51 protein-coding genes (2 of these 51 cut by a window edge) are annotated in these 57671 nt (G+C 36.1%); 23 read left to right on the forward strand and 28 right to left on the reverse strand.

Annotation, left to right across the window (positions count from 1 at the left end; all coding sequences use genetic code 11):
* From KYG33_RS17480 to KYG33_RS17500, 5 genes are all read left to right on the forward strand, one after another.
* On the forward strand, window positions 1-677 hold the 3' portion of the coding sequence (locus tag KYG33_RS17480; protein WP_077413801.1) for a T9SS type A sorting domain-containing protein. The gene continues 490 nt to the left of window position 1, outside the view; 677 of the gene's 1167 nt are visible here — the last part of the coding sequence; the start codon falls outside the window, past its left edge; it ends in the stop codon at window positions 675-677.
* A gap of 126 nt (window positions 678-803) precedes the next feature.
* Window positions 804-3455, forward strand: coding sequence for a 4-alpha-glucanotransferase (locus tag KYG33_RS17485; RefSeq protein WP_219072134.1), 2652 nt, complete (start codon window positions 804-806; stop codon window positions 3453-3455).
* A 139-nt stretch (window positions 3456-3594) separates the two neighbouring features.
* Entirely contained in the window at window positions 3595-4638 is a 1044-nt protein-coding gene (locus tag KYG33_RS17490) for a hypothetical protein (RefSeq protein WP_077413794.1), read from the forward strand.
* A 187-nt stretch (window positions 4639-4825) separates the two neighbouring features.
* A complete protein-coding gene (locus KYG33_RS17495) occupies window positions 4826-5275 on the forward strand; it encodes a hypothetical protein (protein ID WP_077413793.1) in 450 nt (149 codons plus the stop codon).
* A 127-nt stretch (window positions 5276-5402) separates the two neighbouring features.
* Entirely contained in the window at window positions 5403-5912 is a 510-nt protein-coding gene (locus KYG33_RS17500) for a ferritin (RefSeq protein WP_047374012.1), read from the forward strand.
* Between the two features lie 79 nt (window positions 5913-5991).
* On the opposite strand, the gene KYG33_RS17505 is transcribed toward KYG33_RS17500, so the two are convergent.
* Window positions 5992-9132, reverse strand: a complete 3141-nt coding sequence (locus KYG33_RS17505; RefSeq protein WP_219072135.1) for a UvrD-helicase domain-containing protein — start codon at window positions 9130-9132, stop codon at window positions 5992-5994.
* Window positions 9133-9314: 182 nt separating this feature from the next.
* Between KYG33_RS17505 and KYG33_RS17510 the strand changes: the two genes are divergently transcribed.
* The 4 genes from KYG33_RS17510 to KYG33_RS17525 all read left to right on the forward strand — a co-directional run bounded on the left by KYG33_RS17510 (window position 9315) and on the right by KYG33_RS17525 (window position 12573).
* Window positions 9315-10061: a carboxypeptidase-like regulatory domain-containing protein gene (locus KYG33_RS17510; protein ID WP_077413791.1), complete on the forward strand. Its 747-nt coding sequence runs from the start codon at window positions 9315-9317 to the stop codon at window positions 10059-10061.
* The gene (locus KYG33_RS17515) at window positions 10062-10880 is read left to right on the forward strand and encodes a hypothetical protein (protein ID WP_219072136.1); all 819 of its coding nucleotides are present in this window, start codon (window positions 10062-10064) and stop codon (window positions 10878-10880) included.
* A 15-nt stretch (window positions 10881-10895) separates the two neighbouring features.
* Entirely contained in the window at window positions 10896-11699 is an 804-nt protein-coding gene (locus KYG33_RS17520) for a carboxypeptidase-like regulatory domain-containing protein (protein WP_228408627.1), read from the forward strand.
* A 139-nt stretch (window positions 11700-11838) separates the two neighbouring features.
* A complete protein-coding gene (locus KYG33_RS17525; RefSeq protein WP_077413789.1) occupies window positions 11839-12573 on the forward strand; it encodes an SIMPL domain-containing protein in 735 nt (244 codons plus the stop codon).
* Between the two features lie 69 nt (window positions 12574-12642).
* Here the strand turns inward: KYG33_RS17525 and KYG33_RS17530 are convergent, their stop codons facing one another.
* The 5 genes from KYG33_RS17530 to KYG33_RS17550 all read right to left on the reverse strand — a co-directional run bounded on the left by KYG33_RS17530 (window position 12643) and on the right by KYG33_RS17550 (window position 17630).
* A complete protein-coding gene (locus KYG33_RS17530) occupies window positions 12643-13155 on the reverse strand; it encodes a GNAT family N-acetyltransferase (protein ID WP_077413788.1) in 513 nt (170 codons plus the stop codon).
* A gap of 3 nt (window positions 13156-13158) precedes the next feature.
* Entirely contained in the window at window positions 13159-13380 is a 222-nt protein-coding gene (locus KYG33_RS17535; RefSeq protein WP_034695702.1) for a PspC family transcriptional regulator, read from the reverse strand.
* 92 nt (window positions 13381-13472) lie between these two features.
* On the reverse strand, window positions 13473-14729 hold the full coding sequence (locus KYG33_RS17540) for a DUF2851 family protein (RefSeq protein ID WP_180565083.1): 1257 nt from the start codon (window positions 14727-14729) through the stop codon (window positions 13473-13475).
* 28 nt (window positions 14730-14757) lie between these two features.
* Window positions 14758-15906: an N-acetyl-alpha-D-glucosaminyl L-malate synthase BshA gene (gene bshA, locus KYG33_RS17545; protein WP_047420302.1), complete on the reverse strand. Its 1149-nt coding sequence runs from the start codon at window positions 15904-15906 to the stop codon at window positions 14758-14760.
* A gap of 26 nt (window positions 15907-15932) precedes the next feature.
* Window positions 15933-17630 (reverse strand): glycoside hydrolase family 3 protein, encoded by a 1698-nt coding sequence (locus KYG33_RS17550; protein WP_219072137.1) that lies wholly within the window; start codon window positions 17628-17630, stop codon window positions 15933-15935.
* A gap of 116 nt (window positions 17631-17746) precedes the next feature.
* Between KYG33_RS17550 and KYG33_RS17555 the strand changes: the two genes are divergently transcribed.
* Complete coding sequence (locus tag KYG33_RS17555; RefSeq protein WP_077413785.1) at window positions 17747-18295, forward strand: hypothetical protein; 549 nt, start codon at window positions 17747-17749, stop codon at window positions 18293-18295.
* Between the two features lie 267 nt (window positions 18296-18562).
* Here KYG33_RS17555 and ribA read toward each other — a convergent pair whose 3' ends face one another.
* The 8 genes from ribA to KYG33_RS17595 all read right to left on the reverse strand — a co-directional run bounded on the left by ribA (window position 18563) and on the right by KYG33_RS17595 (window position 25607).
* A complete protein-coding gene (gene ribA, locus KYG33_RS17560; protein WP_077413784.1) occupies window positions 18563-19159 on the reverse strand; it encodes a GTP cyclohydrolase II in 597 nt (198 codons plus the stop codon).
* Window positions 19160-19180: 21 nt separating this feature from the next.
* The gene (locus KYG33_RS17565; protein WP_047373996.1) at window positions 19181-19639 is read right to left on the reverse strand and encodes a hypothetical protein; all 459 of its coding nucleotides are present in this window, start codon (window positions 19637-19639) and stop codon (window positions 19181-19183) included.
* Window positions 19636-20250, reverse strand: coding sequence for a DUF4254 domain-containing protein (locus KYG33_RS17570; RefSeq protein WP_047382879.1), 615 nt, complete (start codon window positions 20248-20250; stop codon window positions 19636-19638). The genes KYG33_RS17565 and KYG33_RS17570 overlap by 4 nt, the downstream gene beginning before the upstream one ends.
* Window positions 20251-20265: 15 nt before the next feature.
* Window positions 20266-20478 (reverse strand): twin-arginine translocase TatA/TatE family subunit, encoded by a 213-nt coding sequence (locus KYG33_RS17575; protein WP_219072138.1) that lies wholly within the window; start codon window positions 20476-20478, stop codon window positions 20266-20268.
* Window positions 20479-20509: 31 nt separating this feature from the next.
* Window positions 20510-22072, reverse strand: a complete 1563-nt coding sequence (locus KYG33_RS17580; RefSeq protein WP_180565085.1) for a murein hydrolase activator EnvC family protein — start codon at window positions 22070-22072, stop codon at window positions 20510-20512.
* Window positions 22069-22920: a DUF4292 domain-containing protein gene (locus tag KYG33_RS17585; RefSeq protein ID WP_219072139.1), complete on the reverse strand. Its 852-nt coding sequence runs from the start codon at window positions 22918-22920 to the stop codon at window positions 22069-22071. The genes KYG33_RS17580 and KYG33_RS17585 overlap by 4 nt, the downstream gene beginning before the upstream one ends.
* Window positions 22921-23027: 107 nt before the next feature.
* Complete coding sequence (locus KYG33_RS17590) at window positions 23028-24044, reverse strand: sugar phosphate nucleotidyltransferase (RefSeq protein ID WP_077413780.1); 1017 nt, start codon at window positions 24042-24044, stop codon at window positions 23028-23030.
* A gap of 135 nt (window positions 24045-24179) precedes the next feature.
* Entirely contained in the window at window positions 24180-25607 is a 1428-nt protein-coding gene (locus KYG33_RS17595) for an oligosaccharide flippase family protein (protein WP_077413779.1), read from the reverse strand.
* Window positions 25608-25707: 100 nt separating this feature from the next.
* Between KYG33_RS17595 and KYG33_RS17600 the strand changes: the two genes are divergently transcribed.
* A complete protein-coding gene (locus tag KYG33_RS17600; RefSeq protein ID WP_180565086.1) occupies window positions 25708-27045 on the forward strand; it encodes a dihydroorotase in 1338 nt (445 codons plus the stop codon).
* A gap of 155 nt (window positions 27046-27200) precedes the next feature.
* Here KYG33_RS17600 and KYG33_RS17605 read toward each other — a convergent pair whose 3' ends face one another.
* The 3 genes from KYG33_RS17605 to KYG33_RS17615 form a co-directional block, all read right to left on the reverse strand.
* Window positions 27201-29498 carry a GH92 family glycosyl hydrolase gene (locus KYG33_RS17605; protein ID WP_219072140.1) on the reverse strand — a complete coding sequence of 766 codons (2298 nt, stop codon included), beginning with the start codon at window positions 29496-29498 and terminating at the stop codon, window positions 27201-27203.
* 77 nt (window positions 29499-29575) lie between these two features.
* Window positions 29576-30259 carry a response regulator transcription factor gene (locus tag KYG33_RS17610; RefSeq protein ID WP_077413776.1) on the reverse strand — a complete coding sequence of 228 codons (684 nt, stop codon included), beginning with the start codon at window positions 30257-30259 and terminating at the stop codon, window positions 29576-29578.
* 2 nt (window positions 30260-30261) lie between these two features.
* Window positions 30262-31524: a sensor histidine kinase gene (locus KYG33_RS17615; protein WP_219072141.1), complete on the reverse strand. Its 1263-nt coding sequence runs from the start codon at window positions 31522-31524 to the stop codon at window positions 30262-30264.
* A gap of 148 nt (window positions 31525-31672) precedes the next feature.
* On the opposite strand from KYG33_RS17615, the gene KYG33_RS17620 reads away from it, so the two are divergent.
* The 9 genes from KYG33_RS17620 to KYG33_RS17660 all read left to right on the forward strand — a co-directional run bounded on the left by KYG33_RS17620 (window position 31673) and on the right by KYG33_RS17660 (window position 39895).
* Window positions 31673-32083: a DUF1573 domain-containing protein gene (locus KYG33_RS17620; protein ID WP_034695742.1), complete on the forward strand. Its 411-nt coding sequence runs from the start codon at window positions 31673-31675 to the stop codon at window positions 32081-32083.
* Between the two features lie 174 nt (window positions 32084-32257).
* Entirely contained in the window at window positions 32258-33139 is an 882-nt protein-coding gene (locus KYG33_RS17625) for an SDR family oxidoreductase (RefSeq protein WP_047382900.1), read from the forward strand.
* A gap of 84 nt (window positions 33140-33223) precedes the next feature.
* On the forward strand, window positions 33224-35164 hold the full coding sequence (locus KYG33_RS17630) for a M1 family metallopeptidase (RefSeq protein WP_077413773.1): 1941 nt from the start codon (window positions 33224-33226) through the stop codon (window positions 35162-35164).
* Between the two features lie 182 nt (window positions 35165-35346).
* Complete coding sequence (locus tag KYG33_RS17635; RefSeq protein WP_198424137.1) at window positions 35347-36234, forward strand: DUF2589 domain-containing protein; 888 nt, start codon at window positions 35347-35349, stop codon at window positions 36232-36234.
* Window positions 36235-36249: 15 nt separating this feature from the next.
* On the forward strand, window positions 36250-36948 hold the full coding sequence (locus KYG33_RS17640) for a hypothetical protein (protein ID WP_219072142.1): 699 nt from the start codon (window positions 36250-36252) through the stop codon (window positions 36946-36948).
* On the forward strand, window positions 36948-37526 hold the full coding sequence (locus tag KYG33_RS17645) for a hypothetical protein (RefSeq protein ID WP_219072143.1): 579 nt from the start codon (window positions 36948-36950) through the stop codon (window positions 37524-37526). Before KYG33_RS17640 ends, KYG33_RS17645 begins: the two co-directional genes overlap by 1 nt.
* Window positions 37527-37538: 12 nt before the next feature.
* Entirely contained in the window at window positions 37539-38801 is a 1263-nt protein-coding gene (locus tag KYG33_RS17650; protein WP_219072144.1) for a S8 family peptidase, read from the forward strand.
* Window positions 38798-39001, forward strand: coding sequence for a hypothetical protein (locus KYG33_RS17655; protein WP_077413769.1), 204 nt, complete (start codon window positions 38798-38800; stop codon window positions 38999-39001). The genes KYG33_RS17650 and KYG33_RS17655 overlap by 4 nt, the downstream gene beginning before the upstream one ends.
* Window positions 39002-39067: 66 nt before the next feature.
* Window positions 39068-39895: an endonuclease/exonuclease/phosphatase family protein gene (locus KYG33_RS17660; RefSeq protein WP_077413768.1), complete on the forward strand. Its 828-nt coding sequence runs from the start codon at window positions 39068-39070 to the stop codon at window positions 39893-39895.
* A gap of 4 nt (window positions 39896-39899) precedes the next feature.
* Here the strand turns inward: KYG33_RS17660 and KYG33_RS17665 are convergent, their stop codons facing one another.
* Together KYG33_RS17665 and KYG33_RS17670 are read right to left on the reverse strand one after the other, a co-directional pair.
* On the reverse strand, window positions 39900-40586 hold the full coding sequence (locus KYG33_RS17665; RefSeq protein WP_077413767.1) for a response regulator transcription factor: 687 nt from the start codon (window positions 40584-40586) through the stop codon (window positions 39900-39902).
* Window positions 40576-41898, reverse strand: coding sequence for a sensor histidine kinase (locus KYG33_RS17670; protein WP_077413766.1), 1323 nt, complete (start codon window positions 41896-41898; stop codon window positions 40576-40578). The genes KYG33_RS17665 and KYG33_RS17670 overlap by 11 nt, the downstream gene beginning before the upstream one ends.
* Before the next feature lie 114 nt (window positions 41899-42012).
* Between KYG33_RS17670 and KYG33_RS17675 the strand changes: the two genes are divergently transcribed.
* The 3 genes from KYG33_RS17675 (at window position 42013) to KYG33_RS17685 (ending at window position 47360) form a co-directional block, all read left to right on the forward strand.
* Window positions 42013-42846, forward strand: coding sequence for a GLPGLI family protein (locus KYG33_RS17675; protein ID WP_077413765.1), 834 nt, complete (start codon window positions 42013-42015; stop codon window positions 42844-42846).
* Between the two features lie 172 nt (window positions 42847-43018).
* Window positions 43019-45388: an outer membrane beta-barrel family protein gene (locus tag KYG33_RS17680; RefSeq protein WP_219072145.1), complete on the forward strand. Its 2370-nt coding sequence runs from the start codon at window positions 43019-43021 to the stop codon at window positions 45386-45388.
* A 106-nt stretch (window positions 45389-45494) separates the two neighbouring features.
* On the forward strand, window positions 45495-47360 hold the full coding sequence (locus tag KYG33_RS17685; protein ID WP_219072146.1) for a M1 family metallopeptidase: 1866 nt from the start codon (window positions 45495-45497) through the stop codon (window positions 47358-47360).
* A 36-nt stretch (window positions 47361-47396) separates the two neighbouring features.
* On the opposite strand, the gene KYG33_RS17690 is transcribed toward KYG33_RS17685, so the two are convergent.
* The 9 genes from KYG33_RS17690 to clpB form a co-directional block, all read right to left on the reverse strand.
* Entirely contained in the window at window positions 47397-48782 is a 1386-nt protein-coding gene (locus KYG33_RS17690; RefSeq protein ID WP_180565093.1) for a phosphatase PAP2 family protein, read from the reverse strand.
* A 107-nt stretch (window positions 48783-48889) separates the two neighbouring features.
* Window positions 48890-49903, reverse strand: coding sequence for a zinc metalloprotease (locus tag KYG33_RS17695; protein ID WP_077413761.1), 1014 nt, complete (start codon window positions 49901-49903; stop codon window positions 48890-48892).
* A gap of 501 nt (window positions 49904-50404) precedes the next feature.
* Window positions 50405-51409, reverse strand: coding sequence for a zinc metalloprotease (locus KYG33_RS17700; protein ID WP_077413798.1), 1005 nt, complete (start codon window positions 51407-51409; stop codon window positions 50405-50407).
* Between the two features lie 250 nt (window positions 51410-51659).
* Window positions 51660-52301 carry a response regulator transcription factor gene (locus KYG33_RS17705; RefSeq protein WP_077413760.1) on the reverse strand — a complete coding sequence of 214 codons (642 nt, stop codon included), beginning with the start codon at window positions 52299-52301 and terminating at the stop codon, window positions 51660-51662.
* Window positions 52298-53083, reverse strand: coding sequence for a sensor histidine kinase (locus KYG33_RS17710; RefSeq protein ID WP_077413759.1), 786 nt, complete (start codon window positions 53081-53083; stop codon window positions 52298-52300). The genes KYG33_RS17705 and KYG33_RS17710 overlap by 4 nt, the downstream gene beginning before the upstream one ends.
* Complete coding sequence (locus tag KYG33_RS17715; RefSeq protein ID WP_077413758.1) at window positions 53062-53706, reverse strand: hypothetical protein; 645 nt, start codon at window positions 53704-53706, stop codon at window positions 53062-53064. Before KYG33_RS17715 ends, KYG33_RS17710 begins: the two co-directional genes overlap by 22 nt.
* 27 nt (window positions 53707-53733) lie before the next feature.
* Window positions 53734-54264, reverse strand: coding sequence for a hypothetical protein (locus KYG33_RS17720; protein WP_077413757.1), 531 nt, complete (start codon window positions 54262-54264; stop codon window positions 53734-53736).
* 494 nt (window positions 54265-54758) lie between these two features.
* Window positions 54759-55664 (reverse strand): hypothetical protein, encoded by a 906-nt coding sequence (locus KYG33_RS17725; protein ID WP_219072147.1) that lies wholly within the window; start codon window positions 55662-55664, stop codon window positions 54759-54761.
* A 101-nt stretch (window positions 55665-55765) separates the two neighbouring features.
* On the reverse strand, window positions 55766-57671 hold the 3' portion of the coding sequence (clpB, locus tag KYG33_RS17730) for an ATP-dependent chaperone ClpB (RefSeq protein ID WP_219072148.1). Its footprint extends 689 nt past the window's final position; 1906 of the gene's 2595 nt are visible here — the last part of the coding sequence; the start codon falls outside the window, past its right edge; the stop codon is at window positions 55766-55768.

The raw sequence follows: 57671 nt of genomic DNA on the forward strand, positions 1-57671 counted from the left end.
AAAGTGGACAATATGTAGTAAATGATCTTGGGATTATCAAGGATGATTCGTCTAACGGTAGAAATTCATTTACAGCTATGGAAACTGGTTTTGGTGGAGATATGATTGCTGATGCAGATAATAACTTCTATGTTTTTGCAGCTTCAGGAAATGTTTTCAAGGTGCTAACAAAAGATTTAAAAGCTAGATTTGTGGGTAAAATCACCGGAATTCCGGATAATTATTCTGTAAATGGATCCGCTGTAAATGCTCAGGGTAAAGTTGTAATTGCAAGTGCTAAAGGAGCTTCCTTGTATGAAGTAGATCTTGCAACTTTACAGGCAAAGCAGCTTCCTGGAGAACAAGGGCTGCATATTTATGATTTGGCAAGTAAATATTTTGTGAATGATAAAACTTCCAGTATCAATGCTGTGGCAGCTAATCTGGATATTTATCCGACAAAGGTAGATGAGCATTATATCAACGTTCATGCTAATAAGAATATAAAAGGTAATATTAAACTGAATATCTTTGATATGTCAGGTAAAAATGTGATGATTCAGGATCTTTCTGTAAAAGATGCTTCGCTGGATGAGAAAGTATATCTTAAAGGATTGGTGAGTGGAGCTTATATTGTAAATATTACTGATGAATCCGGAAAAGCAATATTCAATAAGAAGATTCTCGTAACAAGATAATTACAAAATATAATTAAGAATATAAGGACCTTCTCAAATCAATTTGAGAAGGTTTTTTAATGATTATTTGATATTCAATAAATTTTATTTTTCGATATTAAAATGTATTTTTATAAAAAAATATAGATGAAACTATACTTTAATGTAGGATATATTGTAAAAGCTGGAGAAAATTTGCAGTTGGTAATTGGTGAAGAAGGAGCTGCAGTACATATCCATACTATGTTTTATGCTGAGAATGGTTTGTGGAAATGTGAAGTTGACAATTTCTCAAAATCTATTTCTTACCAATACCGGGTAGTCAATGAAAAAGGCAATGTATTAAGAGAGGAATTTGTTTCGCATCATCTTAATTTTCCCCATAATTATAAGGAGTTTATAGTTTTTGACGAATGGAATAACAAAAATTTTCCTGAAAACTATTTAAACAACAAAATCCTTTACAACAAGTTGCATGATTTTGTTCCCGAAAAAATAACGGTTTTAAAAAAACATACTCATTTATTCAGAATAGAAGCGCCTATTTATAATCCGGATTGGAGAATTGTACTCTTTGGAAGCACTGCATCCTTAGGAAACTGGAGTTATGAAAAAGTTATTCCCCTGCATCAGACAGATTTCGGAATGTGGGAAGCTTCTGTAGAAATTCCGGAAGATGAATTTATCCAATTCAAATATTGCATTTATGATACCAAAGAGAACAGAGTCATTGATGTAGAAACAGGAGAGAACAGATTTACGGTAGCTAATCTATTAAGTGATGTTCTGCAGATTGTTTCCAATCATTATTTTAGATTCAAAGGATATCAGATGTATCATGATGCCGGAGTTGCTGTTCCCGTATTTTCTTTGAGAAGTGAAGACGGTTTTGGTGTAGGAGAATTTGCGGATATTAAAAAATTAGCAGATTGGGCAAAAGAAACGAATCTTGGTATTATTCAGATTCTTCCGATCAATGATACAACAGCAAATTATTCCTGGACGGATTCTTATCCTTATGCAGCAGTATCTGTCTATGCTCTGCATCCACAATATATCTCTATAGAAAAGCTTGATTATTCTTTACCGAAAGAATTAGTTGATTCGTATTTAACTGAAAAAGAGAAGTTAAATGCTTTGGACCTGATTGATTATGAAAAAATGATCGAAGGTAAATGGAAATATCTTACTGCTGTTTTCTATGCAGAGAAAGATAAAATCTACAAAGATAGAAACTTCAAAAAATTCATCAAGGATAATGAATATTGGTTGGTTCCCTATTCTGCATTCTGCGTATTGAGGGACAAATATAAGACACCCAATTTCAACGAGTGGAAAACCCATAAAAAATATATTGCAGGAAAAATTTTACAGTTTTTCACAACGAAAAATAAAGATTATGATATCTCAATGCTTCATGCCTGGGTACAGTATCAATTGCATGTACAGCTGAAGGATGCTGTTGACTATGCCCATAACCTGGGAATTTCGTTGAAGGGAGATCTTCCGATTGGAATTTACAGATATTCCGTAGAAGCCTGGACAGAGCCGGAATTATTCGGGATGGATTTTCAGGCAGGAGCACCTCCTGACCAATTCACAGAACTTGGACAGAACTGGGAATTCCCGACTTACAATTGGGAAGCTATGAAAGCAGATGATTACCGATGGTGGAAAAACAGGTTCAAAGCGCTGGAACAGTATTTTGATGCGATGAGAATTGACCACATTCTTGGTTTCTTCAGAATATGGAGAATGCCTGTTTCTGCCGTACAAGGAATTTTAGGGTACTTTTATCCGGCTGTTCCTATAGTTGCGGAAGAATTTAAAGCCTGGCAGATTCCGTTTAATTTTGATAGGTATTGTAAGCCTTTTATCAACAATCAGATTTTATGGGACTATTTTGGAAAAGATAGTGGGAAAGCTCTTGAATTTATGGACCGCAATGCAGACGGAACCTATGTATTCAAAGAAGAATTTGATTCCCAGAGAAAACTGGTTGATTTCTTTAAGAAGAAATCATATGGCTCGCTTGAGGAACAATTGATTTCTCTGTGTGCCAATGTTTTGTTTTTAACAGAAGAGAGAATCGGGAAAACAGTTTATCACCCAAGGTTCAATGTGTACAATACAGAATCTTACAAACATCTTCCTGAACTGGAGCAAAAAAGTATTTATGATCTGTATCACGATTATTTCTTCAGAAGACAGGATCATCTTTGGTCTGAAAAAGCAATGGAAAAACTTCCCGTTATCCTGAATGCCACTAAAATGCTGATTTGCGGTGAAGATCTGGGAATGGTTCCTGCATGTGTACCGATTGTAATGGACGAATTAGCTATCATTGCTTTGAAGGTACAGAGAATGCCTTCTGAAAATATTCCTTTCTATAATCCTAAGAATGCAAGCTATATGAATGTAGTGACAGCATCTTCACACGACAGCTCAACCTTGAGACAGTGGTGGAAAGAAGATCCTGCTCTTACACAAAAATATTTCAACCAGCAGCTGATACAGTATGGTAAAGCCCCTGCAGATTTGAACCCTCATCTTGCTGAGATCATTATGAAGCAGCATTTATATAATGATGCTATGCTGGCTATTTTCCCGATTCAGGAATTTCTGGCAACAGATGCAGAACTCGCTAATAAAAATATTGATAATGAAAGAATCAACAATCCTGCGGTTTTCCCACATTATTGGCGTTACAGAATGCATATAAAACTGGAAGATCTTAAAAAGAAAGAATCTTTCAATGATAAGATTGCTTTTTGGATAAAAGACAGTGGTAGAATGTAAATTTAACACTTGATTATCAATTAGTTAAAAATATTTTAAAAGAAGTTTGATCTTATGATTTAACTTCTTTTTTTTATTTGTATCAAAAAGATAGAATTAAGATATTCTGCTATATATTAACCAATTAACGACTATAGAGATGAAAAAAATATTTTTAGGATTAGCTTTTGGGTTGGGCGTTTTGACGTCAGCTCAGCAGTATCCGAACAATGGTTGGGGTGATGATGGTTATTATCAGAATGGAGATGGCTATTACAGCGATGAAGATGACAGAAATTATTTCCCTGACGATTATTATTACAATTATCCTCAGGACTATTATCCAAGTGATTATTATCAAAGCTATTATAACGACTACAGAGGAAGCATTATTAATATCGACTGGAACGGATTTTTCGTACAGAACAGATTAAGCCGCTGGCAGGTAGATCAGATCATGAGACTTAATAATCTGTATGCAAGTTTTACAGCATGGAATAATTTCTACCGATATAACCCGGACAGATGGTATTATGATAGATTTTATGCTATGGAAAGGATATTAGGACCAAGAGTATTTGTTGTTTTCCAAAATAACTATTACAGAGGTTCCAGCCCGGTTGTATATTTCCAGAATTACAGAAGATCATATTATGGACCAAGATATACTGTAATGCCAAGATATAGAAATATCAATATCAATATTTACAGAGTAGACAGATCAAGATTCCGTAGAATGGATAACCCTACTTTTGATATTGTCAGAAGAGACAACAGAGGTGGTAATGGTTTCAGAAATACGAGAAGCGAAAACTCCGGTGGCTTCCGTGATAATAATGGCGGCTTTAGAAATAGCAATGACGGGAATAGAGGAAACGCTGACAATAACGCAGGTTTCAGAACTAATAACAGCGGAGGATTCAGAGGAAATTCTGATAATGGAGGAACCCGAGGAAATACTGACAACAATGGAGGTTTCAGAACTAATAACAGTGGAGGAACCCGAGGAAATGCTGAGAATAATGGAGGATTCAGAAGTAATAACGGAGGCGGTTTCAGAGGAAACAGTGAAGTGAGAAGAGAAGCTCCTAAAAGAGAAGATAACGGCGGATTCAGAGGAAATAATGGAGGAGGCTCCAGACAAAAATCTGAAAGTTCTAACCGTGGTAATGGAGGCTTTAGAGGCAGCTTAGTAAAGAATTAATTTTCATATATTATATTTAAGTGGTGTGAAGGGCAGGTTTTTATAATCTGTCCTTTTTTTTGTTTATTTATTGATTTATTTTTATTAAAATTTAACATTATTTATGAATTTGTTAATTTAACTTCTGTTTTAATTAATAATCAAAAAGGTATAATAACAACATAACAATTAATTAAATTTTAAAAAGATGAAAAAATTAGTTTTAGCAATAGCATTTATCGGAATGGGAAGTTTTGCAATGGCACAACAGACTACAACTCCACAAGACAGACAGGCAAGAGGCGCTGAAATGAAGCAGAAAATGGAGCAGAAACAACAGGAACGTCTTGCAGAAATGCAAAAAGACCTTAATCTGAACCAATCTCAGGTAGCGCAGGTAAAAGCCCTTCAGGACAAAAGAAATGCTGAAAGAAAAGCTGAGTTCGAGAAAAATAAAGGAGACAGACAAGCTAAAATGCAGGAAATGATGGCCAAGAAAGCACAGATGGATGCTGACATGAAAAAAATTCTAAACCCTGAGCAATATGATAAATGGCAGGCTGACAGAAAAGCAAAAGCAGAAAAAATGAAGATGGCAATGAAAGAAAGAAAAATGATGAAAAAGCCGATGAATACTGGAGCAGCTGATGTAAAATAGCAGCCTGTAATTTTAGTTTTTTAATGTGATAAGGATGGATGTTTTTCCATCCTTTTTGTATTAATTTTCTTTAAAACCTTTGATTTCGGGCTTTTATTCCTTATTTTTGACTATAAATTTAATACTTATGGTTAGCGAAAAAATTGCAAAATTAATTAACGAACAAATAGCCCACGAACAATACGCCGCTCAATATTATCTTTCAATGTCTGCATGGTTTTCTGGAAAAGATCTGGATGGAATTGCCAACTATTTCAGAGTACAGAGTAAAGAAGAATTAATGCACGCAGATAAAATGTTTGATTATTTGAATGATGTAGGCGGGGAAATTATCATCGGAGAAATTCCAAAACCTCCACATGAGTTCGAAAATGCTACGGATATTTTTGAGAAAGCATTGGCACATGAGAAAATAGTAACTAAAAGTATTTTCAATATTGTAAAAAATGCAAACGATGAAGGAGATTTTGCAACAACATCATTCCTGCAGTGGTTTATCAACGAACAGGTAGAAGAAGAAGCCAGCGCTTCTCAGTACGTAACGAAAATCAAAATGGTATGTGATAATCCATCAGCACTATACCTTTTTGACCAGGAATTGTCTCAGAGAGTATTTGTTCCTGCTACAACAGCTTAAGACCGAAACTTCTTAAAAATATAAAACCGCTATCCGATAGAATAGCGGTTTTATATTTTTTTTATCTGAATAGGAAAATTTAAAGATAAATAATCTGAGTTTTAAGAACCTTTTTCCCCAGACGTTCAAGAATGTTTTTATAGCCTTCTACCTGTGCCTCATCTTTGGTTTTCTGTTCACCTGTTTTAAAATCAACAATGATATAACCTTCCTCACCTTTTAAAATACGGTCAGGCCTGAAGATATGACTTTCCCCGTTTTCAGAGATCATAATGTCTTTCTCATTGATCACTTCCCATTTTTCATCAAAGAATTCTGCATAAGTCTTCACGATCTCCTCTAATGTAAGCTGTATTTCATTTTTTTCCTCCAGTGTAATCTGGCCTTCCAGCGCATAGCCTTCCAGCACCTTTGATATATCTTTTTCAGTATTGATTTTTGATAAAAGCTCATGAACAAATAGCCCGATCCTTACCTTTTCATTTCGTACCTGATAGTTTTTAGACGGTGTCGCAATCTTGATAGATGTACTTTTTTCATTAACATTCTTAAGATCCTGAATATTCTGCGTTTTAAAAGATGAACTTTTATCTTTCGAGTATTTTTTCAGCAGTTCAGGATTCACTTCATACACATCAAACTCATCAGACTGTTCAGTATTTTTTGTTTGAAGGAATTCAAGAAGCTCAAGATTATTAGAGGTCTTATTGGCTTTCTGAAGATAGAAAAACAGCTGCTCAACGGGTCTGGTAGTGGCAACATACTGCAGACATAGCCTGTCAATCATGTTTTTATAAGCATTTTTACTGTTAAAAAACAGAATTTCCTCATCATAAACTTCCAGATTCTTATTAAACTGATTGATGTTCACGGATTTTAAAGCTTCATTTTCATTTGTATCAAACCAGTTGGTAAATTCATTATCCCGGTTTTTGTTCATCATAGGAATAAAAACAATTGGGAACTCCAGTCCCTTAGACTTGTGGATGGTCATGATCTGAATGGCATCAATGTTTTCCGAAGCCTGAATGGTGTAAGAAGAAGCTTCTTCATCCCAATATTTCAAAAATTCCTTCGTACTGGCACCCGCATTCTGCGTGAAGTTGAAAAGCATTTCCAGGAAATTCAGTAAAAAGTCGGTTTCTTTGTTTTCAACAGAAAATTCGTTGATGTAATATTCTATAAAGTTATATAGATTAAACCTTGGAAAATTATCCTGCTTAAGCTGCAGTGAATATTTCTCCTTAATAAACTGAAGTATTTCTTCATGACCTTCAATGTCCAGAATTTCTTTCATTTCTAAAGTGAAATCCGGCATATGAATTTTTCCCAATGTATTCAGATGATACATCATCATAATCAGGCAATGTTTATTCTTAGGATTAAGTTCCCATCGCAGAAATTCAATCACAGCCTTTAATGTATTGGAAAGTTCCAGTGTAAGACCTTTATCGGAAATCGTTTTAATATTCGTTTCCTCACCGCGATATTTAACTTTTAAACTTCCCAGTTTTTGAGAGTAGCTGAAAATATCAAAATTTCCACGACAAAGAATAGTGATGTCAGAAAACTTAAAGCCATTGTCCAGACATTCCTGAATATCTTTCCGCATTCTTTCTGAAGTATCATTGTAGAACTCTTCATTCGTAAGATTGTCGATCAGGTTCACCTTTACACGCCCGTCAAACTTTGATTTTGGACTTTGCTCGGCATCTTCTCCGAAAATATTCTTATGTTCTTCCAAAAGTCCTTCAGAATGGAAACGGTACAGCTCATTGTTGAACTGTACAATATTTCTGGCACTTCTCCAGTTGTCCTTTAACACAAGAAGATCAGCTTCCTTAGGTGAGAATTCTTTTTTGTTGATAATATCCAGCATCAGTTTACTCTCTCCACCACGGAATCTGTAAATACTCTGCTTGGGATCACCCACTAAAGTAAATGAAGTATATTCCGTAGAAACACTGTGATCTCTCAGCGGAACAAAATTCTGCCACTGCAGTTCTGATGTATCCTGAAACTCATCAAAGAAATAATGCTGAAACTGTGATCCTACCTTTTCATAAATAAAAGCAGAAGGTTCATTTTTAAGATTTTCATTGATCAGAATATTAAATTTAGAAAGAAGAACAAGATCATTTTCCTCTTCAATTTTTTGAAGCTCATCCTGAATGTCCTTATTTACCTTTAAGGGAAGAAGAGCCGACAAAACTTTTTCTTTCTTCTGGGTTTCAATGTACAGAAGGATAAGTTTCATTCTGTTATCAAGAAGTGAGTCAAGAATCTCAAAAATCTCAGACTCTTTATGCTTTGACTTGGAAGATGCTCCCTTTCTGTAATTATTGATGACAGACTCTTCCTGAGTAGTAGGAAAAGGAAATCCGGTTCTTTTCTGTTGGTAAAAATCTATGACTTTAGTAAAGAAACCTCCAATTCCGTTTTTACCCTGAGCAAAATCTTCAATATCAATATTTCTGGATTTGAATAATTCAATAGAACTTGCAGCCAGTTCTGCAGACTGTTTTTTGTTGAGAACAATTTCTTTACGAAGTGTATTCTTTATATTCTCGTAATTGGCATCGTCAAAACTCTTATTGCTTTTCAGATGCTCATAGTGAATATCCTTTACAAATTCTTTTGCCGAATCATAAAGGTTTTTGTTAAGATTAATTCTTTCATTGTTTTCAAGACTATAATCTACATAGTCCATGAAAGAATTGGAGATCGTTTCATTCTCCCCAATCTGGTCTAGCATCTTATCAACGGCTTCTATCAAAAAGGGTTCAGCTTCAATTTCAAGATTAAAATTTTTAGCCAGTCCCAATTCATAAGAAAAGCTTCTTACCAGCCTTGAATTAAAACGGTCAATAGTTCCGATATTCAATGTGGAATAATTGTGGAGAACGTAATCCAGCAGTTTCTTAGAACGGTGATGCAGCTCATCAATCGTAATTTTCAATCCCTGTTCTTCAAATGCTTTCTGGATATTTTTCAGATCTGTATTCTCTGCATAGTCTTTAGCGGAAAAATTTCCTAACCATGATAAAATTCTTTCCTTCATCTCGTTCGCGGCCTTATTCGTAAAAGTCAGAGCGAGAATATTCCTGATCGACTGCTGTTGATTAGGATAGCGGAGACAGATCATCAATAGCCTTTGTACCAGAGCATATGTTTTCCCGGATCCGGCAGAAGCATTGATGACTGTGTAAGAATTTTGCATTGTAAAGAGAGAATTGAGACTGCAAGTTAGCTAAAATTTAAAAGAAACTTTAACAATTTAATCAGGCTATTTAACAGTTTAGAAGGCAAAAATCAAAAAGAAATATTAAAACGCGTTAACTGTGGTTAAACTTATGGTATACATTAAAAATAATTTTAGCTTTGCTCTATAAAAAACAGCCAGTGAAACTCAAACTATTCTTTTTTCTATCCTTTATTTTTTTTATACATACCCATGCCCAAAGTTATATATTCGGAAGAATTACATCTGAAAATGGTGCTGAAATGGAAGATGTGAATGTAATCAATATCCGTACTGATGAAATCGTAGTTTCCAACAGAGACGGTCATTTTATGATTTCCGGAAGACAAGGGGATGAATTACGTTTTATCAAAGCAGGATATGAAAGACTCACGAGGAATGTTTCTCAGGAAAATATACAATCTCCTATGAATATAAGCCTTGTTCGCCAAACCATTCAGATTCCTGAAGTGGAAGTGAAACAGGGGCTTACCGGCAATCTTAAAATAGATTCAAAGCTCTACAATAAGCCTAAAAAGGTTGAAAAGCTACTCAAAGATATGGACCAATATATGGCTAAGAAATCTGACCCGAGAATATTGGCAGCCAAGCCGGGGGAATTTGTACAGCCAAAAGGGCAGGGATTCTCTATAGGAAAAGTGAAAAACAAATGGGATGACGTAGATTTGATGAAATACATCAGAGCGAGTCTCGGAGATGATTATTTTACCAATCTTAAGATCGAAAAACCTCTGATAGACCATTTTATTTATTATGTTTTTGCAGGTGGTTTTGAGAGAAAAAAAATACTGAAATACGGATTTTGCAGTGATGCAGATCTGAACAGGTTCCAACGTTTTGTTCTGACAAGAATTTCATCCTACCGTGCTCCACAAACTCAAAGATAGATGAAAATAAAATGTATCGGAAAGATTCTGTTTCTTGCGCTTTTTTGTATTACTTCGGGATTATGGGCGCAGCAAAAGATATCAGGAAAAGTGATCACGGGGAACGAACTGGATTTAACACCTGTACTCATTGTCAATATTTCACAAGGTAAAAGTATGTTAAGTGATATGTCCGGGACATTTGAGATTGAAGCAAAAGAAAATGATGAGATCAGATTTGTTAAAGAAGGATACTACCGTGTTGATAAAAAGATTACCAGCGAAGAAATGAATTCTCCATTGAATATTATTCTCAAAAGAATGGAAATCCAGATTCCTGAAGTGAAAATTACCTATAAGCCTACAGGAAATTTAGCGAAAGATAATCAGCATTTGAATGAATCAAAAAAGCTTCAGTCGTTAAAATCTGATATGGAGGATTATATGAAAAGTCCGCTTAATCAGCCTTTACCAAATAATACCATTTCAAAAACTTTTACAGGACATGATTTTAATGTAGGGCAGGTAAACCTGTTTGGCGTATTTAATGCTGTATCAGGATTGGTAAAGAAAGCAACAAAACCTAAAATTACCAAAGCGAATTACACTGAAACTCAGGATTTCCTTAAAAGAGTAAAAAATCAGGTCAACCTGAATTTTCTGAAAAAATACGGAATGGATGAGGAACAGATAGATACCTTCCTCCTGTATGCAGAAAAAACACGTTCACTGGCAAAGAGATACAGGAAGGATTTTCAGATAAGTGTTGTAGAGTATGAGCTTAAAACAGCATTCGCGGAATACAGCAAAACGAATAAATTAGAGGGAACTAAAGAATAATAAAAGTTGGGGTATATGACTGAAAATATTGAAACATTTGGGCTGAGAAAATTTCTTCTTTTCCTTATGCTTCTGTGCAGTACTTTTATTTTTTCTCAGCAGACCGTAACAGGACGGGTAGTGGATGATAATGGAGAAAACTTAAGTAAAGTGATTGTTATCAACATGTCTTCCGACAAAAAGGTATATTCTGATTCAGAAGGGGTGTTCTCTATAGAAGCCAATCCGAATGATGAACTGAGATTTGTAAAAGAAGACTTCAACAGAACATCCAGAAGAGTTCTTACCAATGGTGTTAATTCTCCGCTGTTTATTACTCTTTATCAGATTCCGAGAGATGTAGGAGAAGTGAAGATTGTAAAAAAACTAACGGGAGATCTGGAAACAGATTCACGGATTGTGGCAAAAGTAGATAAAGGAGAACAGGTGAGAGATGCAGTAGGGCTTCCACAGCCGGTTGGAAAAATGAGAGAAAAACCAGCCGAAGTGAAGAGTGTTCTTTTGCCGATACTTTTAGGAAATCTGAATGTTCAGGGAGTTTATGATCTGATAAGTGGTAAAGCGAGAAGACAGAAAAGACAATATAGATATGATGATCTTCAGGAACATGTTGCCTGGATTCGGGACAGGATAGATGATGATTATTTTGTAAAAGCCGGAATCCCCGCCGACAGAATTTCAGAATTTATTCAGTTTTCATTTTTAGCAAAACCTCAGGTACGAACCTATGTGAAAGCAAAAAATCTTTCAGGAGTAATGCTGAGGTTAGAAGAAACAGTACCTCTTTTTATCGTAAGACTGAAAGAAAACCAAAAGTAGTTGAAGAGAGAAATATCTAGCTATGCTGAATAAGTTGTATTTTCAATCTTTATCTTTGAAATGTTAAAAAAATCTTAAAATATTGGAATGGTAATTGATACAATCTTCAGTGTAACAACAACCCAAATTCACAAGTTTTATGAATAAAAATATTTTTGCAGTAGCTATAGCCGCGCTGGGTTTCATAATCGGGCTCGGATTTTTAGGAAACGCCATTAAAAACAGAAACAAATCTGAAAATACAATTTCCGTAACAGGCCTCGGTACCAAACAGTTTACATCAGACCTGATCACCTGGTCCGGAAGTTTTTCCAAAAATAATGCTGATCTGAAATCGGCTTATGATGAGTTGGCGACAGACAGAAAAGTAATCAATGACTATCTGCTTTCAAAAGGTATACAGCAGAAGGAGATTGTATTTTCTTCCGTAGATATCCAAAAACAGTTCAGAAGTTATAATGATACCAATGGAAATTACGTACAGGGAGAATTCTCAGGTTATAATCTTACCCAAAAAGTTTCTATTGAAAGTAAAGAAGTAGGAAAAATAGAAAACCTATCCAGAAATATTACGGAAATTATCAATCGCGGAATTGAATTCACCTCTTCTTCACCAGCCTATTTTTATACTAAACTGGCTACCGTGAAACAGGAAATGATTGCCAGTGCGACAAAAGATGCCAAAGAACGTGCTGAAAAAATTGCTGAGAATTCTGGAAGCAGCCTGGGAAATCTGAAGAAAGCAACAATGGGAGTAATCCAGATTACAGCCCCCAATTCTAATGAAGACTATTCCTATGGAGGAACTTTCAATACTTCTTCCAAAGAAAAAGAAGCCAGTATTACCATAAAACTTGAGTACGAAGTAAACTAAAACTTGTTTAAAACTTTTGTGGTTAAAAAAACAATAAACGCCGGAAAACAATTCCGGCGTTTTATATTTTTAGTGATAAATAATATTGTAAATTTCTTTTTTTGCTTCCTCCACATTTTCAGGAGTGTAATTAGCAAGCAGCCATAAATTCAAAGACTTTTTCCCCTCACCATAACTTGGCTGAATATGAGTATCGTCAATCAGACTGAAATTATTTCTCTGATAAAAAGAATAACGTCTTGCAGCATCTTCACTCAAATCTACAGGTTCAATTTCTAAAATAACCCCCGGATAGTTTTCTGAGATATGATTGATGATATGAGAACCCAGTTTCTTACTTCTGAATGCTTCAAATACTTCAAAATGCTCTACAAAAACAAAAGTGCTAAGCTCCCACAAGATAAGGTAGCCAATAGCTTCAGACTCATGGACAACAGACATGAACTTTACATAAGGGTTTGAAAATAAACCCTCAAACTGTTCTTTATCCCTTTGTTCGTCTACAGGAAAAGTAGTGGTGTAAGAAGCATAGATTTCCTGAATTCTATGATCTTCAGCAGAAGTGATCGGTAAAAATTCCATAATTTATAAATCAAAGACACTAGGTCTTCTGGTGATGAAAATATCTTTAATCCAAAGTGTAAATGCCAATCCCAGATAGATCAGAAAGAAAAAACCGGCTGTGGCAAAAGTCGAGTAAATGAAGAAGATTCTCAATTTAGATACAGGAATTCCCAGTTTGGCCCCCGTTCTTGTTAGTACACCAAACCATTCTCTTTCCATTTTATGACGGATATTACTCAGCATTTCCAGATTGTTATTTAAAAGTTTAAATCCAATACTGCAAGTTAAGGAATTTTTTTGATAAGGTTTTTGTATGATGTTATCTATAAAGAGAATTATTCTTTTAAAAGTTTAAATCCAATGCCACAGGCTAAACAATTTTTTGCTTCACAATAGTTTTTATGATGATAGATCAGGCTTTGGCTTTCGAGTGCATTGGTAATGTTTAGTCCAAGCTTTTGCCACCCATTAATGATCGTGTTTTTTTCAGCTGAAACAGTTTTGTACAGTTCAATAATTTCATCTGCAATCTCTTCCCGATGGTATTTGTGATAAGTGTACTTTAAAGGAAGAACAGTATTTAAAATAAGAAGATCAATGAAATCCTTGCTCAGTGTTTTAGGCTGTACTTTTGAAATATTTCCGAAATTAAAATGAAAATCCCAGTATTCAGAGGCTTTTATAGCTTTAAAGATAGTATACAGCTGATCCGCATTTCTGGCTTCCATAATCTTTGAAAATAGATTCTGATGTTTGTAAAGGTCTGCCATCTGAGACCATCGGATTGTAGGGAAATTGGGTGGTCTTAACCGTAAAAACTTAGGATGAAACTTCAGATCCGAAATCGAAAATTTGGCTTTAATGAAATCAAATTCCCTTTTCCATATTTTCATCTGTCCATCCTGAGGATTCTCTAGCCATCCCGATATTCCGAAAAATAAAGCTTCAAGCTGAAGAGGATTCTGGCGGATTTTATTAATAACACTGTAATCCACACTTTCGGCAATCTGCCGGAAAATATGAGCATTTACTTTTAATCCAAATGAATAGGCGAAACTGTGAAACAATACGGCTTCAAAATTATTTTTATACTGAATTAAATTCCGCTCAAGTTCCAGGGATTTCTCATCCAGCTTTTTCAGAATATTCTCTTCGTGGAAGTTCAGCGGTATTTTTTTTGGATTAAAGATATTTTCACAAGGAATAAATTCATTTCCATTAATGAGTTTTTCATATTTCTGGATGATATTTTCATCGATATGATTTTTCAGCTCCAGAGCTGGAACATGTTTTCCGGTAAGTTCTTTAATTTCTATGTCATGCTGAAGTACAACATGCAGAATGATGTTCTGATAATTGGGATCTTGAGAATGATTGTGGAAAATCCAGTCTGAAGAACGAACATGCAGTTCTATATTTCCTGCGAGAAGTAAGCCGTTGATTTTTATTTTAGCATTCAGAAAATCAGGGCCAGCATTTTTATTCCATTTTCCGAAATGGATGATTTCAACGGAATTTCCTTCAATATCCTTGAAGTCAAAATTTTTGAAAACCTTATAGTTCCAAAGATATTGAAGTAGTTTTTCCGTCATAAGTGTGACGATAAATATAATAGAAATATTATACTTTCGTCAGCTCCTTATTAAAGTTTTCTATAGTCGTTCTATACATTTTCTCATAGATAGGAAGAATGTTTTTCAAATCGAATTTTATAGCCTGATCTTTCGCGTTTTGCTTCATTTTGGTTAAAAGTTCATCATTGCTCAACAGCTTGATGGTGTAGTTGCTCATGGCCTCCACATTTCCGATTTCAGCAAGATATCCTGTTTCTCCCTGAATATTCACCTCAGGAATTCCTCCTGCATTGGAACTGATTACCGGAGTATAGGCGGCCATTGCTTCCAAAGCAGCCAGACCGAAACTTTCCTGTTCGGAAGGAAGAAGAAATACGTCTGAAAGCTGTAAGATTTTATACAAATCATTTACCTTTCCTAAAAGACGGATTTTGGAAATAAGATCTGGGTTTTCTTCTAAAAACTGATTGACTTTTTCCATATCGGGACCTTCACCAATGATGATCAGTTTGGATTTTACCTTTTTCTCCACATTCTTAAAGATCTGAAGTACCTCATCCACACGCTTTACAGGACGAAGGTTGGATACATGGATCAGAATCTTTTCATCAGGATTGGCAAATTGTGTTCTCTGACACTCAGAGCAGTCATCAAATTCAGAATTGTCAATAAAATTGGTAATCACCTGAATTTCCTTTTTGATGTTGAAAAACTGAAGGGTATCTTTTTTCAGACTTTCAGAAACCGAGGTAATAGCATCTGATTGGTTGATTGAAAATTCTACAGCATGCTTATAACTCGGGTGCTGGCCTACAAGCGTAATATCTGTACCGTGCAGGGTAGTTACCAGTGGAATATCATTATTGTCTTCCTGAAGCATTTGCTTTGCTGTAAAAGCCGCATACGCATACGGAATGGCATAATGTGCATGAAGAAGATCCAGTTTATATAGATTAACAACCCTGTAGATCATCGAGCTTAGCGCAATATCATAAGGCTGATACTGGAACAGCGGATAGGTTTGAACATTTACCCTGTGGAAGAAAATATTCGGGTTGGTAATGTCTAATCTTGCAGGAAGTGCAGAACTGATGAAATGCACTTCATATCCTTTATTGGCAAGAGACATTCCTAATTCTGTTGCTACAATTCCGCTTCCTCCATATGTTGGATAGCAAAGTATGCCTATTTTCATTAGATTATTGTTGTTTTGATGTTGTATTATTTTACTGAGGTAACCGCATTAAGATCAATACCCATTCCTGGTTTCAGTTGATCATTAACCAGTACAGGAAGTTTCCCCCATATTTTTGTTTTTCCGTTTAAAGCATCAGCTGCGGCATTCATTGAATCATCATTGTTTTCATAAGAAACCAGAACTGTTGAAACTTTTGAAAGGTCAATATCCTTTAATGCGTATGCACTTCCGAATACATTCAGAATTACATTTTGATTTTTGGCAAGCTCAGAAAGAACCTGCTTAGATTCTGCTGAAACTTTATAAGGTTTGTAAGCTGTTGAATTATCTTTATGGAATCCGACAATGACCGTTGATCCTGCTGGAATCGTATTTATTTCTCCTGCTTTTTTGATGATTACGTTATTACCTAATCTGTTGGCAAAAGTCTGGTAAGGGGCTTCTTCCAAAGGGACATAGTAAATCTGCTTTCCTGTAAGAGGAAGTAATTTCTTTTCATCCTTTAATAAAGTCAGTGCATTGGAATAAAGATTCTGTACCAACTGGATATGAGAATTGTTATTTAAATCAGCATTGATGTTTTCCGGATTTTTTGGAGTGTATTGAGTAAGACCAAGGAAATACTTAGTCAATAAGATTTTTTTTACACTTTCTTCTACTCTGGACTGAGGAATTTCTCCTTTATCAATAGCTTTTTGAATCAGTTTTTTACCTTCAGAAACACCTTGTGAGAAAAGCATAATATCATTTCCAGCTTTAAAAGCCATAGCATCCAGTTCTCCCGGCTTGTATTTATTCGCTACAGCACCCATATTTAATGCATCGGTAATGATTAAACCTTTATAACCCAGCTTATCTTTAAGCAATCCGGTAATGATGTTTTTAGAAACGGAAGCAGGGATTCCTTTTCCTGATTCTAAGCTTGGAACATATAAATGGGCAACCATTACTCCTCCGATTCCTTTATTCATCAACGCTTTGAACGGCGCCAGTTCTATGGTGTTAAGCCTTTCCATTGAGTGGGAAACCACTGGAAGGTCAAGGTGTGAGTCTGTGCTGGTATCTCCGTGGCCAGGGAAATGTTTAATAGCTGCTAAGATATTGTTGTCCTGAAGGCCATTAGAATAGGATAGGGCAGAGCTGATTACATTATCTACTTCAGAACCAAAACTTCTGTTGCCGATGATTGGATTATTAGGATTGGTGTTAACATCCACTACAGGAGCAAAATCCCAGTTGATTCCCATTCTGTGGCAATCCTCAGCAATTTTTACAGCCATCTGATACACAAGGTTTTTATCCTGGATAGCACCCAATGTCATGGCCCATGGAAATTTGTGAGCAGTTGCTATTCTCTGATACAGTCCCCATTCTGCGTCCATACCAATCATCAAAGGAACTTTAGATTTTTGCTGAAATTCATTGACCAGATTGATTTCTCTTGCAGCATCGTCCTGCATTAAGATCAGACCGCCTATTTTATCATTGGCAACAATGTTTCTTACCTGGCTGATATAGTCTTCTCCTTTATTGGTGTAAAGTGCCACAATAAAAAGCTGTCCTAGTTTTTCATCCTGAGAAAGATTTTTATAAGTTTTGTCAACCCATTGCTGAGCCTTTTTCAAATCTTCCTTAGAAGCATTTTTAGGCTGATATTGGGCGTTCACCTTAGGACTTATCAATGCGACAATAAAGAGTGAAGTATATAATAATTTCTTCATGACTTTTTGAATAAGAACAAAAATACAATTAAAAAAATGAGGAAAACAAAGTTTTTGAGATTTTTGGTATATGATTTGAATACGCAATATAAATAATAACTAAACTTTAATAAGAAATGAAAAAAATACTTCTCTTTTTATTCCTGGGTGCTGTTGGATTTACAGCTTACAGTTGTGATAATAGTGATGATACTGTAGTACAGGGAACAGATTATGATACGATAAACCAGTCATTTGATATAAGTCCTAGTTTTACTAAGGTGGATGATAATCTGTACAGATGGACTGATGATTTCAACAGCCCATTAGTACAATCCGATATGGTCCTTATTTATATGCAGGTTGGAACTGACGGAGGTTCTCCTATCTGGAAACTTCTTCCATATACCCGTTATGTAGGTAATGCGAATAATGATGCTGTAGATTATATTTATGAATTCAGTAAATTTGCTGCTACCATTAATATTAATTCTACTGCTGCGTTTAGTTTAACGGCTAATCCGTCATATTATCAGAATAAAAATTTCAGAGTACTTATTCTTCCTGCTAATGGAACGGGTACTGGTGGAGCAAAAGCAGCTAAAGGTAATGTAGTAGATTACAACGATTACAAGAGTGTAATTAAATATTACAATATTGACGAGTCTAAAATCAAGACTAAATAATTTAGAATATCTTTTCAGTTTTTTATAATTAAAAAAGCTCCGGGAGAAATCTCGGGGCTTTTGATTTGTTAATGACTGATTATAAATGATTTTATAAGATGCTGTAATTTGAGCATTATTGATAGTATAGAAGAAAGCCAGGTGTTGCTAAATTAAAGCCCTATTTGAGTGTTTTCCGTGTGAAATTTGTGGTCTGAATAATGACAGTTTTCCAAGGTAGTAAGGTAAAATAAAAAAGCTTCAGAAATTCTGAAGCTTTTGTTTTATTTAGTTATCATTGTCATCCAGAAGATGTCCAAAGAAATCTTTTTTTGTTTGCAGATATCCTTTGCTCATTTCGTTCGCAGGAATCTGTAGCGGTACTCTTGAATTAAGGTGAATGTTGCTGTCTACAACATATCTTACCTTTTCAGGATTGTTGGTCAGAAGGTTGATGTCTTTTACTTCCAACAGATTCAGGATTTCAATGGCTACTCCAAAATTTCTGTCATCTGCAGGAAGTCCCAGTTCAAGATTGGCCTGTACGGTGTCCAAACCTTTTTCCTGTAAGGAATATGCCTTCAGCTTGTTGATGATCCCGATGTTCCTTCCTTCCTGGCGAAGGTAGATGATAATTCCACCGTTTTCATGGATATATTTCATTGCAGCATCCAATTGTTGGCCGCATTCACATTTTTTTGAATGGAAAACTTCTCCGGTAATACATTCTGAATGGAAACGAACATTGACAGGCTTTGAAAAATCTGTATTTTCAGCCACGATGGCCATATGAGGCATCCAGTCGTTTTCGTTTTCGGAGAAAGCTATCATTCGGAAAGTACCGTGTTCTGTGGGAACATTGGCTTCCGCCTGAATTTTAATCATTGATAGTTGTTCAATTAGTTTTTAACTTCCTGGCAAAGCATCTTCAATAACAGAGATATTGGTTTTTAAACGAACCAGATATCTGTTGAGAACTTCATCGTCATCTCTGTCAAGATTTTGTCTTAGCTTTTGAATTTTTTTGTATGATTTTTCAAAGCTTTTAAGGGCTCTGCTTTTACCGGCAGAATTACTGGCATCAATAGCATATAAATAATTCTGAAGGCTGTATTTCAAACTGGTAACCTCATCGTTCAACCCATTGTTTTTAAACTTGGGAAAAGTGGAGATCATATTTGAAATTTCAGAAGCATTTACATTTTCTTTAATATTGATATTAAAATTCTTCTTTGAGCCTCTGTCGGAATCAGAACCTTTGGTATCACTATAAAAATTATTTGACAACGGGGAAAGGTTTAGCTTTTCCGTTGCACAGGAAGATGTTAATATGATAAGTACTCCAAGAAAAATTAGTCGTTTCATTTCTGTTGCCCTTTTTGATAAAGGATTGGGTTAAGACTTTCATCGTTATACATTTTCATTTGTTTGTATACTTTCATCTTAACGTTACCGTTCTCAATATCAGCAAGCAACTGATTAATAGAAGTTGACAGGTCCTCTTTCTGAGTAAGCAGAACATCCAGTTTAGCCTGGCAGTTGTTTCTGTGTTCTTCAGAAGCCGATTCTCTATTCGCTTCTAACGACATATGATAAACCTTTAATGCAAGAATTGATAATCTGTCTACTGCCCAAGCGGGAGTTTCTGTATTTATTTTTGCTTCAGATTTAGGAGTTATATTTTCAAACTTAGTAAGGAACCAGCCGTCAATATATTCTACCAGATCAGTTCTTTTCTGATTGGAAGCGTCTATTGTTCTCTTGAGTTGAAGAGCTTCAGCCGGATCAATATTTTCATCTCTAATTATATCTTCCAGATGCCATTGAACGGTATCAATCCAGTTCTTTGCATACAAAATCCGTTCCAAAGTATCTTTTTCGAACGGGTTATTAATTAGAGTGTTAACGTCATCAGACACGTGATAGTCTTCAATAGCTTGATTGAAGACTTTCCATGCAGTCTCAGTAAATTTCATTAATTCTAAGGAATTTTAGTTGCTTGGAGAATTATTATCGTTCGAAGTTGGTTTTTTTTCAGAACCTGTCTTGTCTTCTTCTTTTACCGCATCTTTAAATTCTTTGATTCCTGAACCTACTCCTCTCATTAATTCCGGAATTTTCTTTCCTCCAAAAAGTAATACTAAAAGTATTGCTACGATAAGGATGTGTTGCCAAGATAAGGCAAGTATTGTTAGTGTATTCATCTCTTAAAATTTTTGCAAAGTTACACTTTTTTTAATATGAAATCCAACCTAATGGGTCAACTGGTGTACTTCCATTCCATACTTGGAAATCAAGAGTATAAGCGCCATCAAAATCCTGGGCTATAGTACCTATTGCAGTTCCTGATGAAACCTGCTGTCCTTTGGAAACATTTGCATTGGATAAGTTGGAATAAATAGTAAAATACCCTCCGTGTTTGATAATAACGGTCTTGGTACCATCACTGCTTGCTACAACCGAAGATACAGTTCCTGGGAATACAGATTTAGCACGTGTACCTGAAGGCACAGAAATTTTAATACCGGTATTGTCTTCAGAGATATTTTTGAAAACCGGGTGCTGCTGTCTTCCGAAACGGTGGGTGATTTGTCCGGCTCTGTCTGCAGGATATCCAAGTCTTCCTCTATTGTCTGCAAAGCTGTTTCCGGTAGCGGAGGAAACTCCGTAGCTTGTCATTGCTTTTGTTTCAGCAGCCTTTTTATCTTCTTCTTTTCTCTTCGTAAGGGCAGCTTCTGCGGCTCTTGCAGCTGTTAATTTATCAGCAGCTTCTTTAGCTCTTGCATTGGCTTCATCTGAAGCTTTTTTAGCGGCTATTCTTCTGGACTCATCTCTTGCATTGGCTTCTGCCTTGGCAGCATCTTCACTACGCTTTCTTTCTTCTTCAGCTCGTTTTGCCGCCAGATCTGCAGCTCTCTTAGCTTCAGCTTCAGCGAGTCTTCTTTCTCTTTCAAGGGCTTCTGCTCTTGCCTTAGCTTCTGCTTCAATTCTTGCTTTTTCTCTTTCGGCGGCTATTTTAGCTAGACGTATTTTTTCTGCTTCTGCTTTTCTTCTCGCTTCTTCCTCTGCTTTAGCAATTCTGATTTCCTCGGCAATAATAGCTCTGATCTGTCCTTCCAGTGCTTTAGACTGAACTTGTTTTTGCTTAAGCTCAGCGGTAAGTTTGGATTCGTTTTTCTTAAAATCAGTTACCAATTGCTCTTTTTGAGCTCTTTCAGCATTGATCGTAGCCAAATCCTTCTGTTGGTTTACCAGAAGGTTTGCTTTCTCTTTTACAGAGTTTTGTCTTTGTGCAATTGTTTTCTTGATCAGGTTGGCAGCATTGGTAATTTCAGCTGCTTTTTTATCCTGATAATCTGAGTATTGTTTCAGGTACTGTACTCTACGTATACCTTCTCCTAGATTTTTGGCAGAAAGAATAAAAGTTACTTTGTTCTGTACACCTTTATTTTTATAAGCATTCACCAAAACCTCAGCATAGTTTTTTCTCAATACAGCCAGTTCTTTGTTCTGACGATTGATTTCCAGCTGACGTAAATAGATATCATCCTCAATGAATCTTTTTTCTTTCTGAGTATTATTATATACCTTCTCTCTTAAAACCAATTTTTGGTTCACATTGGAAAGATAAGCTACAGAAAGCTTAGATTCACTTCTGGTTTTGGCTAAATCGGAATTTATTTGTGCAATTTGTTTTTTAAGTTCGGCATTCTGCTTCTGCAGCTGTTCTTTGTTCTGCTGTCCCTGGTGCAGTCCAAACATCAAAACACCTATTAAAAAGCTAAATTTTTTAATCATTTAATCTCAATTTTCTTATAACTGGATGGTACAGAATAAGGTGTTTCCATCCTCGAAAAGTCAAATTTCGTATTTTCCATTAAGATCTGACTAGATTTTGAGCCTTTTATAATTATTTTAACATTTTTTGGAAGACGGATTCCTTCATATTCATTCCAGTCACTATAGGAAACATCAAGTTCGTCTGAAGACAGAATATCTTTTAAATTGACGGATAATAAATCGTAATTAGTGTCGTATTGAAGTGCAATTTTATATTCCCTGTTTTTTTCATCTGTCGTAATTTTCTGATTGATGTTAGAAACCATTTTGAAGCCTTGTGCATTTTGTGTCAGATCAAATTGTCTGTCATTTATTTTGACAAAAGTTCTTCCTAACAGGATTTTCTCCAAAGATTTATAATCAATGAAATTAACGTTCAGTAAATTATTAAGATAATCAAAGTCTGAATCTATATAGGTTTTGTTGATCTTATCCTGGCCTTTTATTCCTTCAGGAGTCGCAATACCTCTGGCCGCATTGATGAATAAAGCTCTGAGATTCATCCATACCTTTTTGTCATTTTCAATATAGACAGTAGCATCCAGGGTAGGGACATAGCTTCCCGTTTCTACCCGAACTTTGCTGTCAATTTTGATCTGCTCAAATTTGGGTGGAATCAATACATGTTCGAAAAAAGTGAGTTTGTCTCTCACCGGTTGGTTTACATCTTTTGGATTTCCATTGTCTTTATCCACTGTTGTAGTAATACTGTCCCGTGTCTGAGCTGTATCATTTTGAACTTTGGTACGGGTCTTACAGGATGATAAGACAAGAAGCAATAAAAGAAGGGGAATCCAGTTTTTCATGTATTTATCTTTAATTAAAAAATACGGTGCAATATTAACGCCAAACCACACAAAACATGTTGTGTGGCTTGATGATATCTTGTTTAAGTTAAATAATTTCTATTCTTTTATTTAGATAGAAAATCTAACACGGAATAGTCTCCCAAAGAAATTTCTCTGGCCACTCCGAAATATTGTGCAGAGTTACCGATCATAGAATTAGAAAGATTTCCGTGATTGATTCTGGTGTTTTCCTGAATCAGGGAGTTTTCAATATTAGAATTAACAACCGTTGTATTGTTTCCTAATGAAACTCCAGGTCCTACTTTTGAATTGGAGATTTTTACATTTTCACCAATAAAGCACGGCTGAATAATCAAAGAATTTTCAATCACAGCAGAAGCAGGGTGATTCATCATTTCCTCTCTTTCATACTCAAGGATTTTGCTGTTAGTTTCTACAGTGGCATTTTTGTTACCACAGTCCATCCAGTCGTTTACTTTTCCAAGGGTAAATTTGGCTCCTTTAGATCTAAGGTTTTCAAGTGCTGTTGTCAATTGATATTCACCTCCGTTTTTAATATCATTGTCCATGATATAGTTGATCTCTTCCATCAGCTTTTCAGCACTGTTGAAATAATAAATACCAATGATGGCAAGATCTGAAACATAAACAGTCGGTTTTTCAACAAAATCTGTGATGAAACCGTAATTGTCTAATTTTACAACTCCGAAAGCAGATGGATCTTCTACACTTTTTACCCAGATCACTCCATCAGAATTTTTGTCTAATTGGAAGTCTGCACGGAAAAGGGTATCTGCAAAAGCAATAACGATATCTCCCTGCATAGATTGCTCAGCACATTTGATTGCATGAGCGGTACCAAGAGGATCGTTCTGATAATATATGCTTCCTTTTGCTCCTAGCTTTTCAGCAATCTGAATAAGGGATCTTTCGATCTCAGGGCCAAAATCTCCGATGATAAAAGCTACCTCTTCAATATTTTCTCCTGCAACTTTAGCAATATCTTCCACCAATCTCTGTACGATAGGTTTTCCTGCAATAGGAATAAGCGGTTTTGGAACTGTCAGTGTATGGGGACGTAATCTGGAACCACGTCCAGCCATAGGAACAATAATTTTCATAAATTATATAAAAAATTTTTTATAGTTATTTTAATAATTTGGTTAAAGATAATAATTAAAACCTTTGTTGGTATATGATTTATATCTTTTTAATATTTGAATAGGTTTGTTTACTATCAAAATAAAGACCAAAGTTTAATTTTTTCTGATTCTCGATAAAATCAAGTCTTTTTCGGAATAAATCAAAATTCCGGTGAAGATCAGAAACAGGGCATTACTTGTTAGAATATTATAATTAAGATATTTTACAATGATAAAACTAAAGATCGCAAGTAATATAAGGAAGAAGGACATTTTCTTCATTCTGTAAGGAATAGGATAATATTTCTGCCCCAGAAGATAAGATACAATCATCATAATAACATAGGCTCCAAACGTAGCCCACGCAGAACCGATCATGCTGTGATAATAGGTTAAGGCTAAAAGATTAAGGGCAATGTTTATTCCTGCTCCAAGCCATGAAATAACAGTTCCTACACTGGTTCTGTCCGTTACTTTATACCAGGTGGAAAAGTTATAATATATTCCGAAGCAGAGATTGGCAATAACAATAATCGGGATGATGTCTATAGCGATCCAATAAGATTTGTTGGGAATGAAAACTTCTTTCAGCCAGGATATATTGGCGATAATTCCTAACGCTACGGCACAGGCAAAAAAGGAAAAGTATTCTGCTACTTTGGCATAAGTCTTTTTGGCATCACCTTTATCCATTTGTTTAAAAAAGAAAGGTTCAATACCCATTCGGTATGCTGTGACAAACAAGGTCATCAGTACAGCCAGTTTATAGCAGCCACCATAAGCACCGGCTTCTTCGTCTGAAATATGATTTCTCTGGATAGATTTATCAAAATTTTCATTGACCATAAAAGCCAGACCTGCCAGCATGAGCGGAAAGGAATATTTGATCATACGCCCGAACAAAGAGGTCACAAACTGAAATCTTACTTTTAATATAATAGGAAGGAGTAATAAAACTCCTAAAGCGCTTCCTGCCAAATTACTGAAGAACGGATAATCTACATTTTGGTCCAACCCAAAACTTTTGGATATGTTTTCCGGAATCCAGAAGAATAATGCTGCTGTAAAAACAGCCTGAAATATAGCCTGAACAACTCTTACAGCAGAGTATTTGATGGGTTTATTATGAAAACGCAGCCATGCAAACGGAATCACCAATAAATTATCAAAAAATGCAATCAAAGCAAACCATCTGATGTATTCAGGATTATCATGATACCCTAAATAATCTGCAATAGGCTGATTGAGTAAATAGCACAATGCAAGAAAAACCGTGGACGTTGAAAACAAAAACCAGAATGAAGTATTGAACGTTCTTTTTTCATTACCCTCTTCAGCTGAAAAACGGAAATATGCCGTTTCAAAACCGAAAGAAAGAATGATATTAACAAAAGAAATCCACGCATAAAGCTGGGTGAAAATCGCAAAACCTTCATTGGGAATTTTATAAATCAAAAGTGGATTCAGGATGAATAAAATAATTCTGGGTGCTATAGCCCCCGCTCCATAGATGATTGTCTGCCCTAATAGTTTCTTATACAAAGTCGAAATTTTTTACAAATGTAAAACTTTAAGTATTCGTTTGGTGATTTTGGGGTGAATTAAAACATAAAATCTTAATTTTACGGGGAAATAAATTGAAATGAAAGTTCTTATAAAAAACGTAAATATCGTCAACGAAGGAAAAGTCTTTGAAAGCGATATCCTAATAGAAAATGACTTAATTTCCAGGATAGCTGCTGATATTTCTGAAGAAGCAGATCAGATCATTGATGGTTCAGGAAAGTATCTTCTTCCGGGAGTAATCGATGATCAAGTACATTTCCGTGATCCGGGACTTACTCATAAAGGAGATATTGAAAGTGAATCAAGGGCGGCGATTGCCGGTGGAGTTACCAGCTTTATCGATCAGCCCAATACAGTACCGAATGCTGTTACCCAGGAACTGTTAGCAGATAAATATGAGATTGCTTCCCAAAAAGCTTATGCCAACTATGGTTTTATGATGGGAGGAACCAATGATAATCTGGAGGAGGTTTTGAAAACAAATCCAAGAAATGTTCCCGGAATCAAATTATTCTTAGGCTCATCTACAGGAAATATGCTGGTGGATAATCCGGAAACACTGGAAAATATTTTCAGCAATACCCAAATGCTGATTGCTGTTCACTGTGAAGATGAAGCTACGATCAGAGCCAATACTCAAAAATACATGGATGAGTATGGTGAAGATATTCCTGTAAAATTCCATCATTTGATCAGAAGCGAAGAAGCATGTTATATATCTTCTTCCAAAGCTATTGAACTTGCCGAAAAAACAGGAGCGAGACTTCATGTTTTTCATCTTTCGACAGCAAAGGAAATGGAACTTTTCAGAAATGATATTTCTTTAAAAGATAAAAAGATCACTGCTGAGGTGTGTGTTCACCATCTGACTTTTACCAATGAGGATTATGAAACAAAAGGCGGACTTATCAAATGGAATCCGGCTGTAAAAACTCAAAAGGATAAAGATGCCCTTTGGGAAGCATTGTTAGATGACAGAATTGATGTTATCGCTACAGATCACGCTCCACATACTGCAGAAGAAAAAAATAATGTATATACAAAATGTCCTTCAGGAGCACCTTTGGTACAACATTCATTAGTTGTGATGCTGGAAAACTATAAAAACGGTAAAATATCCCTTGAGAAAATCGTTGAAAAGATGTCTCACAATCCTGCCATCCTTTTTAAAGTTGAAAAAAGAGGTTTTGTGAAGGAAGGATATAAAGCAGATTTGGTTTTAGTTGATTTAAATGAAAACTGGACGGTTTCTAAAGATAATTTACTGTACAAATGCGGTTGGAGTCCTTTGGAAGGAATGAACTTCCACTCGAAGGTTACCCATACTTTTGTCAATGGACATCTTGTGTATGATAATGGTAAAATTGCAGAAGAAAAATTCGGAGAGAGATTGCTTTTTGAAGCTAGGGATTAATAAGATATAACCGAGGAATATAGTCTCAGATTAACCTGAGATTGTCAAGATAATTCAATAGGAGCGGGCTTTAGCCCGCTCTTTTATTTTAAATCTTCCATTGGCTTTAGCCAAAACTTGTTCTTAGCTCTCGCAGATCTGCGAGAATATATTTTTTACTTTTTCGCCTTACTGCCCATATAAAATGTCAGCTTCCCACCATTCATAATCTCAGAATGCTTCAGCGTAAAGGTTTTAATCTCTTTTCCATTCAAAAGAACCTTTTGAACATATACATTTTTCGGACTTTGATTAATAGCTTCAATTTCAAAAGTTTTTCCGTTTTCCAGATTCAGTACAGCAGCAGCAATCGCAGGACTTCCTATTGAATAATCTTCTGAACCGGGTGCTACAGGATAGAAGCCTAATGAACTTAAAATATACCAGGCACTCATTTGTCCCGCATCATCATTTCCGCCCAATCCATCTGGTGTAGCTTTATACTGCATTTCCAAAATACGGCGGATCTGTGCCTGTGCTTTCCATGGCTGTCCTGCCCAGTTATAAAAATAAGCGACATGGTGAGCGGGTTCGTTTCCGTGAACATATCCCCCAATGATTCCTTCCCGGGTAATATCTTCAGTGTCTGCAAAGAATTCGTCAGGTAAATACATCGTGAACAGTTCATCCAGCTTTGAGGCAAATTTCTTCTTTCCACCCATCATCGTGATCAGCTCATCCGGATTTTGGGGAACAAAGAAACTGTAGTTCCATGAATTTCCTTCAATAAAGCCCTGTCCATGAGTGCTTAACACATCGAAATCTTTTTTAAAGCTTCCATCTGCCAGACGCGGACGCATAAATCCTATTGTTTTGTCAAAATTATTTTTCCAGTTTTCAGATCGCTTGATAAACTGATTGTAAATTTCTGTTTTGTTTAAATGTTTTGCCAATTGAGCAATAGCCCAGTCATCATAAGCATATTCCAGTGTATTGGAAACTGAAGTTCCGCTTTTCTCAGCCGGAATATATCCAAGATCGATATATTGGCCGATTCCTTCATAATTTCTTTTGTTAGCCGTTTCTATACATGCTTTTAATGCTTCTTCAGGATCTCCTTCATAATTTCCTTTAATAATAGCATCTGCCACTACACTTACACTGTGATAACCACTCATACACCAGTTGTCATTGGCATAATGTGACCAGATGGGCAGCATTTTCATAGAAAACTGGTTATAATGAGCCATCATAGATTTTACCATATCACTATTCCGTTTGGGCTGAATAATATTAAAGAATGGATGAAGAGTACGGTAAGTATCCCATAAAGAGAAGGTCGTATAATTGGTAAAGCCGTCTGCTTTATGAAGGTTCTGATCCAGACCTTTATATTCTCCATTAACATCCATGTAAGTCGTTGGATTGATAAAGGTGTGATACATCGCGGTATAAAAATTCGTTTTTTCCGTATCAGAACCTTTAATGACAATTTTATTTAATTCCTTATTCCAGCTGCTTTGAGTCTGAGCCTTAACCTGATCGAAATTCATACCTCCGGCTTCTTTTTCCAGGTTTTCCAAAGCGTTGGTTTGACTTACAGGAGAAATGGCAAGCTTTACTTCAATAGCTTCATTATCATTAGTGTCAAAATCGAAAAACATCTTCAGGTTCTTTCCCGCAATCTCAGGGAAATTCTGATTTTGGTCAAATTTTCTCCAAAACCCTTTATAAACCTGCTTCTCATCGTAGTTTTTCTGACCATAAGATTTAAAAGGTTTTGAAAACTTCATCGCAAAATAAACCGTTCTTGTTCTTGCCCAGCCATTGGTCTGGCGATATCCGGTGATGGTATTTCCGCTTTCTACACGCACGTATGTCCATACATTTTTTCCATCATAATTGTAAATACCTGCCATGAGATCCAGAATAATATGGGACTGATCAGACTTTGGGAAAGTATAGCGGTGGATTCCCACTCTTGGTGTTGCTGTCAGCTCTGCCAGAATATTGTGATCATCCAGTTTTACTTTGTAATATCCAGCTTCAGCTGTTTCGTTTTGGTGAGAAAATCTGCTTCTATAGCCGCTTTCAGGATTGGAAGCTGTTCCGGGATTCAGTTGAAGCTTTCCTACCATTGGCATGATCAGAAAATCTCCAAGATCGGAATGTCCCGTTCCACTGAAGTGGGTGGAACTGAAACCTACAATGGTTTTATCTTCATAGCGGTAGCCGGCGCAGTATTTATAAACCTCGCCATTGTATTTTCCGTTAAGTTCATAAGAAATAGTATCTGTTTCAGGGCTTAGCTGTACCGCACCAAAGGGAACTGTAGCTCCGGGATAAGTATGGCCCATTTTTTCAGTGCCGATCAGCGGATTGACGTATTGTATTAATTTTTCAAATTTTTGGGCATGAAAGTTTGCACTTAAAAATAATAGAGAAAGAAAAACAATGGGTCTGTGATTTTTCATTAATGACAATTTTTCAAAGTTTAAAATTAATTAAAATCATCATTTGCTATTGTGTTTTAGATAAATTCAGGTACTATTTATTCTTTTTCAGAAAAACGAAAACCTATTCCATGCAGGTTTTCTATTAAAACATTCCGTTCTTCGGCAAGCACCTTTCGCAACCGGGAAATAAATACATCGAGGCTGCGCCCCATAAAATAGTCATCATCACCCCAGATTGCCTTCAGAATATCCTGCCTTTTGACAACCAGATTCTTGTGACAGATAAAATACAAAAGAAGGTCAGATTCTCTTTGGGTAAGAGTAATGCTGTTTTCTATGCCTTGCAGCGTATAGTTTTTGGGATCAAAATCATACCTTCCTACTTTATACTTTAGAGGGGAAGTATCTGTTTTCTTGGTGCGTTTCAGGAAAACTTCAATTTTCAGCATCAGTTCTTCAATACTGAATGGCTTTACCAGATAATCATCGGCACCTATTTTAAGACCTTTTATTCTGTCTTCTTTTAACGCTTTTGCAGAAATGAAAATAATAGGGATCTCAGAATTTTTACTGCGGATATGTTCGGCTACTTCAAATCCGTTCATGCCGGGCATCATAATATCCAGCAGGCAAATATCAAAATTCTGACTGTTAAATGCTTCCAATGCTGATTCACCATCCGAGTAACAGCTGATGTCATAATAACTCTCAAGACTGTCTTCCACCAGGAAAGCTATTGTTTTGTCATCTTCGGCATATAAAATTTTAGATTTCTCCATACTTACACATGATTATTTGAAAACGGAAAAAACAGGGTAGTAGTAATTCCTTTATCTTCATTATTCTCAACAGAAATTTTCCAGTGATGCTGTTGAACGACTTTCTTTACATAAAATAATCCCAATCCAAAACCATTCACTTCCTCACTTCTTTTGGTGTGTACCCTATAAAATTTTTCAAAAATATGAGGAATATTTTTAGCGGGAATTCCCATTCCGTTGTCTTTAAACTTTAAATATAAACCTTTTGAATCTTTATAAGCTGAAATTTTAATCACTGGCTTTGTTTCACAATACTTGATGGAATTATCCAATAGGTTATAAATAATGTTGGTAAAGTGGAATTCATCGGCCATTACTGAAGTACTGTTTTCAATATCAATCTCGATGCTGAGGTCTTTATTTTTGTACTCTATACTATCTGCAATCTCCTGAATAAAGGGAAGCAACAGAATTTTTTGGGACTTTAATGACAGTCCTGCGGCATCATTTTTAGCAATATTCAGTATTTTCTCAATATGATTGTTAAGCTTATGACTTTGGTTGATAATGATGGATGTATAGGTCTGCAATTTGGAATTGTCCTGCACCAGATCCTGCTTATTGAGTGCCTCTGAAGCTAAAAGTATCGAAGATAGAGGCGTTTTAAACTCGTGAGTCATATTATTGATAAAGTCACGCTGCAACTCCGAAAATTTCTTCTGCTGAATAATGGTATAAATAGAATATACATACACCAGAAGAATGATAATAAGGGCAAATGTAAGAAGATACCAGAACCTTAATGAACTGATCAGATAAGTTGTTTTATCAGGAAAACGTATCGAAAAATAATAAATCAGATTTTTGTGCTTTGGAAAGTTGATCACTTTATTACTGGGACTTTCCTGGTGTGACGTCATGTACTTTCCGTACACCATTTTGTCACTGTGACAGTTGTATAAGGCATAAACATAATCTGTATTGATCTGGAAACGGGTAAATTCTGTCTTCAGATAATACTCCAGCACTACAGGATGAAATTCATTGTTAATATTTACCACATAATAGTCATTCGCAATATTCTGTACAGGGTTTTCAGTATAGGACGTCTTTCCTCCGGAGAGTTTTTCCGCAACTTCCATTAAGGCAATATTGACCTTCTGATTAAATTTTTTATCTTCAAGATTATAAGCCTGACGGGTCCACATCAGCTGTGCTATTAAAATTCCGATAATAGCAATAAATCCCAGCGTTATTATAATATTGAGTCTTTTTATTTTCATTTCCTGAAACAATATTATCCAAAATTATCTATTTATCTTTTATTATTAACAACTCGTTAACAAATGTTTGACAGCGGTTAACAAGTTGTAATCACGGTCTGCTTTACATTTGCTATATCGAAATAAAATAATATTAAAATTTATACTCATGAAAAAACTAAAAATTACAGCTCTTTTGGCAGTATTGGCATTCTCTCCTTTTTATGCTAATGTACTTACTGCAGACGCTCCATCCATTGTAAAAATGGTAGCTGATGCTATTAAATGGAAATCAGAATCTATAGACGTAGGAAATATTCCTCAGGGGAAACCAAAATTGATCAGATTTGAATTTACCAATACAAGTTCAAAACCAATCATTATTCAGAATGTAGCGCCTTCATGCGGATGTACAACAGCTGATTATACAAAAACTCCTATCCAGCCAGGAAAAAAAGGATTTGTAGAAGCTAGCTATAACGCAGCGGCAGCAGGTCCGTTTATGAAGACTGTAAATGTTACCACAAGTGACAGCAAAACTCCTAAGACACTTTCTTTCAAAGGAGTGGTAGCTTCTTAATATATCGTTTTAACAAATAAAAAATAGCCTGATAACAATTATCAGGCTATTTTCTTTTTAAATATTTGATTAGTTTTTAAAATAATCTAAAGAATAATTATTTGTAGCATTATTTCTCAATCTATTTTAAAGGATTGCATTTCAATATTTATTATTTTTAAGAAAAAATAATTTATGAGTCTATATACACAACCTATGCTGCGCGAAGGTGCACTAAAAGATAAAGTAGCAATTGTAACAGGAGGCGGAAGCGGTCTTGGAAAAGCGATGACTAAATACTTTCTTGAACTGGGCGCCAAAGTAGTGATTACTTCCAGAAATCTGGAGAAGCTACAGACAACAGCTAAGGAACTGGAAGATGAAACAGGAGGTAAAGTACTTTGTGTAGCGTGTGATGTAAGAAACTGGGATGAAGTGGAAGCGATGAAAGAAGCTACCCTGAAAGAATTCGGAAAGATTGATATTTTGTTGAATAACGCTGCCGGAAATTTTATCTCTCCAACAGAAAAACTGACTCACTCGGCTTTTGATTCTATTCTGGATATTGTTTTAAAAGGAACAAAAAACTGTACTCTTTCTGTAGGAAAGCATTGGATAGATTCTAAAACTCCGGGAACTGTATTAAATATCGTAACAACTTACGCATGGACAGGTTCTGCCTATGTAGTACCATCTGCCTGTGCAAAAGCAGGAGTCTTGGCGATGACCCGATCACTGGCTGTAGAATGGGCAAAATACGGAATCCGTTTCAACGCTATTGCTCCAGGACCTTTCCCTACAAAAGGAGCTTGGGACAGACTTCTTCCGGGAGATCTTCAGGAGAAATTCGATATGAAGAAAAAAGTTCCGTTGAGAAGAGTAGGAGAACACCAGGAGCTTGCCAATCTTGCTGCTTATCTGGTTTCTGATTATTCAGCATATATGAATGGTGAGGTAGTAACCATTGATGGAGGAGAATGGCTTCAGGGAGCCGGAGAATTTAATATGCTTGAAGAAATTCCTCGTGAAATGTGGGATGCTTTAGAAGCCATGATTAAAGCAAAAAAATCAAATTAAATTAAACTTATATTAAAAAAACTCCCGGATGTGTAACAATTCCGGGAGTTTTTTTTACCTATACAGTAAAATAATATTTTTCATATGAATTTTAAACTTCCAACCCTCGTTTCCACCGTTGCAGTTATCCTGTTTTCAGGCTCTGTACATGCGCAGGAAACCCCAAAATATGATTATGTAGAGGCATTTAAGCCGTTTTTCTATCCGCAGACAGGTACAGCAACACGTTCTGCAAGCGGACAGCCGGGACATGCTTATTGGCAGAATTCAGCAGATTATCATTTGAATGTCAGCCTGAATGAAGATAAAAAAGAGATTACCGGTACAGCGCAGATTACCTATACCAACAACAGCCCGGATAAATTAGGTTTTCTTTGGCTGCAGCTGGATCAGAACCTGTTTGCAAAAGATTCCAGAGGAAACGGTGTAGTTCCGCTTTCGGGAAGCAGAAACGGAGCTCATGGTGAAGAATTTAATGGCGGATATAAAATTAAATCAGTAAAGCTTGACGGAAAAAGAGAGGTGAAATATACCATTACCGATACCAGAATGCAGATTGATCTTCCAAAGGAACTGAAAGCCAATGGAGGAGTTGCCAAAATAGAAATTGAATATTCTTTTGTCTCTCCCGAATATGGTTCAGACAGAATGGGAATACAGGATACCAAAAACGGTAAAATATTTACTATGGCACAATGGTACCCGAGAATGTGTGTGTATGATGATGTCATGGGCTGGAATACGCTTCCATATCTTGGAGCTTCGGAGTTTTATTTGGAATATGGGAACATTACAGCCAATATTACGGTTCCTGCCAATCATTACGTAGTAGCATCCGGAGAACTTCTGAATGAGAAAGAAGTCTACAGCAAAGAAGAGATCAACAGATGGAACGAGGCAAGAAACAGTGATAAAACGGTGATGATTCATCCTGAATCTGAAATCGGTAAAAATAAAGCTTCCGGTACAAAAACATGGAAATTTAAAATAACACAGACCAGAGATTTTGCCTGGGCTTCTTCTGCCGGATTTATTTTAGATGCTGCAAAAATTAATCTGCCTAGCGGAAAAAAATCATTGGCTATTTCTGCTTATCCGGCAGAAAGTGCTGGTGAAAAAGCTTGGGGAAGATCTACAGAATATACAAAGGCTGCCATAGAACATTATTCAAAAAAATGGTATGAATACACATATCCGGCAGCTACCAATGTAGCAGGAAATGAAGGCGGAATGGAATACCCGGGAATTGTATTCTGTCATATGGATTCCAAAGGAGAAGATCTTTGGGGTGTTACAGATCACGAGTTCGGGCACAACTGGTTTCCTATGATCGTAGGCTCTAATGAAAGGCTGTTTGCATGGATGGATGAAGGATTCAATACATTCATTAATGGACTTTCAACTGAAGCTTTCAATAAAGGAGAGTATTATAATAAACCGAATCTGGCAAGATCAGGAATGTATCTGCTGACGGACAGCCTGGAGCCTGTAATGGTAGGACCGGACAATATGAAAGAAAGAAGTATCGGTGCTTTGGCTTACTATAAGCCGGGAACAGGATTGGATGTTTTAAGAGAAACTATTCTCGGACCTGAAAAATTTGATAAAGCATTCAGAACATATATAGACCGTTGGGCTTTTAAACATCCTACACCATGGGACTTCTTCCACACCATGGAAAATGTTTCCGGAGAAGAACTGAACTGGTTCTGGAGAGGGTGGTTCTTTAATAAATGGAAAATTGATCAGGCCGTTAAAAATGTAAAATATATCAATGGTGACTTTAAGAACGGAGTTCAGATCACTGTTGAAAATCTTGGGCAAATGCCAATGCCTACCACGGTACAGTTAAAATTCAAAGATGGAACTGCACAAACAGTGAAAATTCCTGTTGAGGTTTGGAAAAGAAATAAAGAATGGACATTCAAAGTAGATTCTACAAAAGAAATAGATGAGGTGAAGCTGGATCCGAATTCAGTAGTTCCTGATGTCAACCTGGAAAACAACAGCAAAAAACCTGCATAGAATGTTTTGCTGATAAATATCGATGAATCTATATGTCACAAAAGCCTGAGCTTACCATCGTAAGTTCAGGCTTTTATTTTTTTAGGGTGTTTTTCCGGGGTAAGTAGAGGTGTTCTCCTGCAATGTTTGAGTGGTCTGCAATATAATTTTGTCCTACAATATTAATCAAAAACAAAAACAACATGGAAACATTAAAATCGGTGCTTGAAGCAAGCCACGCCAAAAAAACAAAAAGTGAGTTAATTGACCTTTTGTCAGGAGTTGAAAAAGTTCTTACTCCGGCAGTCTATGAAAAAGTATCAGGAATCGAGACTTCAGAATTAAGCGCATTGACCAATAAAGAACTGTTAGGTATCGTAGAAGATTTCAAAAAGAATTATGATGAAAAGTGGGAAAAATCCTTTTCCGGAGTTTCTTCAGAAATCATGAAGCTTATTGCGGGTAAAATGGCTGCTGATGAAGAGATTTTCAGAACTTCAGACGCTGCCAGTGCAGATTTTGCAGCAGAATTGGGAAGTATCGACTTTGCTACGATCATTGGCGGACCTTTGGATGCGTGCGTAAAAGCACAGTCTAATGCCTCTATTGCTACCGTTAATTTCATCAATGAAGTTGGGTTTGAACTTACAGATCCTGCTAATGCTGCCAGTGCTAAAAAACTGAGAATGGCAGAATTCAAATACAAAAAAAATATTCCGAATCCGGATTTTAAAGAAGATGAGCCAGTAAGTGCCACCAACCCTAAAACGATTCCGAATGATGTAGAGATTTCAGTTCCGTTTATTGCATTGCTGAATGTTCCAAGTTTTAGAATTGAAACCTGTGAAGTAGACTTTAATGTTAAACTTAATTCTACTTACACGAAGGACGTAAGCGACGAATTCGGTATTAACGCAGGAGTATCCGGAGGATGGGGACCTGTAAAATTCAAAGTGGATGTATCTTACAAAAGAACTTCCAGTACAGGTATCAAGGTTGAAAAAGAATATTCTCTTGGGGTAAAAGTACGTGCAACCAATGACGAAATGCCTGCCGGACTTGAAAAAGTGCTTGGGCTTCTTTCACAATAATTTATTTTACGAAAGATGATAAAACTATCAGATTACCTGGATTATCTCAACAACGAGATAATTCAGGCTCGTAAAAAGGCAGACGAAAATGCTGTTCTTATTGCAAAAGAATATGCCCGTCATGAATATCTTAAATATTTTAAGGTTCCACGATATGCCCTGCCCAGTGTAAAGATGGATATTCCGATCAAAATTACAGATATAGATTCAGCTCCCAAATATAATTTTAAACTGAATCAGGATCAGTTCGTTACAGAACTGAATGAGAGAATTCGCCTGGTGAACAAGGAGAAAAAGATGAATATTCCTCAAATTACCCTAAAACAGATTCAGACCGAAGAGTTCAAAACACTGTTCAGTAAACTGGAAAAAAATGATCAGAAATTCGGAAAGCTTCCTGCCAATGAAGTTCTTAAGCTGGATCTCAGACACCAAGTACAGCTTCTTAATTCCGGAATCTTTCGGCCTCAAGATGGCACAACAGAAGACGAAACTGATGAATTGAAAGAGATTTTTTCAAAGATTCTGCTGAATAAATATACGCTGGTGAATGCAAAACTGAACAACATCTACATAGATCCCAATACCAGCGCCGCGGAAGATAAAGATAAACTATTCATCAACCTTCATGTGGAAATGGAGGAAGAAGGAATCAGGATTGTGTCCTACAAAGATAAAGACGGTAATGAAATAGAACAGATAACTTTTGAGTAATGCAGGAACTTATTCACTTTACGGTACAGAAAATTAAGGAGCTTCTGGAACATTTCAATGATGTTCAGGCTTTGTATCTGTCAAAATCATTTGACTTTGATGCCCGGTTTGACGTATTTCTTAATGAGGTTCTTGAATATTTCCGTACCAAAGGAAACACCAGCCACGAATCTGAAGTGTTGAAGATTATGAATATGATTTCTACCGTTAAAAGAGGTTTTAATCCTATTAAAATGGAGAAAATAGCGACTGGAAGACGAGAGCTTCTCGGAGGATTTTCATTCAACGGAATGGAAAGTATGTATGATATTCTGATGGAAATATATACTAAGGAAAATAAAAAGCTTGACGATGCAGAAGAACTTATCTCAGGAATCATTGTTTCATTATATCATAATGGTATTCTGGATGATGAAAAACTAAAGGATATGAATTCCGTTCCCAAAATTGAAAGTTTCTGGAATTCACTTGTTGAGCAAAATACAGCCATATCAGGAATTAATAAAAAACTCAGATTGTCCGTCATTCCGGAGGATATTTTTCTTATTCTGGAAAAGGTATTTCTGAAATTAATTTAAAAAAACATCATTATGAAAACCGGAAGATATATCGTTTTGCTGCAGGATCAGCAGAAAACTGCACTCAAAAAAATAGAGAAAGAGCTTGAAGTGAATATTACTTCTTCAGAGTTTCTCTCCAAAGAAAAGCGTTCCTATGAAATCATTGATCGGGATAACGGAGTGCTTTACAAAAACCTGGGAGTTCTTGTGGTGGAAAATATGGATGAAGATCAGTTGAAAAGTGCTGTAAAAAATGAATCAAATCCTATTATTTATTACGAAAAGGAAAGAGAATTTTTTCCTGCAGATGAATTACAGTTGATTAATGAACTTAAAAAACAATCTGCCGGACTCGCAGAAAAAATTTCAGAACTTGAAAAATATATTACTGGCAAACCTTTACCTCAACAATCATTTGTTGAAATGGAGTGGGGATTAAAAGCTATTGGGCTGGGAAATGCCAATTATACGGGAAAAGGTATTGATGTCTGCATTCTGGATACCGGACTTGAAACTTCCCATCCTGATTTTTCCTCTGAAGAAATTGAAGGCAAATCTTTCATAGGCGGTGAAGACTGGAACCGGGATCCCAACGGACATGGTACTCATTGCGCAGGAGTAGCAACAGGAAATATCAGAAGTGATAATGGAAACCGTTATGGAATTGCCAGAGGCTGCAATCTGAAAATTGCAAAAGTACTCGCGGATAATGGAAGAGGTACTACCAGCAGTGTAATAGACGCTATAGACTGGGCGATTACGAAAAAAATCAGAATATTATCTCTTTCGCTGGCATCCCCGGTGAAATTGGATGACCAACCTTCTGTTTTATTTGAAACCATCGGAGAACGGGCGCTGGAGAATGGCTGTCTTATTATAGCGGCCGCAGGAAATGACAGCAGCAGGCCACAGATTCCGCAACCCGTTTCAATGCCGGCTAATTCAAAATCAATTATGGCTGTTGGAGCTATTGACAGTCAAATGAAGATCGCCAGATTTTCAAACGCAGGAATCAATCCTTCCACAGGAGGAAATATCAATGTCTGTGCTCCCGGAGTAGATATTGTAAGTGCCTATCCTAAAAACGCAAAGAACAAAAATAATTTGTATTACAGCATGAGTGGTACAAGCATGGCAGCGCCGCATGTTTCCGGACTTGCTGCTTTGTACATGGAACAGTTTCCGGATAAATCAGCAAAAGAGATCTGGGAACTGATTGAAAAAAAAGCAAGGCCTATTGAAGGCATAAAATACAGAGATATTGGAAACGGTTTAATACAGGTATACTTATGATCACTTATCTCGCAGTTTTAAAGAAAGATATAAATTTTAAAAAGCTTGAAGTTCTTCTCAAAAGTAAAAGCATAAAACTGGCCTCTCATTATAAAACCATAGGCGTTGTAAAGCTTGAAAGCCCGTTACCGGTTTCGGAGTCCGGATTTCAGGAATATTTTATATCTATAGAAGAAGAAAAAGATAATTTAACAATATAATCACATCAATAAAGCTTTTCTGTCGCGGAGAAGTTTTATTTTTGTCTCTTACTGATAAAATAATATATGAATTTCAGATTTTCAATGGTGTTTCTGATGTTTTTTGCATTAGGATTTTCACAGGACCTTACCGTAATGAGTTTTAATATCAGACTGAATGTAGAGTCTGATAAAGACAATGCCTGGCCAAAAAGAAAGCAGGATGTTGCAGATTTGCTGACCTATTATCATCCTGATTATTTCGGAGTACAGGAAGCGCTTCCGGAACAGATGAAAGATATTAAAACAGGATTAAAAAACTATAATTATATAGGAGTAGGAAGAGATGATGGTAAAGAAAAAGGAGAATTTTCCGCTATTTTTTATGATACGAACAAACTTGAAGTTGTAAAATCAGGAACGTTCTGGTTATCTGAAACTCCGGAAAAACCCTCAAAAGGCTGGGATGCTGCATTGAACAGAATCTGTACCTATGCTGTATTTAAAGATAAACAATCAAAGAAAGAATTCCTGGCGATGAATCTTCATTTCGATCATGTAGGAAATGTAGCAAGGGTAAAATCTTCCGAACTTATCCTGAAAAAAATAAAAGAACTGAATCCAAAAAATCTTCCGGTAGCACTGAGCGGAGACTTTAACCTGACAGATGATTCAGAACCCATTAAAATTCTTTCACAGAATATGAAAGACACTTTCTACCATTCTGAAACCAAACATTACGGTCCGGTAGGAACTTTTACTGGCTTCAACGTCAATGAAGTTCCAAAAGACAGAATCGATTATATTTTTACACAAGGTTTCAAAATAAGATCTCACCGACATATCAATGACAGAAGAGAAAATCTTTTGTATCCATCAGACCATTTTCCGGTGATCGTGAACCTTTCCCTATAAAAAATCAGTTGGTTGGAAAATCGACTTCAAATCCAATTCCTCTCAGGGATTGGATTTTTATTTGAGGATCACTGTTGAAATATTTACGGAGTCTGCTGATGAATACATCAAGACTTCTCCCGGTAAAGTAATCATTCGTTTCCCAGAGATTATCCAGAATATTATCTCTTGTAATAATAGTACGATTATGCTTCAGAAGATACAGCAGCAATTCTTGTTCCCGTATGGTCAGCCGGTTGTTTCCGTTAGGATGTGACAATAGAAGTTTGGTAGTATCCAGTGAAAATGCTCCGATTTTTATCTGACTTTCTGTAACGGCCGGAAGTGTTCTCTTTAAAATATTTTTAATTCGCAGAACAAGTTCTTCAGGATCGCAGGGTTTGGGGATATAATCGTCAGCACCTATTTTTAATCCGGTAAGGCGGTCTATTTTTTGATTTTTAGCCGTTAAAAATAACAATGGAAAATTACTTTTTTCCTTGATGATCATTTTAGCCAGCGAGAAACCGTCTATATTGGGCATCATCACATCCAGAATTCCTATCTGAAAAGGAAAATCAGTCTGAAGTAAGGGGACTACATCTTCAGGATTCTGAAACCAGCTGACTTCAAAATCTTCCAATTCAAGATATTGCTTAAGAATCATTCCGAAATCCGGATCGTCTTCTGCCAGAAGAATTTTAGTTTTCATAAGGAATTGATATTTTAAAAGTACTGCCCAAATTAAGCTGGCTGGATACCTCTGTTTTGCCGCCATAATTGGCAATAATTTTCTTCACGAAATAAAGTCCTAGTCCAAGCCCTTTACTATTATGAATATTGTTATTCTGTATTCTGTAGAATTTTTCAAAAATGTTCTTCAGCTCTTTTGTTTCCATGCCGTGACCGTTGTCAGAAACTTCGATTTCTAATTGTTGAGAACTGTTACGGATATTTATTTTCACAACAGATGCTCCATATTTGACACTGTTTTCACAAAGATTTTTAATGACTGTTTCCATCAGGTTTTTATCATAGGGAAGCTTTTGTGAAACTGAATTTTCAAGTTTAAAATCAATATCAGAATAAGTAACCGCAAGATCCTGAATGAAAAAATCCCAGTCTTCAGGCTGTATGGCTGTCATCTCATCCGGTATTTCATTCTTATGAAGCTGGAACATCAGGCTTTCAAGCCGGGAAATCTGCCTGTCGATAAGAGGAAGTGTTTCAGGATTCCATTCTTTTTTTAATGCTTTTGAAGCTATTTTTAAAGTAGCGATCGGAGTTTTAAACTCATGTGAAATGTTATCCACAATGGTGTGGAGAACTTCTACCTGCTTTTGCTGCTGGATCAGATTTCTGATCGTGAAGATATAGAGCAGAAGGACTCCGGAAAGAAGTATAGCACAGCAAATAATCAGTAAAGTAAGCTCTTTGAAAACAATACTCTTTATATTCTTAATCTCAAAATCTGTCTGGGTTTTGACAAGAAAAGTATTTCTTTTTTCAACCTGACCTTTATCCGAATCATCTCTTTTGGTGGTTGAAGTTTCCCAACTTCCGTTACTTGCAATACGCGGCTTTTTAAGCTTATCCTGTGTCTCAAAAATAACAATAGGTTCTGTAATTATTTTTGTGCTGTCTGGCAGATGAACAATTGAAAGATACCGGATTCTTGCAGAAATCTCATATCCGTCTTTCTGGTAGCGGCTGTCAATATAATGGATCAGTCTTTCTCTGGCAGACTTTCTGTTTTCTATAAAATAATTCAGAAAATCCTTTTTATTGATCTCCTTATTATGATATTGTATAATGATTTCCTGAAGGGAGTCGTCATTTTTCTCTTTAGCTTCCTGAATGTCTTCCAGACCGTCTGTATAATTGGTAAGCCCGTCATTCACGGATCTGTAGATGTCCCTCTCTTTTACCTGATAGGTTTTATACATAAAGTAAACCTGTATTCCCAGTAAAAGGAGGAACAGGGCGGCAAAAACCGAAATCAGAATTTTACTCTTGGCTATCATTGAAACAAAGATAAAACTTTAACATTTTACTGAAATAGTATTTTTATCATTAACCTTTTATTAACCTGATGGTTAATGAGTTTTTGGTAATTTTAGAAAATTAATGACCATTTAATGAAAAAGACACTCATTCTTCTTATTCTGATGCTTGGGATGCAGATTAATGCGCAAACCCACCGCTTTATATATGAACTTCAATACAGATTTGAACCCAATGGTACAAGTTATGATAAAGAAGAAATGGTGCTGGATATCAATACGGAGGAAGTGAAATTTTATGAATTAGAATTTTTAGTAAGCGATTCCCTGAATATTCTTCACGGGGGAATTTCTTCTCAACATACCAGCCAGTCCGGACAAACCATTATCCGAAAAAGAAATTCCAATAAAAATAAAAACTTTGTTCAGATCATGATGATGCCTTATTATTATGTTTTTGAAACAGAGGATAATATCCAGTGGAAAATAGAGGCTGATACTAAAAAGATCAATAACTATAATTTACAAAGAGCAACTGCTGTGTTTGGAGGAAGAAACTGGACCGCGTGGTTTACGCCGGATATCAACATTCCTGAAGGACCCTATAAATTCAGAGGATTGCCGGGACTGGTTCTCTATGTGGAAGATGATAAGAAAGATTTTATATATTCTTTCTCCCGAAATAAAAATCTGCCAAAAACATACGATACAAAAAGCTTTCTTGAAAAACATTATTCACTGGATCCTATTGCCATTGACTTAAAAAAATGGGTAAAACTGAATCTGGAGTTTTACAATGATCCATATGCCAGAATGAGAACCGAATTTCAGCCGGACTGGAATGTCCGCATTAATGGGCAGCAAATCAAAAGCAAAGAAGAGTTTGCAGGTTTGACTAAACAAACGCAGATAGACATCAAAAAATATTATAATCCGATTGAACTGGATAAAGCCATTCCTTATCCATAAAAAAATATACTCTATTGATTTTAAAACCTGAATTTACGAATTCAGGTTTTGTTATTTTAAAGAAAAGACATTAACCTATCATTAACCCATCGTTAACCGAAATTCTCCCTTTCAATACAGATTTTTGTAGCCATAAAACAGAACAATGTTTTTGTTAGGATAAAAAATTGCCATGTATAAAATTCTTTTTTTTCTGTGTTTTCCGGTTTTGATTCTCGCCCAGAAACAAAAAGTTGGAGGAATAGTTACGAATACTGAAAATGAAAAGCTTTCGTCGGTAAAAGTTGAGCTGTATAATTCTCAAAACACATTAATTAAAGAATTAAAAACTGATGAAAACGGAAAATTTATACTGGAGGGAATAGCAGAACAGGAGGTAAAACTGGTAGTTAAAAATCAGGGATACTCTTTATTTGAGAAAAAACTTGATCTGACAAAACTTGAACCTCTGAATATTATCCTTAAAAAAGAATCTCAGGAAATAGAAGGCGTTGTAATGACGAAGCGTAAGCCTTTGGTGAAAAGAAAAGTAGACCGTCTGGAATTTAATGTTGAAAACAGTAATATTTCATCACTCAATGCCTGGGAAATTCTAAAAAATACACCGAGTGTCACCGTAAATAATGAGGTGCTCGGAGTAAAGGGAAGCACCGGAATTTTGGTGACCATTAATGATAAAAAGGTAATGCTGACGGGAGATGAACTGAAAAACCTTCTGGAAAATACACAGGGAGATGAAGTGAAATCTGTAGAAGTGATTACTAATCCGCCTGCGAAATATGAAGCTTCAGGAAGTGCAGTTCTCAATATCGTTCTGAAAAAGAATAAAATTGAGGGCTACCGGGGAATTCTCTCATCCAAATATGTGCAGACACAATATGCGAAAGGCGTTTTTGGTCTTTCCCAATATTATAAAAAAGATAAACTTTCCATTATGGGAAGCTATTATAGAGGGCTGGGAACATACTACCGGGAAGGAACAGACTATGTGAACTATCCGGAAAGCCAAACCCGATGGGTCAGTACGATGAACAGGAAGGATAAAAACTATAACCAGAATACCCTGAATTTTAATGTGGAGTATGAATTGGACAGCTTGACCAATGCAAGCCTCAACTATTCAGGGTATTTTTCTCCAAAATCCTTCGGAACCTACAATGTTCCTACACTGATCTATAATAATCAGGATATCGTAGAATCTAATTATACCACGATCAACGATCACCGCTCACGTTCCATTAATAACTCTGTAAGTTTTCAGATAGACCGGAAGCTGAATAAGAAAAGCAGTCTTTCGTGGATCAATTATTTTACCGGAAACAACGCCGATAAATACCAGAATGTAATCACCAGTCTGAACTTTGCAGGCCAGCTTCCAAAAGAAGATAATTTCCTTACAAAGAATAAAGCGGATGTTCAGCTGTATTCCACACAATTCGATTATCAGTGGAAAAATGATAAACTGGAGCTGGAATCCGGAGCAAAATATAGTTTTGTAAAGACCAACAGTCAACTTGATTTCTCTGATAATGAAAATGGAGTACTGCAATACCGCCCGGAAAAGAGCAGTATCTTTGATTATAAAGAACATAATTTTGCCCTGTATTCTTCACTAGCCTATAACATTGGAAAATGGACTTTCAAAGGAGGGCTTCGTGCAGAAATGACAGATCTTGAAGGCGTGGTCTCTGAACCTTATGAATTGAATAAAAGCAATTACTGGAAATTTTTCCCCACTTTTTACGCACAATATACCACAGAAAATAAACAGGAATTCGGTTTCTCTTATGGGAAAAGGATCAGCAGACCTTCCTATTCATGGTTGAATCCTGCGAAATCTTATTACAATCTGTTTTCATACTATCAGGGAGATCCGAAGTTAAAAGCAACAATCACCCATAATCTCAATCTTACCTATTCCTGGAAAGACTGGAATCTGGATCTGTATTACCGAAAAGAAATGTATCCGTCTATGGAAATTTCATATCAGGAACCCAGTACCAACAGCCTCATTTATTACTTCACGAATATTGAAAAAGGAGAAGCTTTCGGATTGAGTCTGTACAAAAACTTTCAGGTCAAACCATGGTGGAATATCATTATGTCTGAAAATCTTGAACACAATGAAAATTATTTCAAAGGTACAGACGGATTGCTGTATAAAAATAAAGTCTGGAACTGGGTCTCCAATATTTCAACAAGTTTTACCCTTGATAAAAACAACGATTGGAAGATGGAAATGGGACACCGCTACTATTCTCCAGGAATACAAGGGACTTTTAGAATTTCTGCGGCGTGGTCGGCATATTTTGTAATGAACAGAAAGTTCCTGAATAAAAAACTGGAAGCAAGTCTTATATTCACTGATGTTTTCAGAACAACAGGTCAGAAAGTCAGTACAAAATACGCGAATCAGGATAATTATTTCCTCGATTATACGGATGCTCAAGGCATCTCCTTTTCACTGAAATTCAACTTTGGAAATCAGTCTGTGAAAAATGCAAAAACAATAAAGAAAACTGCCGAACAAGATAGGCTGTAGAATAATATGATATAAACATCATTACAATAAGATATTATTATAAAAGAAATAACCTACTGATGTTACATTTTTGCTATTTTTGACACCTATCTTTAAAAAGGTCATTATGAAGAAAATTTTTTCCGGAATGCTGATGGTCGTTTCCTTACTGCAATTGTCTGCACAGGAACTCTATATGCCGAGGAATATCAAAAAAGCATATGAAAAAGGGACCCGTGATATCTCCGGAGCACCAGGTAAAAACTATTGGCAGAATAAAGGAGCCTACAATGTGGATGTGAGGGTGGACGCCAATACAAAAATAGTTTCCGGAAAAGAAACAATTCTCTATACAAACAATAGCCCGGATAGCCTGACTGAACTGGCCATACGTTTTGTGAATAACCTTCATAAACCGCAGTCGCCAAGATCAGGATTTGTGTCTAAAGATTTTCTATCTTCAGGGCTTAAGATCAAATCTTTCATTGTAAACGGTGAAAAATATGATGTCAACAGTGACGACTGGAGTACCGTTGAAAAAGTAAAATTAAAAACAGCTTTAAAATCTAAATCAAAAGCTGAAGTAAAAATTGAATGGGAATATCCGCTTTCAGTACAGAGTGGAAGAGAAGGACAGATAGATCCTGAAACATTCTATGTAGCCTATTCTTTTCCAAGAATTTCCGTGTATGATGATTATAACGGATGGGATATGCTTCCACACTCAGACAGACAGGAGTTTTATAACGACTTCAACGACTATAGTTTTGCCATCACCGCACCCAAGAATTTTGTAGTCTGGGCAACAGGAGATTTCCTGAATCCGGAAGCCGTACTTCAGCCGGAATATTTAAAAAGATACAAAGCTTCATTAAAAAGCGATAAAGTAATGCACATTGCGACAGAGCAGGAAATGAAGTCTGGTAAAGTAACCAAACCGAATAAATGGAATGTCTGGAAGTTTAAAGCCAGTCACATCACAGATTTCTGTTTTGCAATGAGCAACCATTATGTGTGGGATGCAGCAAGTGTTCAGTTGAAATCAAAAAGAGCAAGTGTTCAGGCAGGATATAAAAATGGGGCAAAGGATTTTGAGCACTATGTAGACTGGATGCGTTATAATCTTGATTGGTTCTCTAAAAACTGGCCGGGAGTAGAATATCCTTATAACGTAATGACTGCTATTCAAGGTTATGCAGATATGGAATATCCTATGATGATCAACGATACCAGTATTCCTGATGATCTTAAGGATGCAAGGCTGACAGCAGATCACGAAATTGCTCATACCTATTTCCCTTTTTATATGGGAATCAACGAAACAAGATATGCCTTTATGGACGAAGGATGGGCGACCACATTGGAATACCTTATAGGAATTGATGAAAACGGAGAAGCTGCAGCTAAGGAATTTTATAAAAATTTCCGTGTTAAAAAATGGATCAATGATCCATCTTCAGAACAGGATCAGCCGGTGATTACGATGAGTACGCAGGTAAGTGGAGCGGGATATGGAAACAATTCCTATGTGAAAGCATCATTATCTTATCTGGCTCTGAAAGATTATTTAGGAGATGAACTGTTCAAGAAGGCATTACATCATTATATGGACAACTGGAATGGAAAGCATCCGGTTCCATGGGATTATTTCAACTCTATGAATACAGGTTCAGGGAAAAATCTGAACTGGTTCTTCCAGAATTGGTTTTATACCAATAATTATATTGATTTAAAAGTAGCAGAAGCCTCTCAAATGAATGATATGCTCACCATAAACGTTACCAACGTAGGTGGATTTGCTATTCCATTTGATGCAATATTGTCTTATGAGGACGGAACCACAGAGAAGCTTCATTTCTCACCCTCTATTTGGGAGAAAAATCAAAAGATGACCGATCTTGTAATCCCCATTAAGAAAAAAGTGAGATCTGTACAGCTTGATGGAGATCTGTTTATGGACTATACACCGGACGACAACCGTAAAAACTTATAAAAATGAAAGCCTTCAGATTCTGGAGGCTTTTGTATTCTAAAAGTAAGCAGTTAATCTTAATCCTAATGTAATATAACTGATTTTTTCTTTAGCAATCAGGTTGTTAAGTTCCTGATCCAACTCATCACCTTCCTTAATTTCATCGCTGAAATGATAACGGATGGTGGAATTGATCATATTATAATCCGTATAAAAAGTAAGACCGAGTCCAGGATTGAATTTATAGGTCATAGAGGCTCCCGTATTCCAGCGGAAAGCAGGTTTAGGTTTGTATCTGGCTATCTGAAGTTCATGATTAGGAGCATCTATATTATCTCCTTTTACAAATACTTGTCCACTGGCAGTTGCAGCATATCCTCCGGTTGCTTTCAGCATAAGCTGCCATTTATCCGAAAACTCATGGGAATAATAAGGTCCGATACCCGCAGACAGAAAGCCCATGGATTGGGTTTTGATTTCATGGTCTCCAAAATCCTGCCCATCATCAAAGGTTATTCTTTGAGATTTAATAGGAAAGCTGCTGAAGGTTACATCTGCACCTACACCCCATTTTTTTGAAAAGAAATAAGCGCCTTCCAATCCGCCTTCAAACCCGATTTGTTTTTTGTCATCCAGTTCAGATTCCTTCAGGAAGTTGGTTGTCCCGAGTGCTGTACCCATTTTCAAAGCAAGAAAAGAAGGATAATCATTTCCCTGTATTCTTGATAAGATGCTTATATTATCCCCTTTATTCTTGTAAATTTTATCAATAAAAAAATACCCGAGTTCTGTTGATATAATTCCGATACCAGCTCCCGCAAGAATATCCGGAACCCAGTGTCTGTTATTTAAATTTCGACCAAGTCCTGTAATAGCGGCAGAACCATACCCTGCAATACTGTAGGCTGGGTTTACCATACCATATTCTTTGTGCAGAAAACTTGCATTGGTAAAAGCCATTGCAGCATGCCCTGATGGAAAAGAATTATTTTTGGACCCGTCCGGGCGTTCAACTTTTGCAGTATATTTAATAGAATTGACTAAAATAGCCATGATGACTAAACTTGTACCATAAGATAAAGTTGCTCTTCCAATATTATTCCGGCCCTTTACGCCTGCCAGTTTTAATCCGTAAACAGTTGCAGCCGGAGCGTACTGAAGATAATCATCAAATTTCACTTTGAAGTTAGGAAGATATCGGTTTCTTACCTCGCGGATATTCTCCTTTTCTCCCCATGTAGCAGCCGCAGCTGTAAAAAGAAGGGCAGGAGCCACTGATTTTTTCACCCATTCCTTTTTGAAAAAAGGTGTCTTCTCCTGAATGGCATAGCCGGAATTAATTAATGTAAGATCTTCCCTGAGATTTCGGGATTGGAGAGTATCCTGTGCCTTAATACAGGATAAGTGCAATAGTATTCCTAATGCTAATGCTAGTTTTTTCATCGTAGTGGTGCTGAAATTTAAGTCACGTAAAAATATTAAAAAAATCTATCTCAAAAATTGAGATAGACTATTTTAATGTTTTTATAATATTTAAACTATGGAGTTGATTATCTTAAACCAGATCTTGGTCCGGATGCTGCTACTACAGCCTGCATTCTTGTTTTTTGATTAGCAGAGAACATTACCATAGATTTGTCGTCTACATAATCCATATAGTTCATAAACATCTGAGAGCGGCTTACTCCTCCACAAATTCTGTTTAAAGGATAAGTAGGGTTTCCGTAGTTAGGGCCAGGAGATGTAGGAGTGTCATTAGAGTAATCTGTTTGGCAGCCTGTATCGGATGATCCCCAAAGGTGTGGTAGATTTAGGTAGTGTCCTACTTCATGAGTTACTGTTCTTCCTAAGTTGAACGGAGCGGAAGCACCGGTTTTTCCTATATACTGATAACCTATTACAAGACCGTCATACCATTGTCCTGCATTTTCCGGGTAATAAGCATATCCTAAAGTTCCTGGTTGGTTATTTTCGTCAAGTATTGAATTCACAACCCATATATTCATGTTTTTAGTCACATCAGTAGCATCAATACCACCTGTGCTTGCCTTTTTCATTTGTTCAAGATCAGATCTCCAGCCTGTTTTTGTACTTTGTTTACGATTGGTAGCAACTAATTTGAATCGGATTTTTACATCTCCTGCCGCTGAAGGCTGAAATGCCGAAGGAATTTTATTGATGTCAGAATTGGTAGCACCATAATCAGCATTCAGTACAGCAATTTGTTCAGCGATTCTTGCATCGGAAACATTTTGAGCGGAAGTGTTGTAAATTACATTAAAAACCACCGGAATCTCAACAGTTCCATCTGCAAGAACTTTTCCCAATTTAAGGTTTTCAGTAAATTTTTCAGTACTGAACTCAATGTCTGCCATTTTTTGTTTTAGCGCAGGATTTTTCAGAAGCATTGCCTGTCTTATTCCTTCTGAAGGACAGCTTCTTTTAAGAGCACTTGGAGCGGAGGTTTCCTGATCCAGGGGCGTTTCATTTTGATTACTTAAGTTGTCAGTGTTACATGCCGACATAAAGCCCAGAACCAGGGCTCCGAATAAGAATTTTTTCATATCGTTATAATATAATTTGGTTGAGGTTGTGAAATTATATTATTTGAAATTGATATGCAAATTATTTTGTAAAATATTTGATAAATGTTTATTTAATGGTTGTTTTAGTTGCGTTTATTGTAACTTAATTTAACTTTTATTGAATTTTAATTAATTTAATTAATTTGTTTTATATTTCACGCTTAAGTGTGTTTTTTAAGTGTAAATAATTTTATATTCTACATAATTTGTAGGATATTATTCTTTAAAAATTTGTCCATGGAAATATCTTAAAAAACATAATTAAAGCCATATGTTTCTTCCATTATTTTGTTTTTTTTTACTGAATTATTTGTTTTTAAAGAAATAACTTAAGCTTATTTCAGGCTTTTTATGTGAATAAATTGCCTGAGCTACTACATAGAATCGTATTTCTGAATTTTAATCTAGAAGATGGGTACAAAAAAATCTATCCCGTTTTGTGGGATAGATTTTAAAATATAAGTAAAAAAGATGTTTTAATTAATATACTCTCAACCCGGATCTTGCTCCTGAAGAGGCCACTACAGACTGCATTCTTGTTTTTTGCCCTGATGAGAACATGAACATAGCTGCGTCATCTACATAATCCATATAGTTCATAAACATTACAGATCTTTGTACACCGCTGCAAGTATTGTATAGAGGATAAGAAGGCTTTCCGTAATTTGCTGTAGTTTGTGTAGGAGTATCACTTACCAGGTCATTTCCGCAATTAGCATCTCCCCAGATGTGTCTTAAGTTTAAATAATGTCCTACTTCATGGGTTGCTGTTCTTCCCAGGTTGAAAGGCGAAGATGCACCGGTTTTTCCAAAATATGGAGCAGCAATTACAACACCGTCATTCCAGAGACCTGCAGATTCAGGGAAAGTTGCATATCCGAGAATTGTACGTCCCTGACTGGTCATTTTGCCTACCACCCATAAATTTAAATAATTAGTAGGATTAGTTGCGTCAATTCCTCCTTTAGAGGCTTTTTTCATATCATCATTGGTAGCCCAGCTGGTTTTTGAAGTAGATTTTCTAACAGTATTCACCAGTCTGAATTTTACTTTCGTGTCACCAGAACTTACAGTTTGGAATTCGGTTGGAATTTTGCTGGCATCACTGTTGGTGCCGGAATAATCAGCATTTAATACCGCAATTTGCTCAGCAATTCTTGCGTCAGAAACGTTTTCAGCTGTAGTTTTGTAGATGACATTCATTACAACTGGAATTTCTACAGTACCATCAGCTAGAACTTTTCCAAACTTTATATCATTGGCGAATTTTTCTGTATTGGTTTCTAATGCTGCAAATCTTTGCTGAAGTTCAGGACTTTTTTTCAAGGCTTCCTGTCTGATTTCCTCAGAAGCACAGCCTCTTTGAGCAAAGCCTGCTGTAGTTACTGCTTCGTCAGTTGTGTTTTCATTTTGATTGGTGATGTTGTCATTGTTACATGCAGACATTACACTGAGCATAAGAGCTCCAAATAATAGTTTTTTCATATCAAAAATCATTTAGGTTGAGGATGTGAAAATATATTATTTAAAATTGATATGCAAATGTTTTTTAAATTTATTTATTAAATCAATATGTATTACTGTGTTTTATTGATTTTAATTTATAATTATATTGAATGTTTTAAATTTTAATCAATTTCATGTGGTTTGTTAGCGCATTTTATGGTTTTGTGTTTTTTTTAAGAATAAATTTCGCTTAAATTTATTTTTTTAAGAATTTTTTCGTGATTAAAGTTTAGTTTGCAAAGCCATTTTTAATAGCGAAAACAGCGAGCCCAACACGGGTTTTCAAATCCAGCTTTTCACAAAGCTGATCGCGGTAGCTTTCTACTGTTCTTGGGCTGCAGCACATTCTGTCTGCAATTTCCTTATAGCTGAGTTCTGTTACGGTGTACTTTAGAAATTCTTTTTCTCTGTCAGAAATTCTTACGGCAATTTCAGTTTCTGATTCTTTATTAAGATTAGAGAAAATAATTTTTGATGCCCAGTCCGGATAAAAGAAGCCATCACTGTTCAATCGGGTAAGAGCTGTTTCCAGATCTCTTGGGTGTGTGTTTTTTAGTAGATAGCCTTTTGCACCGCTTTTGATCATTTTAATCACGCTGTTGTCATCTCCCTGCATACTAAGCGCCATGATTTTAATACCGGGGTGATTTTTTGTAAGCCAGGCAGCGGTTTCAAAACCATCCATAATCGGCATACTGATGTCTAAAAGAATAATATCAGGAATTGAATTGCCTTCTTCAAGTTTTTGGATGAGGTCTTTTCCGTTTTCGCATACATAGATTACTTCAAATTCATTGAAATTTCCAATAATCCCTTCCAGAGCCTTGGCTATAAGTATATGATCGTCAACAATTACAATAGATTTCTTCATGACTGTTTTTTTAAGATAATATTGAGTTGGGTTCCCGTATTTTCATGGCTTTCCATGTGAAAACTGGCTCCTATGATTTCTGCTCTGTTTTTCATATTGGTAAGACCTATTCCGTTGGACTTAATCTGCGAAGTATCAAATCCGGTTCCGTCATCACGAATATTAAGTTCCCAAAGGATATCTTCAGAGGTATTGAGGGTGATAAAAATATTTTTACAACCGGAATGTTTTATACTATTCTGAATAAACTCCTGGGTGATTCTGAGCAATACATTTTTATGAACAAAACCTAAGTCGAGTTGCTTAAAATTATGTTCAAAGCTTACATGACACTTTTTGAAAGAATTGGTATTGTCTACCTCCTCCTGTATCAAAGTTACAATTTCCTTCTGGTTGATGTTGTCATCAGTCAGTGTTTTTGACAAACTTCTAAGATCTTGCAATGACTGGTTGATGATCTGAGATACCTGATCAATTCTTTCGTTTGCTTCAGGAACCTTATTTTCATAAAGCATCTGCTGTACATAGAGACTTACCAGTGTCAGTTTTTGACCGATGTTGTCATGCAGTTCCCGACCGATCTGCTGCATGGTGGCTTGTTGGATCTCCAGTTGGGTAGACAAAAGCTCTCTCTGATGAAGTTCATTTTTCATCTCGATTTCATTCAGATATTCTCTTTTTCGCTGTCTGTAACTTCGGATATAGATTAATACAGCTGTTACAAACATCACAAAGAGTATGTTGAATAGAATGATAACTATTAAGAGTTCTGTTTTCCCCATATAAATGAACTTGCAAATAAGATATACATCACTGAAACTGAGATCAGGAAATAACTGAAATAGATATCCCAAATTTCCTTGTATTTTACCAGAAGTGATAAAAATGCCATGAAGGGTAATGTTCCTATATATGATAGCGTAATTCCAAGATTAATATAAAACATTTTGTTTTTATTGAAATTGAGAATCTCTTGTGAAGTAATTTGTTTGTAATACTCCATGATTACCAAAAGCATCAAAATAAGACAGCCAAAAGTATAGTTGAAAGCAAATACAATTTTACTTTTGGAAAAATATAATTCATTGGGAATAAATGAAAGCAGATATAAAATGGATATTATCCAAAATAGCTTGGGCTTTCCTAAAGATTTCGCAGCATATAGCCAGTAAAAAAATATAAACTGGATTGGCATTAAAAGATAGTTATAGTACTGAGCTTTGGTAAAATGAACAAAACTTCCCCACTTGCCATAAGCTTCCCCAAGAAAAATAAATACCAGATAAAACACAAAAAGTTTCCAATGTTGTTCTTTTAAACGGTTATAATGGAAAATTGCTATGACTGCAGCAAGTCCTTCAGCCCAAAGCAGACTTTTTTGTGCAAATTCCTGGAATTCTGTCATACAGTTCTAAATATGATATATTTACAATTAATAAGACTGACCGATAGGAGCTTTTGGCGGGACAAGTATTCCGTTATTTTCTCCAAGACTGGTATCATCATCTTCTCCCGTGACTTTGTTGGATTTGTTGGCTAATGCAAAAGATTTTCCTTCTGCACTTTGAAAAGGATTGAAATCATAATCAATAAGTTCTCCTGTTTCATCGGCTTTTTTTAATGTTGGGACCATTACTAGAGTGTGCCTTCCTGCGTATTCTATCGGAACAGGGTGTGATTCCATAATAGACCAGTTTTCCTGTTTCGGATAAGTAGCATAATAAAATCTGATCCCTAAATCTTCCGTAGATGTAGCTGGGTTTGCTTTGGCGGCTTCAGCTTCAATATTGGCAATAAAACTTTTTAATTTCGGAAGGTCAAACCAAATGGAATGAGCGTCATCTATTCCTAATGCGGTATTAATCGCATTGAGATGATTTTGACGGTAATTGTCAATCAGAGCCTGGATAAGACTATTTGACATTGTTCCAGGTTGTAGCGGATTATTTGATTCTGTATTCATAGCTTAGCAGTATTTTACGGATGAAATTCAATTAATATGCAAATCTCGGAAAAAATATGCTAGAAAATGTATTCGCGAATAGGGAATTATACTGTTATTTTTACCGTGTTTTTACGGATTGTATGTGAAGTATAATAGTTTTGGGAGAAAGAAAGGCCAGATTGATCCCATAAAAAAACGGAGAAGATCTCCGTTTATATTAAATACATCCGTAATGTTTTGGATCCCTGCAGATTAACCCTGCTGTGCAACATAGGCCGATAGGGCAGTTCCAGTACTCATCACATGATATCATTGATGGAAGTACTCCGCCTTCAATTTTCTTTAATTCGTTTCTTTTTAGCTTTTTCATACTGATTTTGGTATTAGTTATTGATTTGTAAGCTAAATATAGTATTATTTCACTTACCAAGGATAAAAAAAGATGTTGAATTATTAGGCAGAAAAAAATTATTAAGAAGAATCCCAAAGACTTTTTATTTCAAAGGTGTGGACTATTCCTGCATTTTAAAGTCGCGGATGTTAATTAATTGTAGTGTTTTGTCATTGATTTTCAGTTCTATTCGTGAGGTTACCGTCCAATAGGTTACAAACCATATAGAAACCTTGTCATCATTTTTAAATTTTTGAATGGTTTTCTGGGCATATTTTAAATAATTTGCTGTCATTTCTTTGGCCTGAATATCGCTTATCCCGTCATTATTCCTTTTGATATTATTAAGTATATATTGTTGTATTAATTGGTCACTGGCTGCAATCACCTTGGCTTTGCTGTGTTTGAAGTCTTTTTCCCAGTCAGCTTCAAACAAAAGTTTTCCAATAACATTATATTCTTTTGAAAGTCCCGTTATCTCTTTTTCAGCTCCTTCCTGTGACGGAAGAATGAAGGAATCGGTTCTTTTCAGTTGTCCATTGCTGTTGAAGTATTGATTAGCTGTAGCAATTTTTTTATTATGAAGATATTCACTGTCTGTATCTTTTGCAAATGAATATTCTATTGTTAAATCTTTATTATTGAAAAGAATCAGTTTTGAATCATCAGAATAGTAAAAATCATATCCTTTCCTGTTCATGGTGAAGTAGGCATATTGCAGATAATATTGTCTGTTACTTTCTGCATTCTGAAGCACTTCTTTGGTAATTGCAGATGGATCAACTCCTTTTCTGATCCATTCCTGTCTTATGATCTCGTGCTTTATGATATTTACACTATCCAGTTTTCTTTTTGAATAATAGAATCTGCCTTCATGAACAATATCAGGGTTATGTTTTATTGCATCAAGATATTCTGTACGCATATTCTGGTAATCGGTGAGTGAAAATGGAGATGTCAGTTTATTCTGAGCGTTGACCAGAAGTGAGATCAAGAAAAATGATAAGGTGATTAATTTTATATACATCAGCAAAAAAAATAGTTTTTAAAAGTAGAGAAAAAAAATAAGTGCTGCAGATTTCTCTACAGCACTTATCCACAAAAATAATGTATATGAAAAAAACTATTTTATTGTTCAGTAGGTCTGAAAACCAAACCGGTTTCTACAAAATAATCCAGTGTGATTCTGTCTCCGTCATTTACTTTACCGGCAAGAATCTCTTTAGACAATTTGTTCAGAACCTCCTGCTGAATCACTCTTTTCAATGGTCTTGCCCCGAAAGCAGGATCATAACCTTTATTCATCAGATAATCTACAGCATCCTGAGTGAAAGTCATAATGATGTTTCGTTTCGATAACATTTCATTAAATCCTCTCAACTGATACTGAACGATTTTTCCGATTTCTTTTTTTCTTAAAGGCTGGAACAGTACAATTTCATCAATTCTGTTCAGGAATTCCGGACGCAGGGTTTGTTTTAAAAGATTAAAAACTTCATCTTTTGTTTTGTCCACAATTTCATCCTGATTTTCCTCTGTAAGATTCTCAAAATTCTCCTGAATAAGGTGTGAGCCTAAATTCGAGGTCATAATGATGATTGAATTTTTGAAATTTACCACACGTCCCTTATTGTCTGTCAGACGTCCGTCGTCCAAAACCTGAAGCAGGGTATTGAAAACATCCGGATGGGCTTTTTCGATCTCGTCCAAAAGCACTACAGAATAGGGTCTTCTTCTTACCGCTTCAGTCAATTGTCCGCCTTCGTCATATCCTACATATCCCGGAGGTGCTCCTACCAATCTTGAAACACTGTGACGTTCCTGATATTCACTCATATCAATTCTCGTCATATTGTTTTCATCATCGAATAAGAATTCTGCCAATGCTTTTGCAAGCTCGGTCTTACCAACTCCGGTTGTCCCCAGGAATAAGAAAGATCCGATAGGCTTTTTATCATCGCTCAATCCGGCTCTGTTCCTTCTGATAGCATCAGCAACTGCCTGAATCGCTTCATCCTGCCCAACCACTCTGTGGTGGAGTTCAGATTCCAGGTTTAATAATTTATCTCTTTCGGATTGTAATAATTTAGTTACAGGAATACCTGTCCATTTGCCAATCACTTCAGAGATATTTTCTGCAGTAACTTCTTCTTTGATCAGTTCATTCTGATGGTTTTGCATTTCAAGCTCCATCTTGGTAAATTCTTCCTCCTTTTCACGAAGTTTTCCGTATTGGATTTCCGCTACTTTTGCATAATCTCCAGATCTGGAAGCTCTTTCTGCTTCATGTTTCAGAGATTCAATATCTTTTTTGATCTGGGTAAGATCTTCACTTTTCTGTTTTTCTTTCAGCCATTTCGCATTGATCTCATTTCTCTGTTCGGAAATTTTAGCAATATCCTCTTTCAGATGATCAATTTTGGTCTGGTTGCCTTCCCTTGAAATGGCTGCCAATTCAATTTCCAGCTGCATCAGTTTCCTGTCAAGAACGTCCAGCTCTTCCGGCTTGGAATTGATTTCCATTCTCAGTTTGGCAGAAGCTTCATCAATAAGGTCGATCGCTTTATCCGGTAAGAAACGGTCTGAAATATATCTTTGAGACATTTCCACAGCAGCAATAATTGCCTCATCTTTGATTCTTACCTTATGGTGAGCTTCATATTTATCTTTAATACCACGAAGGATGGAAATAGCAGATTCAGTATCCGGTTCTTCCACCATTACTTTCTGAAAACGTCTTTCCAGCGCTTTATCTTTTTCAAAATACTTTTGGTACTCATTCAAAGTAGTTGCTCCAATTGCTCTCAATTCACCTCTTGCCAAAGCAGGTTTTAAAATGTTGGCAGCATCCATCGCTCCTTCACCACCGCCGGCACCCACCAATGTGTGGATTTCGTCGATGAAAAGTATAATCTGTCCATCAGCTTTGGTGACTTCATTCACAACGGATTTCAGACGCTCCTCAAACTCACCTTTGTATTTGGCTCCGGCGATCAAAGCTCCCATATCCAATGAGAATAACGTTTTATCCATC

The organism is Chryseobacterium sp. D764, from assembly GCF_019317325.1.
Taxonomy (GTDB): Bacteria; Bacteroidota; Bacteroidia; order Flavobacteriales; family Weeksellaceae; genus Chryseobacterium.

Excerpts from the sequence above, each read along its gene's own strand:
- KYG33_RS17485 (WP_219072134.1), top strand. The coding sequence starts at position 804 with ATGAAACTATACTTTAATGTAGGATATATTGTAAAAGCTGGAGAAAAT.
- KYG33_RS17490 (WP_077413794.1), top strand. The coding sequence starts at position 3,595 with ATGAAAAAAATATTTTTAGGATTAGCTTTTGGGTTGGGCGTTTTGACG.
- KYG33_RS17495 (WP_077413793.1), top strand. The coding sequence starts at position 4,826 with ATGAAAAAATTAGTTTTAGCAATAGCATTTATCGGAATGGGAAGTTTT.
- KYG33_RS17500 (WP_047374012.1), top strand. The coding sequence starts at position 5,403 with ATGGTTAGCGAAAAAATTGCAAAATTAATTAACGAACAAATAGCCCAC.
- KYG33_RS17505 (WP_219072135.1), bottom strand. The coding sequence starts at position 9,132 with ATGCAAAATTCTTACACAGTCATCAATGCTTCTGCCGGATCCGGGAAA.
- KYG33_RS17515 (WP_219072136.1), top strand. The coding sequence starts at position 10,062 with ATGAAAATAAAATGTATCGGAAAGATTCTGTTTCTTGCGCTTTTTTGT.
- KYG33_RS17520 (WP_228408627.1), top strand. The coding sequence starts at position 10,896 with ATGACTGAAAATATTGAAACATTTGGGCTGAGAAAATTTCTTCTTTTC.
- KYG33_RS17525 (WP_077413789.1), top strand. The coding sequence starts at position 11,839 with ATGAATAAAAATATTTTTGCAGTAGCTATAGCCGCGCTGGGTTTCATA.
- KYG33_RS17530 (WP_077413788.1), bottom strand. The coding sequence starts at position 13,155 with ATGGAATTTTTACCGATCACTTCTGCTGAAGATCATAGAATTCAGGAA.
- KYG33_RS17535 (WP_034695702.1), bottom strand. The coding sequence starts at position 13,380 with ATGCTGAGTAATATCCGTCATAAAATGGAAAGAGAATGGTTTGGTGTA.
- KYG33_RS17540 (WP_180565083.1), bottom strand. The coding sequence starts at position 14,729 with ATGACGGAAAAACTACTTCAATATCTTTGGAACTATAAGGTTTTCAAA.
- bshA (WP_047420302.1), bottom strand. The coding sequence starts at position 15,906 with ATGAAAATAGGCATACTTTGCTATCCAACATATGGAGGAAGCGGAATT.
- KYG33_RS17550 (WP_219072137.1), bottom strand. The coding sequence starts at position 17,630 with ATGAAGAAATTATTATATACTTCACTCTTTATTGTCGCATTGATAAGT.
- KYG33_RS17555 (WP_077413785.1), top strand. The coding sequence starts at position 17,747 with ATGAAAAAAATACTTCTCTTTTTATTCCTGGGTGCTGTTGGATTTACA.
- ribA (WP_077413784.1), bottom strand. The coding sequence starts at position 19,159 with ATGATTAAAATTCAGGCGGAAGCCAATGTTCCCACAGAACACGGTACT.
- KYG33_RS17565 (WP_047373996.1), bottom strand. The coding sequence starts at position 19,639 with ATGAAACGACTAATTTTTCTTGGAGTACTTATCATATTAACATCTTCC.
- KYG33_RS17570 (WP_047382879.1), bottom strand. The coding sequence starts at position 20,250 with ATGAAATTTACTGAGACTGCATGGAAAGTCTTCAATCAAGCTATTGAA.
- KYG33_RS17575 (WP_219072138.1), bottom strand. The coding sequence starts at position 20,478 with ATGAATACACTAACAATACTTGCCTTATCTTGGCAACACATCCTTATC.
- KYG33_RS17580 (WP_180565085.1), bottom strand. The coding sequence starts at position 22,072 with ATGATTAAAAAATTTAGCTTTTTAATAGGTGTTTTGATGTTTGGACTG.
- KYG33_RS17585 (WP_219072139.1), bottom strand. The coding sequence starts at position 22,920 with ATGAAAAACTGGATTCCCCTTCTTTTATTGCTTCTTGTCTTATCATCC.
- KYG33_RS17590 (WP_077413780.1), bottom strand. The coding sequence starts at position 24,044 with ATGAAAATTATTGTTCCTATGGCTGGACGTGGTTCCAGATTACGTCCC.
- KYG33_RS17600 (WP_180565086.1), top strand. The coding sequence starts at position 25,708 with ATGAAAGTTCTTATAAAAAACGTAAATATCGTCAACGAAGGAAAAGTC.
- KYG33_RS17605 (WP_219072140.1), bottom strand. The coding sequence starts at position 29,498 with ATGAAAAATCACAGACCCATTGTTTTTCTTTCTCTATTATTTTTAAGT.
- KYG33_RS17610 (WP_077413776.1), bottom strand. The coding sequence starts at position 30,259 with ATGGAGAAATCTAAAATTTTATATGCCGAAGATGACAAAACAATAGCT.
- KYG33_RS17615 (WP_219072141.1), bottom strand. The coding sequence starts at position 31,524 with ATGAAAATAAAAAGACTCAATATTATAATAACGCTGGGATTTATTGCT.
- KYG33_RS17620 (WP_034695742.1), top strand. The coding sequence starts at position 31,673 with ATGAAAAAACTAAAAATTACAGCTCTTTTGGCAGTATTGGCATTCTCT.
- KYG33_RS17625 (WP_047382900.1), top strand. The coding sequence starts at position 32,258 with ATGAGTCTATATACACAACCTATGCTGCGCGAAGGTGCACTAAAAGAT.
- KYG33_RS17630 (WP_077413773.1), top strand. The coding sequence starts at position 33,224 with ATGAATTTTAAACTTCCAACCCTCGTTTCCACCGTTGCAGTTATCCTG.
- KYG33_RS17635 (WP_198424137.1), top strand. The coding sequence starts at position 35,347 with ATGGAAACATTAAAATCGGTGCTTGAAGCAAGCCACGCCAAAAAAACA.
- KYG33_RS17640 (WP_219072142.1), top strand. The coding sequence starts at position 36,250 with ATGATAAAACTATCAGATTACCTGGATTATCTCAACAACGAGATAATT.
- KYG33_RS17645 (WP_219072143.1), top strand. The coding sequence starts at position 36,948 with ATGCAGGAACTTATTCACTTTACGGTACAGAAAATTAAGGAGCTTCTG.
- KYG33_RS17650 (WP_219072144.1), top strand. The coding sequence starts at position 37,539 with ATGAAAACCGGAAGATATATCGTTTTGCTGCAGGATCAGCAGAAAACT.
- KYG33_RS17655 (WP_077413769.1), top strand. The coding sequence starts at position 38,798 with ATGATCACTTATCTCGCAGTTTTAAAGAAAGATATAAATTTTAAAAAG.
- KYG33_RS17660 (WP_077413768.1), top strand. The coding sequence starts at position 39,068 with ATGAATTTCAGATTTTCAATGGTGTTTCTGATGTTTTTTGCATTAGGA.
- KYG33_RS17665 (WP_077413767.1), bottom strand. The coding sequence starts at position 40,586 with ATGAAAACTAAAATTCTTCTGGCAGAAGACGATCCGGATTTCGGAATG.
- KYG33_RS17670 (WP_077413766.1), bottom strand. The coding sequence starts at position 41,898 with ATGATAGCCAAGAGTAAAATTCTGATTTCGGTTTTTGCCGCCCTGTTC.
- KYG33_RS17675 (WP_077413765.1), top strand. The coding sequence starts at position 42,013 with ATGAAAAAGACACTCATTCTTCTTATTCTGATGCTTGGGATGCAGATT.
- KYG33_RS17680 (WP_219072145.1), top strand. The coding sequence starts at position 43,019 with ATGTATAAAATTCTTTTTTTTCTGTGTTTTCCGGTTTTGATTCTCGCC.
- KYG33_RS17685 (WP_219072146.1), top strand. The coding sequence starts at position 45,495 with ATGAAGAAAATTTTTTCCGGAATGCTGATGGTCGTTTCCTTACTGCAA.
- KYG33_RS17690 (WP_180565093.1), bottom strand. The coding sequence starts at position 48,782 with ATGAAAAAACTAGCATTAGCATTAGGAATACTATTGCACTTATCCTGT.
- KYG33_RS17695 (WP_077413761.1), bottom strand. The coding sequence starts at position 49,903 with ATGAAAAAATTCTTATTCGGAGCCCTGGTTCTGGGCTTTATGTCGGCA.
- KYG33_RS17700 (WP_077413798.1), bottom strand. The coding sequence starts at position 51,409 with ATGAAAAAACTATTATTTGGAGCTCTTATGCTCAGTGTAATGTCTGCA.
- KYG33_RS17705 (WP_077413760.1), bottom strand. The coding sequence starts at position 52,301 with ATGAAGAAATCTATTGTAATTGTTGACGATCATATACTTATAGCCAAG.
- KYG33_RS17710 (WP_077413759.1), bottom strand. The coding sequence starts at position 53,083 with ATGGGGAAAACAGAACTCTTAATAGTTATCATTCTATTCAACATACTC.
- KYG33_RS17715 (WP_077413758.1), bottom strand. The coding sequence starts at position 53,706 with ATGACAGAATTCCAGGAATTTGCACAAAAAAGTCTGCTTTGGGCTGAA.
- KYG33_RS17720 (WP_077413757.1), bottom strand. The coding sequence starts at position 54,264 with ATGAATACAGAATCAAATAATCCGCTACAACCTGGAACAATGTCAAAT.
- KYG33_RS17725 (WP_219072147.1), bottom strand. The coding sequence starts at position 55,664 with ATGTATATAAAATTAATCACCTTATCATTTTTCTTGATCTCACTTCTG.